General features: G+C 39.1%; 50 protein-coding genes, 1 other RNA gene and 1 other annotated feature (1 of these 52 running past the window's edge). Of the genes, 26 read left to right on the top strand and 25 right to left on the bottom strand.

The annotated features are described in order from the left end of the window. Positions 1–152: 152 nt before the first annotated feature. Positions 153–917: an outer membrane protein assembly factor BamD gene (locus I6F42_RS13795; RefSeq protein WP_002962210.1), complete on the bottom strand. Its 765-nt coding sequence runs from the start codon at positions 915–917 to the stop codon at positions 153–155. A 141-nt stretch (positions 918–1,058) separates the two neighbouring features. On the opposite strand from I6F42_RS13795, the gene rluD reads away from it, so the two are divergent. The 3 genes from rluD to clpB all read left to right on the top strand — a co-directional run bounded on the left by rluD (position 1,059) and on the right by clpB (position 5,439). Continuing rightward, positions 1,059–2,036: a 23S rRNA pseudouridine(1911/1915/1917) synthase RluD gene (rluD, locus tag I6F42_RS13800; protein WP_007581384.1), complete on the top strand. Its 978-nt coding sequence runs from the start codon at positions 1,059–1,061 to the stop codon at positions 2,034–2,036. After that, positions 2,036–2,767 carry a peptidoglycan editing factor PgeF gene (gene pgeF, locus I6F42_RS13805; protein ID WP_197152483.1) on the top strand — a complete coding sequence of 244 codons (732 nt, stop codon included), beginning with the start codon at positions 2,036–2,038 and terminating at the stop codon, positions 2,765–2,767. Before rluD ends, pgeF begins: the two co-directional genes overlap by 1 nt. A 95-nt stretch (positions 2,768–2,862) precedes the next feature. Further along, on the top strand, positions 2,863–5,439 hold the full coding sequence (clpB, locus tag I6F42_RS13810; RefSeq protein WP_197152484.1) for an ATP-dependent chaperone ClpB: 2,577 nt from the start codon (positions 2,863–2,865) through the stop codon (positions 5,437–5,439). Positions 5,440–5,499: 60 nt separating this feature from the next. On the opposite strand, the gene I6F42_RS13815 is transcribed toward clpB, so the two are convergent. After that, positions 5,500–7,047: a PAS domain-containing methyl-accepting chemotaxis protein gene (locus I6F42_RS13815; RefSeq protein ID WP_197152485.1), complete on the bottom strand. Its 1,548-nt coding sequence runs from the start codon at positions 7,045–7,047 to the stop codon at positions 5,500–5,502. Positions 7,048–7,634: 587 nt separating this feature from the next. Between I6F42_RS13815 and gshA the strand changes: the two genes are divergently transcribed. Together gshA and I6F42_RS13825 are read left to right on the top strand one after the other, a co-directional pair. Next, positions 7,635–9,212 (top strand): glutamate--cysteine ligase, encoded by a 1,578-nt coding sequence (gshA, locus tag I6F42_RS13820; RefSeq protein ID WP_010554628.1) that lies wholly within the window; start codon positions 7,635–7,637, stop codon positions 9,210–9,212. A gap of 146 nt (positions 9,213–9,358) precedes the next feature. Beyond that, positions 9,359–9,970: a transglycosylase SLT domain-containing protein gene (locus tag I6F42_RS13825; protein WP_197152486.1), complete on the top strand. Its 612-nt coding sequence runs from the start codon at positions 9,359–9,361 to the stop codon at positions 9,968–9,970. 48 nt (positions 9,971–10,018) lie between these two features. Here I6F42_RS13825 and I6F42_RS13830 read toward each other — a convergent pair whose 3' ends face one another. Both I6F42_RS13830 and I6F42_RS13835 read right to left on the bottom strand, forming a co-directional pair. Continuing rightward, positions 10,019–11,287 (bottom strand): HlyC/CorC family transporter, encoded by a 1,269-nt coding sequence (locus I6F42_RS13830; RefSeq protein ID WP_007581396.1) that lies wholly within the window; start codon positions 11,285–11,287, stop codon positions 10,019–10,021. Between the two features lie 61 nt (positions 11,288–11,348). Further along, positions 11,349–12,155: an inner membrane protein YpjD gene (locus I6F42_RS13835; protein WP_024593585.1), complete on the bottom strand. Its 807-nt coding sequence runs from the start codon at positions 12,153–12,155 to the stop codon at positions 11,349–11,351. Positions 12,156–12,408: 253 nt separating this feature from the next. Between I6F42_RS13835 and ffh the strand changes: the two genes are divergently transcribed. The 6 genes from ffh (at position 12,409) to tyrA (ending at position 17,373) form a co-directional block, all read left to right on the top strand. Beyond that, a complete protein-coding gene (ffh, locus tag I6F42_RS13840) occupies positions 12,409–13,788 on the top strand; it encodes a signal recognition particle protein (RefSeq protein WP_007581399.1) in 1,380 nt (459 codons plus the stop codon). Positions 13,789–14,048: 260 nt separating this feature from the next. Further along, a complete protein-coding gene (rpsP, locus tag I6F42_RS13845; protein ID WP_002962192.1) occupies positions 14,049–14,297 on the top strand; it encodes a 30S ribosomal protein S16 in 249 nt (82 codons plus the stop codon). A 17-nt stretch (positions 14,298–14,314) separates the two neighbouring features. Continuing rightward, the gene (gene rimM, locus I6F42_RS13850) at positions 14,315–14,851 is read left to right on the top strand and encodes a ribosome maturation factor RimM (RefSeq protein WP_010554631.1); all 537 of its coding nucleotides are present in this window, start codon (positions 14,315–14,317) and stop codon (positions 14,849–14,851) included. Then, positions 14,851–15,618 (top strand): tRNA (guanosine(37)-N1)-methyltransferase TrmD, encoded by a 768-nt coding sequence (gene trmD / locus I6F42_RS13855; RefSeq protein ID WP_007581405.1) that lies wholly within the window; start codon positions 14,851–14,853, stop codon positions 15,616–15,618. The genes rimM and trmD overlap by 1 nt, the downstream gene beginning before the upstream one ends. A gap of 33 nt (positions 15,619–15,651) precedes the next feature. Beyond that, positions 15,652–16,011, top strand: a complete 360-nt coding sequence (gene rplS, locus I6F42_RS13860) for a 50S ribosomal protein L19 (RefSeq protein ID WP_007581406.1) — start codon at positions 15,652–15,654, stop codon at positions 16,009–16,011. Between the two features lie 228 nt (positions 16,012–16,239). Next, complete coding sequence (gene tyrA / locus I6F42_RS13865) at positions 16,240–17,373, top strand: bifunctional chorismate mutase/prephenate dehydrogenase (RefSeq protein WP_197152492.1); 1,134 nt, start codon at positions 16,240–16,242, stop codon at positions 17,371–17,373. A 127-nt stretch (positions 17,374–17,500) separates the two neighbouring features. On the opposite strand, the gene I6F42_RS13870 is transcribed toward tyrA, so the two are convergent. Further along, positions 17,501–18,658, bottom strand: a complete 1,158-nt coding sequence (locus tag I6F42_RS13870) for a chorismate mutase (RefSeq protein ID WP_197152493.1) — start codon at positions 18,656–18,658, stop codon at positions 17,501–17,503. Positions 18,659–18,702: 44 nt separating this feature from the next. After that, positions 18,703–18,820 (bottom strand) — a sequence feature (Phe leader region). A gap of 192 nt (positions 18,821–19,012) precedes the next feature. Between I6F42_RS13870 and I6F42_RS13875 the strand changes: the two genes are divergently transcribed. Then, a complete protein-coding gene (locus I6F42_RS13875; protein ID WP_021032079.1) occupies positions 19,013–22,027 on the top strand; it encodes an EAL domain-containing protein in 3,015 nt (1,004 codons plus the stop codon). Between the two features lie 12 nt (positions 22,028–22,039). On the opposite strand, the gene I6F42_RS13880 is transcribed toward I6F42_RS13875, so the two are convergent. After that, entirely contained in the window at positions 22,040–22,369 is a 330-nt protein-coding gene (locus I6F42_RS13880) for a translation initiation factor (protein WP_007581414.1), read from the bottom strand. 135 nt (positions 22,370–22,504) lie between these two features. Here I6F42_RS13880 and I6F42_RS13885 point away from each other — a divergent pair, with 135 nt between their 5' ends. The 4 genes from I6F42_RS13885 (at position 22,505) to I6F42_RS13900 (ending at position 26,446) form a co-directional block, all read left to right on the top strand. Beyond that, complete coding sequence (locus I6F42_RS13885; protein ID WP_002962948.1) at positions 22,505–22,810, top strand: STAS domain-containing protein; 306 nt, start codon at positions 22,505–22,507, stop codon at positions 22,808–22,810. Next, positions 22,810–24,459, top strand: coding sequence for a SpoIIE family protein phosphatase (locus tag I6F42_RS13890; RefSeq protein ID WP_197152494.1), 1,650 nt, complete (start codon positions 22,810–22,812; stop codon positions 24,457–24,459). Before I6F42_RS13885 ends, I6F42_RS13890 begins: the two co-directional genes overlap by 1 nt. Positions 24,460–24,515: 56 nt before the next feature. Beyond that, entirely contained in the window at positions 24,516–25,175 is a 660-nt protein-coding gene (locus tag I6F42_RS13895) for a GAF domain-containing protein (protein ID WP_197111200.1), read from the top strand. Positions 25,176–25,255: 80 nt separating this feature from the next. After that, on the top strand, positions 25,256–26,446 hold the full coding sequence (locus tag I6F42_RS13900; protein ID WP_010554636.1) for an amino acid aminotransferase: 1,191 nt from the start codon (positions 25,256–25,258) through the stop codon (positions 26,444–26,446). An 80-nt stretch (positions 26,447–26,526) separates the two neighbouring features. On the opposite strand, the gene I6F42_RS13905 is transcribed toward I6F42_RS13900, so the two are convergent. Beyond that, complete coding sequence (locus I6F42_RS13905; RefSeq protein ID WP_197152495.1) at positions 26,527–27,729, bottom strand: aromatic amino acid transport family protein; 1,203 nt, start codon at positions 27,727–27,729, stop codon at positions 26,527–26,529. Between the two features lie 215 nt (positions 27,730–27,944). Between I6F42_RS13905 and I6F42_RS13910 the strand changes: the two genes are divergently transcribed. Beyond that, a complete protein-coding gene (locus I6F42_RS13910; protein WP_197152496.1) occupies positions 27,945–28,838 on the top strand; it encodes a DMT family transporter in 894 nt (297 codons plus the stop codon). Positions 28,839–28,906: 68 nt separating this feature from the next. Here I6F42_RS13910 and I6F42_RS13915 read toward each other — a convergent pair whose 3' ends face one another. After that, on the bottom strand, positions 28,907–29,785 hold the full coding sequence (locus tag I6F42_RS13915) for an OmpA family protein (protein WP_197152497.1): 879 nt from the start codon (positions 29,783–29,785) through the stop codon (positions 28,907–28,909). 202 nt (positions 29,786–29,987) lie between these two features. Here I6F42_RS13915 and rnt point away from each other — a divergent pair, with 202 nt between their 5' ends. Next, positions 29,988–30,692 carry a ribonuclease T gene (gene rnt, locus I6F42_RS13920; RefSeq protein WP_197152499.1) on the top strand — a complete coding sequence of 235 codons (705 nt, stop codon included), beginning with the start codon at positions 29,988–29,990 and terminating at the stop codon, positions 30,690–30,692. Here the strand turns inward: rnt and I6F42_RS13925 are convergent. Then, positions 30,676–32,301 (bottom strand): DUF342 domain-containing protein, encoded by a 1,626-nt coding sequence (locus I6F42_RS13925; RefSeq protein WP_010554641.1) that lies wholly within the window; start codon positions 32,299–32,301, stop codon positions 30,676–30,678. The genes rnt and I6F42_RS13925 overlap by 17 nt on opposite strands. A 263-nt stretch (positions 32,302–32,564) precedes the next feature. Between I6F42_RS13925 and ssrA the strand changes: the two genes are divergently transcribed. Continuing rightward, positions 32,565–32,921: a transfer-messenger RNA gene (gene ssrA / locus I6F42_RS13930) on the top strand. 98 nt (positions 32,922–33,019) lie between these two features. Here the strand turns inward: ssrA and I6F42_RS13935 are convergent. The 3 genes from I6F42_RS13935 to I6F42_RS13945 all read right to left on the bottom strand — a co-directional run bounded on the left by I6F42_RS13935 (position 33,020) and on the right by I6F42_RS13945 (position 35,590). Beyond that, positions 33,020–34,096, bottom strand: coding sequence for a hypothetical protein (locus I6F42_RS13935; RefSeq protein WP_197152501.1), 1,077 nt, complete (start codon positions 34,094–34,096; stop codon positions 33,020–33,022). Positions 34,097–34,253: 157 nt separating this feature from the next. Beyond that, on the bottom strand, positions 34,254–34,550 hold the full coding sequence (locus tag I6F42_RS13940) for a hypothetical protein (protein WP_197152503.1): 297 nt from the start codon (positions 34,548–34,550) through the stop codon (positions 34,254–34,256). Positions 34,551–34,585: 35 nt separating this feature from the next. Further along, positions 34,586–35,590: a YHYH protein gene (locus I6F42_RS13945; RefSeq protein WP_197152505.1), complete on the bottom strand. Its 1,005-nt coding sequence runs from the start codon at positions 35,588–35,590 to the stop codon at positions 34,586–34,588. 186 nt (positions 35,591–35,776) lie between these two features. Here I6F42_RS13945 and I6F42_RS13950 point away from each other — a divergent pair, with 186 nt between their 5' ends. Next, a complete protein-coding gene (locus I6F42_RS13950) occupies positions 35,777–36,535 on the top strand; it encodes a sulfite exporter TauE/SafE family protein (RefSeq protein ID WP_197152507.1) in 759 nt (252 codons plus the stop codon). A 179-nt stretch (positions 36,536–36,714) separates the two neighbouring features. Here I6F42_RS13950 and I6F42_RS13955 read toward each other — a convergent pair whose 3' ends face one another. Both I6F42_RS13955 and I6F42_RS13960 read right to left on the bottom strand, forming a co-directional pair. Further along, entirely contained in the window at positions 36,715–37,350 is a 636-nt protein-coding gene (locus tag I6F42_RS13955) for an NAD(P)-binding oxidoreductase (RefSeq protein WP_197152509.1), read from the bottom strand. Positions 37,351–37,533: 183 nt separating this feature from the next. Then, positions 37,534–37,752 (bottom strand): hypothetical protein, encoded by a 219-nt coding sequence (locus I6F42_RS13960; RefSeq protein WP_231616369.1) that lies wholly within the window; start codon positions 37,750–37,752, stop codon positions 37,534–37,536. A 420-nt stretch (positions 37,753–38,172) separates the two neighbouring features. Here I6F42_RS13960 and I6F42_RS13965 point away from each other — a divergent pair, with 420 nt between their 5' ends. Continuing rightward, the gene (locus I6F42_RS13965; RefSeq protein WP_197152511.1) at positions 38,173–39,654 is read left to right on the top strand and encodes an OmpA family protein; all 1,482 of its coding nucleotides are present in this window, start codon (positions 38,173–38,175) and stop codon (positions 39,652–39,654) included. Positions 39,655–39,711: 57 nt separating this feature from the next. Here the strand turns inward: I6F42_RS13965 and mnmC are convergent, their stop codons facing one another. Beyond that, the gene (gene mnmC / locus I6F42_RS13970; RefSeq protein WP_197152514.1) at positions 39,712–41,721 is read right to left on the bottom strand and encodes a bifunctional tRNA (5-methylaminomethyl-2-thiouridine)(34)-methyltransferase MnmD/FAD-dependent 5-carboxymethylaminomethyl-2-thiouridine(34) oxidoreductase MnmC; all 2,010 of its coding nucleotides are present in this window, start codon (positions 41,719–41,721) and stop codon (positions 39,712–39,714) included. 178 nt (positions 41,722–41,899) lie between these two features. On the opposite strand from mnmC, the gene fabB reads away from it, so the two are divergent. Continuing rightward, a complete protein-coding gene (gene fabB, locus I6F42_RS13975) occupies positions 41,900–43,111 on the top strand; it encodes a beta-ketoacyl-ACP synthase I (RefSeq protein WP_007582000.1) in 1,212 nt (403 codons plus the stop codon). A 103-nt stretch (positions 43,112–43,214) separates the two neighbouring features. Here the strand turns inward: fabB and I6F42_RS13980 are convergent, their stop codons facing one another. After that, on the bottom strand, positions 43,215–43,580 hold the full coding sequence (locus I6F42_RS13980) for a hypothetical protein (protein WP_165721357.1): 366 nt from the start codon (positions 43,578–43,580) through the stop codon (positions 43,215–43,217). Between the two features lie 51 nt (positions 43,581–43,631). On the opposite strand from I6F42_RS13980, the gene I6F42_RS13985 reads away from it, so the two are divergent. Together I6F42_RS13985 and ggt are read left to right on the top strand one after the other, a co-directional pair. Beyond that, positions 43,632–44,174, top strand: a complete 543-nt coding sequence (locus tag I6F42_RS13985; RefSeq protein WP_010554650.1) for a GNAT family N-acetyltransferase — start codon at positions 43,632–43,634, stop codon at positions 44,172–44,174. Between the two features lie 92 nt (positions 44,175–44,266). After that, complete coding sequence (gene ggt, locus I6F42_RS13990; protein ID WP_197152516.1) at positions 44,267–45,940, top strand: gamma-glutamyltransferase; 1,674 nt, start codon at positions 44,267–44,269, stop codon at positions 45,938–45,940. A 48-nt stretch (positions 45,941–45,988) separates the two neighbouring features. On the opposite strand, the gene I6F42_RS13995 is transcribed toward ggt, so the two are convergent. The 9 genes from I6F42_RS13995 to I6F42_RS14035 form a co-directional block, all read right to left on the bottom strand. Then, positions 45,989–46,849 carry a Tim44 domain-containing protein gene (locus I6F42_RS13995; RefSeq protein ID WP_197152518.1) on the bottom strand — a complete coding sequence of 287 codons (861 nt, stop codon included), beginning with the start codon at positions 46,847–46,849 and terminating at the stop codon, positions 45,989–45,991. Between the two features lie 164 nt (positions 46,850–47,013). Next, the gene (locus I6F42_RS14000) at positions 47,014–47,766 is read right to left on the bottom strand and encodes a DUF3379 family protein (protein WP_197152519.1); all 753 of its coding nucleotides are present in this window, start codon (positions 47,764–47,766) and stop codon (positions 47,014–47,016) included. Continuing rightward, the gene (locus I6F42_RS14005; RefSeq protein ID WP_032827217.1) at positions 47,766–48,323 is read right to left on the bottom strand and encodes a sigma-70 family RNA polymerase sigma factor; all 558 of its coding nucleotides are present in this window, start codon (positions 48,321–48,323) and stop codon (positions 47,766–47,768) included. The genes I6F42_RS14000 and I6F42_RS14005 overlap by 1 nt, the downstream gene beginning before the upstream one ends. 61 nt (positions 48,324–48,384) lie before the next feature. Further along, complete coding sequence (locus I6F42_RS14010) at positions 48,385–50,043, bottom strand: BatD family protein (protein ID WP_197152520.1); 1,659 nt, start codon at positions 50,041–50,043, stop codon at positions 48,385–48,387. Further along, positions 50,037–51,977, bottom strand: coding sequence for a VWA domain-containing protein (locus tag I6F42_RS14015; protein WP_197152521.1), 1,941 nt, complete (start codon positions 51,975–51,977; stop codon positions 50,037–50,039). The genes I6F42_RS14010 and I6F42_RS14015 overlap by 7 nt, the downstream gene beginning before the upstream one ends. Then, positions 51,977–52,963 (bottom strand): VWA domain-containing protein, encoded by a 987-nt coding sequence (locus I6F42_RS14020; protein WP_033028574.1) that lies wholly within the window; start codon positions 52,961–52,963, stop codon positions 51,977–51,979. The genes I6F42_RS14015 and I6F42_RS14020 overlap by 1 nt, the downstream gene beginning before the upstream one ends. Continuing rightward, positions 52,956–53,390: a DUF4381 domain-containing protein gene (locus I6F42_RS14025; protein WP_004335624.1), complete on the bottom strand. Its 435-nt coding sequence runs from the start codon at positions 53,388–53,390 to the stop codon at positions 52,956–52,958. The genes I6F42_RS14020 and I6F42_RS14025 overlap by 8 nt, the downstream gene beginning before the upstream one ends. Before the next feature lie 2 nt (positions 53,391–53,392). Next, on the bottom strand, positions 53,393–54,337 hold the full coding sequence (locus I6F42_RS14030; protein WP_010554656.1) for a DUF58 domain-containing protein: 945 nt from the start codon (positions 54,335–54,337) through the stop codon (positions 53,393–53,395). A gap of 3 nt (positions 54,338–54,340) precedes the next feature. Further along, positions 54,341–55,297, bottom strand: coding sequence for a MoxR family ATPase (locus I6F42_RS14035; protein WP_004335627.1), 957 nt, complete (start codon positions 55,295–55,297; stop codon positions 54,341–54,343). Positions 55,298–55,603: 306 nt separating this feature from the next. On the opposite strand from I6F42_RS14035, the gene fadI reads away from it, so the two are divergent. After that, positions 55,604–56,914: an acetyl-CoA C-acyltransferase FadI gene (gene fadI, locus I6F42_RS14040; protein WP_004335629.1), complete on the top strand. Its 1,311-nt coding sequence runs from the start codon at positions 55,604–55,606 to the stop codon at positions 56,912–56,914. Continuing rightward, on the top strand, positions 56,914–57,671 hold the 5' end (the start) of the coding sequence (gene fadJ / locus I6F42_RS14045) for a fatty acid oxidation complex subunit alpha FadJ (protein ID WP_197152522.1). The gene runs 1,450 nt beyond the window's last position; only the first 758 of its 2,208 coding nucleotides appear in the window; it begins with the start codon at positions 56,914–56,916; its stop codon lies beyond the right edge, outside the window. The genes fadI and fadJ overlap by 1 nt, the downstream gene beginning before the upstream one ends.

A 57,671-nucleotide genomic window follows, 5' to 3' on the forward strand; every position in this document is an offset into this window, starting at 1 on the left:
TGGAAAGATACCAAGCGCACAGGGCGTGCATCTGTGAAAGTGTTATGGCAAGGATGGCTTAAGTTACAAGCCATCCTGGAAGGCTACGATTTAGCAAAATCTCTTGAGTCAGACTTGTGATCAAGAGACAGCTTAGTAAGCGCCTTTTTTATTTATTTAGTTCTTTTATTTAGTTTTCGTGTTTGCTTTGCGTGCTCACTAAGCTCAGTTAAACCTAATTGGTCGTAACTTTTCTCCATCATTTCAAGCGCGGGATCTAAGTAACTGCTTTGTGAATAATGCTCAACAACAAACTTACCTCTATTAGCAGCAGCTAAGTAAGCTTCACGTTCGTAATAGTAAGTTGCTACTTTTAATTCATAACGTGCCATGCGGTTTAAAAGCCACACTAGACGACGCTTAGCTTCAGGTGCGTAATCACTTTTAGGAAAACGTTTTACTAATGTCGATAAATCAGTAAATGCAACACGAGTACGGTTAGCATCACGGTCGGCTCTATCTACACCAAAGTACTCTTGGAACGCATTTTTATCAGCTTTAATATTTACTAAACCACGCATGTAATACATGTAGTCTAAATCTTTATGGTTTGGATTTAAGCGAATAAAGCGGTCAATGGTTGCAAGTGCTTGTTCAGTATTACCTGATTGATAATGTGCATAGACTAAGTCCATTTGTACTTGCTTAGAGAATGGGCCAAACGGGTAGCGAGAGTCTATTGCACTCAAAAGTTCAATTGCACGAGCATATAAACCTGAATCTAGCGTTTCTTTTGCATCTTCATATAAAGCGTGTGCAGATTTATTCGGTACACGTTGAATGTCTTCTTGGTCTGGAGCAGACGAACAAGCGCCTAAACTAAGTACAGAAACTGAAAAAACAATGGCAAATGCACGTTTCCCTATTTTATTTATCATTTTATTTGTTACCTTCGATGTCTTCGGCTAGGCCAAGTCGGTAAAACCGAGTAAACTATGCGTATTATATTATGCTTTTATTAAAAGCGATTCTAACCCAGTCGAGCAAAGCTTGCACTGGTAAATTGGGTAAAGTTACTAATGTCAGAGCAAATTTCTCTTCAAGCCGACGTTCCAACCGAATTAGGTGGTAAACGTCTAGACCAAGTATTAGCACAATTGTTCCCTGATTATTCACGTTCTCGTATAAAAACGTGGATATTGGATGATAAAATCACCGTAGACGGTGAAATTTTCAACACTCCACGCGAAAAGCTACTAGGTGGTGAAGTTGTAAGTGTTGAAACAACAATTGAAGCACCACGCGAATACGAAGCACAAGATATCAAATTAAACATTGTTTATGAAGACGATGATATTTTGGTAATTAATAAACCAATGGGCCTAGTGGTTCACCCTGGTGCGGGTAATCCTAATGGAACAGTGCTAAACGCATTACTACATTACTACCCTGAAATAATTAACGTACCACGCGCGGGTATTGTGCATCGTTTAGATAAAGACACGACCGGTTTAATGGTTGTAGCTAAAACGATTCCAGCACAAACGCATTTAGTAACAGCGCTACAAAAGCGTGAAAACTTCACGCGTGAATATGAAGCACTGTGTAATGGTACTATGACCGCAGGTGGTATGGTTGAAAAAGCAATTGGCCGCCATCCGACTCAGCGTACGCATATGGCCGTACATGAACTGGGTAAACCGGCAATTACACATTACCGTGTTGCTGAAAAATTCCGTGCTCATACCCGTTTACGTCTGCGCTTAGAAACAGGTCGTACTCACCAGATTCGTGTGCATATGGCACATTTAAATCACCCGCTAATTGGCGATCAATCTTATGGCGGCCGTCCGCGTCCACCTAAAGGTGCAACACCTGAGTTATTTGAGTTACTTCGTAGCTTTAGACGCCAAGCACTACATGCTGTAAAATTGAGTATTGCGCATCCAATCACGGGTGAAATGATGACATGGCAAGCACCTATCCCAGACGATATGGTTGCTATGACACTCGCATTACGTGAAGATACCAAAGCTAATCCTGATATCGATAGATAATGCACTTATTGTCAGCGACATGGCAAAACCTTCATAAAGTAGGAACATTAAGTACTACTTGTGGAGGTGGTGTTTCAAAAATCCCATTTAAAAGTTTTAATTTGGGATTCCATGTTGGTGATAATCAAAATCATGTATCAAAAAACCGCTCATTATTAACAAATCTCCTACCTAAACCTGCCGTGTGGCTAAATCAAATTCATAGCTCTAATGTTGTTATTGTTGATGAATATTTTGATTTTGATGAGTTACACGATGCTGATGCGCTTTATACTCAGTTATTAAATCAGCCTTTGGCTATCATGACCGCCGATTGCTTACCTATTTTATTAGTCAGTGATGATGAAAAGGAAGTTGCAGCTATACATGGCGGCTGGCGAGGGCTTGAGCAGGGAATTATTAAAAATACTTTGGAATGTTTTAGCTCAAAGTGTGAAAATATAAATGCGTGGCTAGGGCCTGCAATTGGGCCAACTCGATTTGAGGTTGGGGCTGAAGTGTTTGAGTTATTTCAAAAAAGGTCCCCTTTATTTATTCACGCATTTACACCACAAGCTAATGGTAAATATCTTGCTGATATCTATGGTATTGCGCGTACTTTACTTACCCAGCAAGGCGTTAAAAATATTACGGGTGGCGACTACTGCACAGTCTCTCAAAGTGACTTATTTTTTTCTTATCGACGAGATGGACAAACTGGACGTATGGCTAGTTTGATCTGGCGCAAGTAATTCACATCTTTAATCATTATATTTCCCCTACACCTTGAACAAACACCTAAACATACCCATTAATTAAGCAATTAGATTATTTAATAGGTAACACCATGCGTTTAGATAGATTTACAAGTAAATTTCAATCTGCGCTTTCTGATGCGCAATCGCTAGCCCTTGGTCGCGATCATCAATTTATTGAACCCGTACATTTAATGTATTCATTGCTAAAGCAAAGTGGCTCTAGTGTACGTGCATTATTTGCACAAACGGGTGTCAGCGCTGACGAACTCAACACCAAGCTTTCTCAAGAAATAGAAAAACTATTTAAAGTAGAGGGCGTAGGTGGCGACGTGCAGCTATCAAACAATATGGCTTCACTTATTAACCTATGCGACAAATACGCGCAAAAACGCAAAGATAAATACATTTCAAGTGAGTTATTTGTACTGGCTGCATGCGATGATAAAGGACCGCTTGGCGATATATTTAGGTCGTTAAATATTACCTCTACTAAAATTGAAGCTGCGATCAAAGCGATTCGTGGTGGTCAAAAGATTGACGATCCAAATGCGGAAGAAACACGCCAAGCACTTGAAAAATATACCATCGATTTAACGGAGCGAGCAGAGCAGGGCAAACTTGATCCTGTTATTGGTCGCGATGACGAAATTCGTCGAACGATTCAGGTACTACAACGCCGTACTAAAAATAACCCTGTATTAATCGGTGAACCAGGTGTTGGTAAAACGGCGATTGCGGAGGGGTTAGCACAGCGTATTATTAATGGTGAAGTACCTGAAGGATTAAAAAACAAACGTGTTTTATCGCTTGATTTGGGAGCACTAGTTGCGGGAGCTAAATACCGTGGCGAATTTGAAGAACGTTTAAAATCAGTATTAAACGAATTGGCTAAAGAAGAAGGCCAGGTCATTTTATTTATTGATGAAATACATACTATTGTAGGTGCAGGTAAAAGTGACGGCGCCATGGATGCAGGCAATATGTTAAAGCCAGCATTAGCACGCGGTGAATTACACTGTGTTGGCGCAACCACGCTTGATGAATACCGTAAATATATAGAAAAAGACGCAGCCCTTGAGCGTCGATTCCAAAAGATACTTATTGAAGAGCCATCTGTTGAAGATACCATTGCAATATTACGTGGCTTAAAAGAGCGATATGAGTTACATCATTCAGTAGAAATTACTGATCCCGCGATTGTTGCTGCGGCGCAGTTATCTCATCGTTACATTAGTGACCGTCAGTTACCCGATAAAGCGATTGATTTAATAGATGAAGCGGGTTCTTCAATTCGATTACAAATTGATTCCAAACCAGAATCGTTAGACAAGCTTGAACGCCGTATCATCCAGCTAAAGTTAGAAGATAATGCGCTAGCGAAAGAAAAAGACGAAGCAAGTCAAAAACGCCGAGCTGAAATGCAAGAGTTGATCACCGACCTTGATGGGCAATATCGTGAGCTAGACGAGATATGGAATGCTGAAAAAGCATCACTTCAAGGCACGCAAGTAATTAAAGCCGAGCTTGAACAAGCAAGATTAGATTTAGATGTAGCGCGAAGAGCAAGTGATTTACAGCGTATGTCAGAGCTGCAATATGGGCGAATTCCAGAACTTGAACGAAAACTTGATTTAGCCTCACAAGCCGAAATGCAAGAAATGACTCTGCTTAAAAACCAAGTAGGTGAGGATGAAATTGCTGAAATACTGTCTCGCTGGACAGGAATTCCTGTTGCAAGAATGCTACAAGGTGAGCGTGAAAAGCTGCTGCAAATGGAAGATAAGTTACACAGTAAAGTAATAGGGCAAGATGAAGCGGTTGTTGCTGTTTCTAACGCAATACGACGCTCACGTGCCGGGCTTGCAGACCCTAATCGCCCTATTGGTTCTTTCTTATTTTTAGGCCCAACAGGTGTGGGTAAAACAGAGCTGACAAAAGCACTGGCTGGTTTTATGTTTGATACCGAAGATGCCATGGTGCGTATCGACATGTCTGAGTTTATGGAAAAACATTCAGTTGCACGTCTAGTAGGGGCTCCTCCAGGTTACGTGGGTTACGAAGAGGGCGGTTATTTAACCGAGGCAGTACGTCGTAAACCTTACTCTGTTATATTGCTTGATGAAGTAGAAAAAGCACATCCGGATGTGTTTAATATTTTACTGCAAGTATTAGATGACGGCCGATTAACTGATGGGCAGGGTAGAACTGTTGATTTTAAAAATACCGTTATTATCATGACCTCAAATTTAGGCTCAGATATTATCCAAGAGCAAGCGGGTAATAATGACTATACGACCCTTAAAGCTAAAGTAATGGAAGTATTAATTAATGAGTTTAGGCCTGAATTTATTAACCGTATCGACGAGACTGTCGTGTTCCACCCATTAGCTAACGAGCATATAAAAGAAATAGCTGATATTCAGTTAATGAAATTACGTGAGCGCTTAACAGAAATGGGGTATTTGCTTGAAATAAGTGATGCTGCTCTTGAGCGAATTGCAGAAAGTGGGTTTGATCCTGTCTACGGTGCGCGTCCGCTTAAGCGTGCTATTCAACAAACGATTGAAAACCCGCTGGCACAAAAATTACTTAATGGAGACTACTTACCAGGTTGCGTGATTGTCATTGATGCAAATGACGACGGACTTGTATTTTCCAAACGCTAATTGTAAATAATTAAACTAAAAAGCCGCTAAAATAGCGGCTTTTTTATGTTTTTTAAACTTTTAAACTTTAAAGGTTAGTAATAAATCGTTCACTCTACGTGAACCTTCAACAAGTTCAGCGGCTCCTTTTGCCACATTAAAGCTCAAGCTTAAGTTGTTATCGCCAAAGTCTTTAATTTGCGAAACATTATTACTAATGTCGTTGCTAACCATTTGTTGCTCTTCTGCAGCCGATGATGTTTGTATTGCCAAATGAGATATTTCACTGATTTGGATAAAAATCCCCTCAAGTTCAACTTGGGTTTTATCAGTTGTCAGAACACAGTTATCGGCTTGTGTTTTAGTGCGTTGCATTACTTTAGACCAGCTAAATAAAGTATCTTGTATTTCTTTGATAGAGCTATGGATTTGTGTTGTGGCATTTTGAGTACGTGACGAGAGAGTTCTTACTTCATCGGCGACTACAGCAAAGCCTCGGCCATGTTCTCCTGCTCTAGCGGCTTCAATCGCCGCATTAAGGGCAAGTAAATTAGTCTGATCGGCAATTCCTTCTATTTCACTCATTACCTTACCAATTTTATCAGCTTCAGAGGCTAAGCTGGTGGCTGTGGTCGCAGCCTCTTCTACTTGAAAAGCTAAATCAGATACCATTTTACTATTATCGGCAATGTGGTCTTTTATTTCAGAGCAACTCTGATGGGTGTTATTTACTTTATCTGCTGTTTGAGCGGTATTTACTGATATTTCACCAATGGTAGAGCTCATTTGGGTCATCGCAGATGCAATTTGTTCTAAACGTTCACCTTGCGAAGCAATACCTTTTTCAGTAAGGGTTGATTGTTTGTCTAGATCAGTCGCGATGCTATTAAAGCTTAGTGTGGAATCTTTCATACGGCCAAGAACTGTACGCAATTTTGCGCTTAGCATTTGCCTTCTATAGTCGCTTACACTGTGAGGAGTGTGGCCGCTGTAAATATAACGAGAAACCGAATCGGCTTTTGCTTTTTGATCGCGTAATATTTTAGGAGTAACAATGAGTTCATCATAATTTAGCGCAATAACTAAGGCGCACATCAATAGGCTAATTGCAGCTATAGTGATTGAGCCCGCAACAGCGGTAAAAATTAGCCAAAGTAATAGGCATACAAAAGTAATACTTTGTCTTATCCCAGTGTGCTCCCGCAGATTAAATAATGACTTATTGGTATTTATTTTGTCGTAAAGGTTTTGTGCGCGTTGTTTAAGCTGTGAGCTCGCTTTGGTTCTTACTGATTGATAACCAACAAGTCGGTTATGCTCAAAAATAGGGGTTACAAAGGCATCTACCCAATAATAACGGCCATCTTTACAGCGGTTTTTAACCATGCCGCGCCACGAGTGCTCTTGTTTTAATGTTGCCCACATTTCTTTAAAGGCCGCTTTTGGCATATCAGGGTGACGAACAATATTATGATGCTGACCGATAAGCTCTTGTACGCTATAACCTGCTACAGAGCAAAACTCTTGATTGACGTATGTTATTACACCCTTGAGGTCGGTAGTAGAAACAAGCTCTTGTGACTCATCAAAGTATACTTCTTCATTTTTTAAGCTTTTATCATTGTGCATTATGTTTATTATCATCCTTTATTGTTGCTGTCATTATATTGGTTACACACTACAAAGCAAAAAATAGCGTCTTTCCTTTTATGCTCATAAGGCAAATAATTGTTTTTATTGATCTAGATCAAATTTAAATATCGAGTAGCTGAATTGAACTCATTTTAAATAAGTTCCGGTCTATTATTTTAGGCTTATATTTTGCGTATTTAATTTATACTTAAATACGCATTTAAAGCATTTGTATAATGCCCAGAGCAATGGCAATATTACGACTTAATATAATGATGTTGGTCATATTGAGCGCATGTATAGAGTGGGTAAATAATTATTAACTTAGAAAAATTATATTGTTCTAGCAATTTATACCAGTTGCATTAAATAAGTGATCAATTATAGCGCTAAGAAAATAGCACAATAACAAGGCGAAAATTATGACATATAGTTGTTCTATATGAATAATTTTTAACGCAGTGAGTGCGCTATTTAATGCGATAGAATGATCATATTTTCAATAAAATTGGTATTAATCTTGAGTCTAAGTAATTAGCCCCCATAACCTTATGATTAAGCCACGTGGCCCGAGGAAAGATTTTTTGACAACACATGATTTAGCTAACGCACTTGAAGCGTTATCAGTAAATGAGCACCAACATGCAGTTAAAGGCATTAAACGTGGCATAGAGCGAGAGTCGCTAAGAATACAAGATAATGGTGCAATATCACCTCAAGGTCACCCAAAAGGTGTGGGCAGTGCGTTAACTAACGGCCATATCACAACTGATTTTTCTGAGTCTTTACTTGAATTTATTACTCCAGTTAGTGAATCGTCAACGCAAACGCTTAAGCAATTAAAAGACCTTCAAAAGTTCACTCTAGAAAAAATGGGCGATGAACTACTTTGGCCCATTAGCATGCCGTGTTTTATTGAGCACCAAGACGATATAGTGCTAGCTCAGTTTGGTAGTTCAAATACTGGTCAAATGAAAACACTATACCGTGAAGGATTAAAAAATCGCTACGGTAGTATGATGCAAGCAATTGCAGGTGTTCACTTTAATATTTCATTCCCAGATACGCTTTGGCAGTCACTTCATTCTTTACAAAAAAGCAATGCAAGCCTTCAAGATTTTATTTCAGAAGGCTACTTATCGCTTATTCGTAACTTTAAACGCGAACTATGGCTAATAAGTTACATGTTTGGTGCATCGCCAGCATTGTGTAACTCATTTTTGCAAGGTCGAAAAACTGACTTACCATTTAAAAAACTAGGTAAAGGCACGCTTTATTTAGAAGTTGGTACAGCACTGCGTTTAGGTAATTTAGGTTATACAAATAGCGCTCAGTCGTCACTACGCGTAATGTATAACTCGTTAGATGAATATGTAGCGGGCCTTAAAAAAGCAATCAACACACCATCAGAAATTTATGGTGATCTTGATGACTACAAGAGTGAAAACCCTAAGCAGTTAAATAAAAATATTCTGCAGATTGAAAACGAATTTTACTCGCCAATTCGTCCTAAGCGCAATGCGAAAAGTGGCGAAACGCCAACGGATGCATTGCTTCGAGCAGGCATTGAATACGTAGAAATTCGCGCATTAGACGTTAACCCGTTTAGCGAAGTTGGTATTGATATTGAGCAAATTCACTTTTTAGATGTGTTTTTAACATATTGTTTATTAAAAGATTCAGCTCCAATGGATTGGAAAGAACAAGCACGTAGTACTGAAAATCTCGACACAGTAGTAAACCAAGGTCGAGAAGAAGGGCTAATGCTTAACTTTAATAACACACAGCGTAGCCTTCAGTCGTGGGGCGATGAAATATTTACCCAGCTTACAGATGTCGCTAAATGGATGGATAATGCTTATGGTGTTAACTATTACTCAGATACTATAAAGCGCATGGCAACGTGGATACATAATCCAGAGCTTACTTACTCTGGACGTTACGTGTCACAATTAAAAGAGTCTGGTTTAGACAACGGCCACTTTGCACTAGCATTGGCTAGTAAATATAAGCAAAGCCACGCAGATACTGACTACAGCGAGTTTTTAAAGCCTTGGCTGGAACAACAAGTTGTAGAGTCTAACGAAGCACAAGCTGCAATTGAGCAAGCAGATACCCAGTCATTTACCGCGTTTTTAGATGCGTATTTTGACGGTAAATAACCTTGGTATTTAGCAACATTTAAGCAAAAAAAAACGCAGCCTAAGTTGGCTGCGTAAATATATTCAGGGATGAATTAATGCTGTACTGCTGCATTCATTGAGTCAGACCCACACTTTATAAAAAAGTTCTGTGAGATCTTAGAAAAATGAAAAAAAATGCAATTATCCTATCTCTCGCCATTACTTTAGCCGGTTGTGCTACAGCACCTCCAAAGCAACCTAACGATTTATGTAAAATCTTTGAAGAAAAGCCAGATTGGTATTTCGACGCAAAAGATGCACAAGAAAAATGGGGTTCTCCCAAGCATGTACTCATGAGTATGATGTACCAAGAAAGCTCATTTAAGCATGATGCCGCTCCGCCTATGGAGTACTTCTTATGGATAATTCCTACCGGTCGCGCAAGTGATGCCTATGGTTACTCGCAAGCTAAAACACCAACATGGTCTGATTATATTCGTGAAACAGGCAACAACGGTGCTGATAGAGACGACTTTGACGATGCAATCGACTTTATGGCGTGGTTTGTTTATAAAACGCATAAAGTAAATAAAATATCTAAATGGGATGCTTACGCACAATACCTTAATTATCATGAAGGTTGGGGTGGGTATAAGCGTGGCACGTACAAAAAGAAAAAGTGGCTAATGGGTGTTGCGAACAAAGTTAAGCACAGAGCGAGCCGTTATGGTACGCAATTAAAACACTGCGAAGAAGAGCTTGATAAAGGTTGGTTTGAACGTCTTATATTTGGCTAGATAGTTATTAATGGATATAAAAAAGGAGCCAATTGGCTCCTTTTTTATTTAGCGAGAACGCTTATTCGGCAGTATCTTCACTTGTTTTATCATATTTTCTTTAACTTCGAGTACTTCAATAGGATATCCCGCGATACGCAAACTAATATTTGCATCAGGAATATTCTCCAAGTATTCAACAATTAAACCACTCAAAGTTTTAGGTCCATCGAGCGGGAAATCCCAACCCATTTCTTTATTTAAATCGCGTACGTTAGCGCCGCCATCCACAATACATGAGCCATCAGTTTGTGTTTCTACTTCTTCGCTCGGCGTACGAGTTTGCGTAGTTGTGAAATCGCCAACAACTTCTTCTAAAATATCTTCTAGGGTCACTAGGCCTTGGATGTCGCCATACTCATCTACCACTAAGCCTATGCGTTCTTTAGATTGCTGAAACTTTAATAGCTGAGTATTTAGTGATGTTCCTTCAGGGATAAAGTAAATTTCACGTACAGCTCGTAGCAAAGATGGTTTATCAAATTGCTCTTTTGTAAGTAGACGAAGCGCATCACGTGAGTGAATAAAACCTACTGCATCATCTATATTATCGCGATACAACAACACACGAGTATGTTGTGCATGGGTAAGTTGGCGACTAATTAGCTTCCAATCGTCATTAATATCAATGGCCACAATTTCGTTTCGTGGGATCATAATATCTTCAACGGTTACTTGTTCTAAATCTAAAATTGAAGTCAGCATACTTTGATGACGAGCAGGAATAAGTGCGCCTGACTCATTGAGTACTGTTTTTAATTCTTCTTTACTCATGCTGTGTTCGTCGATTTGTGCGGCACTAATACCAAATAATCGCAATATTCCGTTGGTCATCCAGTTAATAACAACCACAAAAGGGAACATTATTTTAAGTAGCCCTTTTAAAATAATAGAGCTTGGAAAGGCAACTTTTTCAGGATAAAGAGCAGCAAGGGTTTTAGGGGTTACTTCAGCAAATATAAGCACGACTAAAGTTAACACACCTGTAGCTATTGCAATACCGAGGTCACCGTAAAGGCGAATACCTATAATGGTTGCAACTTGGGCTGCTGCAATATTAACAAGGTTATTACCGATTAAGATTAAACCGATGAGCCTATCTGGACGGCTAAGTAATTTACTGACTCGTTTAGCTGCACGATGATCCTCTTTAGCAAGGTGTCGCAGGCGTATACGATTGATTGACATAATTCCGGTTTCTGAACCAGAAAAATAAGCAGAAAAAAGCACCAAAAAACCTAAAATGATAAATAGGGTACTTGTCGATATGTCGTCCAACGATGGATCCTTTTCTTATAAATCAATGCGTATTAAGCTAGAGTGAGCAAGCAGAGTCAAGTTAAAACTTATTTAGTATCACTTCTTGTATGAAACGGCTGCCAAAATAAGCGAGTGTGAGGACAAATGCAGCGACCATGATTGTAATAACCACCGGTTTACCGCGCCAACCCTTTTTCATATGACCAATAGCAACAACGGCAAAAATAGCCCACGCAACTAACGACAATATTGTTTTATGAATGAACTCTTTAGCGAACATTCCATCAAGAAATACAAACCCTGAAAGTAATGCAAATGTGAGTAATATAGTGCCTAAATTAAGAAGTTGGTAAAGCTGGCGCTCCACAACCATTAAAGGCGGAAGATGGCTATGCACAATTGCTAAATCTTTACGTTTTAAACGTTTATCAATAAAGTAAAACTGTACACCATATAAAGTAGCGATAATTAAAATACAGTAGGCTAACAAAGATAAAGAGATGTGCGTTACTAAACCCACCTCAATATTGATACTTTGCAATAAAATATGATGAGGTATAAATAAACTGGCAATGGTTAGTAAGGCACCAAAACCATAAACAACGGGCAACAATAAAGTTGCAGGGAATTTTAGCGAGACAGCCGTCACCGAGACCACAATCACCCAGCACGTCAAAAGAGCGACGTTTACGATACTTAAATCTTGACCGTCGGCTCTAAAAACAGAGTTAACTAACAGCAGCATGTGCGCCACTATAGCAACTGTGCTTAAAATAACAGTTACTTTTTGGCTTGGGCCTTGTTGATGAAACAGGCGTGAAAGCACGTGAGACGTTGCTAACACATAAAATAAACTGGCAATAATAGTTAAACTAATAATCAGCATTGTGCTTGGGCCACTTAATTTGAGACAAAATAAACCTTGTTGTTATATAGCCATTGTATTTTATAGCAAAGCAAATGCATAGACCTTAAAAAAAGAAACTCATCAAGGTGCACTTGAACACTATATTGTAAGGCGCCATATACGGTATACTACTTTTAATTGAAACTTAATAAGTCAATCTAGGTTAATTGAAAAATCAAATTAATCGTAAAATTTAAATGGATTGATATAAACGTCTTATCGGAACCGTTACATGTTTGAGAACCTCCAAGAACGATTAGGTAAAACCTTAAAAAATATCAGTGGCCGTGGCCGTCTGACGGAAGACAACATAAAAGACACACTTCGCGAAGTGCGTATGGCATTTTTAGAAGCCGATGTGGCATTGCCTGTTGTTCGCGACTTTGTAAAACAAGTTAAAGAACGTGCAGTTGGGGTTGAAGTTACAAAAAGCTTAAGCCCAGGCCAAGTATTTATAAAAATAGTGCGTGAAGAACTAGAAAAAGCAATGGGCGAGGCTAATGAAGAGCTAAGTCTAAATGCGCAACCGCCAGCCGTTGTAATGGTAGCGGGTCTACAAGGTGCGGGTAAAACCACCAGTGTAGCTAAGCTTGCTAAGTTTTTAAAAGAGCGAAAAAAGAAATCAGTACTTGTAGTAAGTGCCGATGTTTATCGCCCTGCGGCGATTAAACAGCTAGAAACGCTTGCAGCAGAAGTTGATGTTGATTTCTTCCCAAGTGATATTTCGCAAAAGCCTGTTGATATTGCAACCGCTGCAATTTCTCATGCTAAAAAGAAATTTATAGATGTAGTACTTGTTGATACTGCAGGTCGTCTACATGTTGATAGCAACATGATGGATGAAATTAAAGATCTTCACAAAGCAATCAATCCAATTGAAACCTTGTTCGTTGTTGATGCAATGACAGGTCAAGATGCGGCGAATACAGCTAAAGCATTCGACGAAGCATTACCACTTACCGGTGTTATATTAACAAAAACCGATGGTGATGCGCGTGGTGGTGCTGCTTTATCTATTCGTCACATCACTGGCAAGCCTATTAAGTTTATGGGTGTGGGTGAGCGCACTGACGCACTTGAACCTTTCCACCCAGACCGTATAGCGTCGCGTATTTTAGGTATGGGTGACGTACTTTCATTAATCGAAGAAGTCGAGATGAAAGTAGATAAAGAGCAAGCTGCTAGAGTTGCTGAAAAAGTATTTAAAGGCGCAGGTTTTACTCTTGATGATTTTGCTGACCAATTAAAGCAAATGAAAAGCATGGGTGGCATGATGTCAATGCTTGATAAGCTCCCTGGTATGTCTAACTTACCAGATGCTGTTAAAGGTCAAATGGGTGATAAAACATTTATCCAAATGGAAGCTATTATTAGCTCTATGACTAAAAAAGAGCGTGCACGCCCAGAAATCATTAAAGGTTCGCGTAAAAAACGCATAGCAGCTGGCTCTGGTACACAAGTACAAGAGATTAATAAGTTGCTTAAGCAGTTTACGCAAATGCAAAAAATGATGAAAAAAATGAAAGGTAAAGGCGGCATGACTAAAATGATGCGCGGTATGAAAGGCATGTTACCACCTGGAATGATGGGCGGCGGCGGTCCTAAATTTTAAAAAGTACCATTAAGTTACTTTTTAAAATAATAGCGAATCATATTTAAAGGAGCAAATAGCTCCTTTTTTGTTGAATAAATTATGCATGTAATACACCTTTAACTCTTATTTGTCGTTGAGATCACGGTTTAACCTACTAAACTGCCTTTTTGGTTCACTTCTTACTTGCGTTATTGCCAAAAACTCGTACAATTCCCCAGCTCCCCATTCTGGGGAGTAAATCTTATTAATGAAAACAGTCAATCTTTATAGAGGACGGTATGGTAACTATTCGTTTGCAACGTGGTGGCGCTAAAAAACGCCCTTTCTATCAAATTGTGGTTGCGGATAGCCGTTTCTCGCGTGACGGTCGCTTCATCGAGAAAGTAGGCTTTTTTAACCCAATTGCTTCAGGTCAAGAAGAAAAAATTCGTTTAGATTTACCACGTGTTGAACACTGGGTAGGTCAGGGCGCATCTCTTTCAGATCGCGTAGCTAAGTTAGTAAAAGACGCTCGTAAAGCGGCTTAATAGGCGTAAGTGTAACCATGAGTCAAGAGAACACCTCATCAATAATTGTCGTAGGAAAGCTCGGTGCCCCATATGGTATAAAGGGCTGGCTTAAGGTACATTCATTTACTGATGATCCCGTAGGGATCTTCGATTTCAGCCCGTGGTTGATAGGGCAGCAAGGTAAATGGCAGTCCTTAGAAGTGGTCGACTGGCGTCGCCACAACAAAGGCTTTATCGCTAAATTTGCGCAGGTAAACGACCGAGACGAAGCAATGGCTTATACCCATGCAGAAATCTCAATGGATGCAGCGCATTTACCAGAACTCCCGCAAGGTGAGTTCTATTGGCGAGATCTCATTGGCATGTCTGTTGTAACCGATAAAGGTTATAGCTTAGGCATTGTTGATGACCTGATGGAGACAGGGTCAAATGACGTACTGGTTGTTAAAGCAAACAGTAAAGACGCATTTGGTCAAGCTGAGCGTTTGATTCCTTTTTTAACTGATTCAGTTATTAAAGAAGTTAAATACGACGCAAGAGAAATTACCGTAGACTGGGATCCTGGTTTTTAATGACGCAAACTAGTTCATTATGGGTAGGGGTGATAAGCCTTTTTCCAGACATGTTTGACGCTATTACAGACCAAGGTGTTACCGGTCGCGCAGTAAAAAATGGCTTAATTGATTTTAACTGCTGGAATCCGCGAGACTACGCTTTAGATAAGCATAGAACCGTAGATGACCGTCCTTACGGGGGCGGACCTGGTATGTTAATGATGGTTGAGCCATTAAAAAAAGCGATTGCCGAAGCTAAAAAAGCAGCTGGTGATGGTGCTAAAGTAATTTATATGTCCCCGCAAGGGCGCAAACTTGATCAGCAAGGTGCTAGCGAACTCGCTAACTCTAAAAAACTGATTTTGATTGCCGGTCGCTATGAAGGTATAGATGAGAGAATAATAGAATCATATGTTGACGAAGAATGGTCAATTGGTGATTTTATTTTGAGTGGTGGTGAACTACCTGCCATGACATTAATTGACGCAGTAGCGCGATTAGTGCCAGGTGTGTTAGGTCATAACCAGTCAGCGGAACAAGATTCATTTTCGGATGGCTTGTTAGATTGTCCACACTATACACGACCAGAAACATTGGACGACAAACAGGTTCCTGCTGTATTACTCAGTGGTAACCACCAAGAGATAGCAAAATGGCGGCTTATGCAGTCATTAGGCAGAACTTGGTTACGACGTCCTGACTTGTTGCATAACCTAGCTCTGACTGAGGAGCAAGCGGTATTACTCGCGAAATTTCAGCAAGAGTACCAAAAAGCTTGTGGCTAGAAGACAGTTACACCTAGGAAAGTGAGAAACATAATGGCAAAAGTAAACCAAAATATTATTAAAGCGCTTGAAGATGAGCAGCTTAAAACAGACGTACCTGCATTTGGCCCTGGTGATACAGTGGTTGTACAGGTAAAAGTAAAAGAAGGTGCTAAAGAGCGTCTACAGGCCTTTGAAGGTGTTGTAATCGCTAAGCGTAATCGTGGTCTTCACTCAGCATTCACAGTTCGTAAAATCTCGAACGGTGAAGGCGTTGAGCGTGTATTCCAAACGCACAGCCCTCTTATTGATAGCGTAACAGTTAAGCGTCGCGGTGCAGTTCGCCGTGCTAAGCTTTACTATCTACGTGAGCGTTCTGGTAAATCTGCACGTATTAGAGAAAAACTTAACTAATACGCGCTGTTTATCAACGCAAAAAAACGGGTTGCATCCTTCGGGTTGCAACCCGTTTTGGTTTTAGAATATTATTTTCTCAATTCTCAATTCTCAATTCCTCATTAGTAAAATTTCCGCTTTAGCCTTTTCTCAGTTAGCTGATCCTGTTAGTATTTATCGTATTGATTAGTTTACTTTTATGTAAATTTATATTTACGTTATTTGGTTTTTTAAGGTGGGACGAACGTGGCTGACATAAGTGATTTAGCACAGCTAAGAGAAGGTATAGATGAATGCGATGCACAACTTGTTGCCTTACTCGCTAAACGTAATGGTATTACGCAAAAAATTGGTGAGATAAAACAACAAACAGGCGCGCCTTTACATGCACCTGTCCGTGAAGCAGAGCTATTAGCGGCAAGACGACAAGAAGCAATAAATCAAAATGTAAGCCCAGATCTCGTTGAAGATATACTAAGACGCATGATGCGAGAAGCCTATCAAAACCAACAAGCAAAACTTGCATGCGCAGCGCCAGAGCTTTCGCCAATTGTGATTGTGGGTGGTCAAGGTGCCATGGGCCAGTTATTTGCACAGCAGTTTATTCGCTCAGGTTACGAAGTTAAAATCTTAGATAAAGATCAGCAAAACGATGCTAAAAGTATTTTAAAAGGTGCCAAGCTGGTAATGATTAGCGTACCTATTAATGCATTGGACGCTGTCGTTGCTAAGTTACCTAAACTAGATGAAGACTGTTTACTAGTTGATATTACATCGGTAAAGCAATCGCCTATTAAAGCACTAAAAGCTGCGCACAGTGGCCCTGTGGTTGGTTTACATCCTATGTTTGGGCCTGATATATCACACTGGGTAAAACAAACAGTTGTTGTATGTGAAGGGCGAGAACACCAAGCGGCAAAAGGTTTGTTACAGCAGTTACAAGTATGGGGTTGTCAGCTTGTTGAGCTTGATGCTAAAAAGCATGATGAAGCAATGCAAATTATTCAGGTAATGCGCCATTTAACGACATTTGTGTACGGACAATTTCTAGCAAAACAAAGTCATACACTAGAAGAATTACGTAGCTGCTCGTCACCTATATATCAATTAGAACTGATGATGGTAGGGCGTTTATTTGCGCAGTCGCCTGAGCTTTACTCAGATATTATGCTAGCACAATTCGATGATGTAGAAACCTTACTTGCACAGTACCAAGATACCTTCGCAAGTACGTTAGCAAAATTAAAAGCGGGAGATAAAGCAGCGCTTATTGATTCTTTTGCGCAGGCGAAAGTTTACTTTTCTGACTCGACAGAACACTTTTTAACGCAAAGCAGAAGCTTATTAAATAAAGCGAATGATTCAAAAGTTTTAGATTAATATTTGTTATACCGATTGCTTAAGTATGGGGATTTAATTCGTTAAATTGCTAAAATATTTATGCAGACTGGTACTAGTTAACGAAAAAGGGCCGATATCGGCCCTTTTTGATTTGTAAAATTGCTTATTAAGTATTAACGCTTACTGCCTGTAGTGACTCGCTTTGGTAGCATCCTAAAATACGTACATATTGGGTGTGCTCTTTAAGTTCTTCTAGCGCTTCTTTTACTTGGCTTTCAGCTAAATTTGCTTCTAGGTCAACATAAAAAACTTCTTCCCACGGATTGCCCGGAGTAGGGCGAGATTCAAGTTTTACTAAATTAATCTTATGCTGCTTAAAAATCATTAACGCATCGGCTAGTGAGCCCGCTTGTTGTTTTGTCGACATGATCAAACTAGTTTTAGTTGGAATTTGGTTAGACACTTGTAGAGGTTTACGTGCAACAACAATAAAGCGGCTATGGTTTTCGCTTTGATTAGCTAGGTTTGATTTAATAACCTCAAGCCCTACGTTTTTCCCCGCTTGTGCAGAGCCAATTGCAGCACTGTATGGTGTGTTCAGAGCTGATTGTAGCGCGCTTGATGTTGAGTCACATGTTTCGTGTTGTAAATCACCTAAGCCCTGTAAAAAGCGGCTGCACTGCGCAAATGGTTGTGGGTGTGCAAATATTTTTATTAGTTGACTAAGTTCAGTATCAGGGTTGGCGAGTAAGCAATGCTCTACACTGTGAGTTACTTCTCCAACAATAGACACTTGCGCGTGCTGTAATAAGTCAAACACCTCGTTAATACTGCCAGAGCTTGTGTTTTCAATGGGTAATAAACCAAAATCAGCTTGTCCGTTTTCTACTTTACCTGTTATTTCGTCAAACGATGTACAGCCAATTTCAACTAATTTACCCGGGCGGCGGCTAAAATATTTATGGCATGCTAGTTGGCTATAAGAACCCTGACCACCTAAGTAAGTTACACGGTGTGTTTCACTAAGGGCATCTGGATTCAGGTTTTTTTGTAGCATTGCTTGTTGGTGTAAAACAGAGTCTTCCAAAATAGTTTGAAAAACATTATTCACGTAGTAAGCATCTAAACCTAGTGATTTACCATAACCAATCAGTTTCTCTAAAAGTGCGAGTTCACGTGCTTCATCGCGAATTGGCTTGTTGTTGGCGATTTTATATTCAACCACACCGTGGCTAATACGACGACGTTTAGCTAATAATACGAGTAAGTCGGAGTCTATTTCATTTATATCGTGTCTTAGTGCATTTAATACATCATTTGTCATTTTGGTATCCTCATTCCAAAAGTAAGCTGTTATTACACAGCAAAAACAAAAAAGCCTCCCGGTTGGGAGGCTTTACTATTCGATTGATTTTATCTCACAAACAGGGAAGCCTCTTCTATATAAAGAAGCTAAAAAACGAAAAAAAAGTGCGAGAGATAAATATGTTCATGCAGTTAATGTATGGAGAGTTGCTACCAATGTCAATAAAGATCTAAATAAGCTTAGAGTACTATTTATTTCCCTATATTAGTTTTTATAGAAAGTTTACAAATAATTTATATATATGAATGCGGATCTGGTATATTTCGTTAACTGGTTCAAATAATAACAATTATTAATAATTAAGGTTGACCCGTGGTTTACAGACGCCCTCCATCGCGTTTTGGATTGAATTCTTTAAGTGTAAAACTATCGCTACTCATATCCGCTATTTGCTTAATAGCTGGGGTATGTGCGGCTGCCTTAATGCTTAAATCTGAAGAGAAGCAACTCGTTTTTGAAGAACACGAAGTTTTAAAAAGCTCGACAGACTTATTAGTGAAGCAATTTAATGAGCGCATTAAAACAAAAGTAAATATTGCTCAACAAGCTAATAACGTAGTAACACAACAACTTTTTCAACCCAATTCACCAATTAATTTAAGCAATAAATCACAGTTACAATTTAATAGTGACGGTACGATTCGCAGTGCCTCGGCTGATGGTTTATCAGCAGCATTTTTACCACAGCAAAATTACTCTCCTTTTTATAAACGCCTATTTAATGATTCTGAGATGCTGTGGCGTATAATTTCTCCTACACTGGTACACGACTTTTTTAACTTTTATCTAATAACAGATGATGATTTTATTCGTGTTTCTCCCCCTAATTGGGCATTAAACGCACCTGCCGACTTTAGAGCAACGAATGGCTCAACTTATAAATCGATTAAAAGCACGCTTGAAACAGTAAGAGAGCCTGCATGGTCAAAAGTCTATTACGATACAGTATGGCGCAAATGGGTTATTAGCTTACTAGTGCCAGTTTATGTCGATAATGAGTTTTTAGGTGTGACAGGGAGCGATATTTCCCTCAACAAACTTATTTCATTTTTACCTGTCGGTGATAAAGAAAAACACCTACTTGTGTTTGATAGTAAAGGGCAATTGTTAGCACACCCAGATTTAAATCCGACCTTACTAGCCGACTATGGTAGTGATAATAAAGCACTCGCTACTAACGAATTTGTAAACCCAGCGCTGCAGTCGATTATTGATGATGTAATTGCGGTGAAATTACCTGAATACGCAAATTCGTTTGAAAAAAATGACGAAGCTCATATTATCAATATTCGTAAGATTGATGACTTAGATTGGTACATAGGGGTATATAAAAAGCGTTCATCGACGTTATCTGCATTACAAGATTTAAAACTGAAGTTTTTTGGTCTCTTTATTTTATACGCAATTTTAGTTGCCTTATTGCTGCATCAAGCGCTTTATCAACTAGTCCTTCGCCGTTTACATACTTTGGTTTATGCAGTTACAAGTTTTGGCAAAGGTCAATTAACTACAGAATTTCCACCAGAAAACAAAGATGAAATTGGTACGCTTAATGGCTCATTTAGAGACATGACGGTAGAAATTCGCAAACTTATCGATGGCTTAAACCAGAGAATTACAGAAAAAGAAATTGCTGAAAAAGCAGCTAACCGTTTATCTAAAGCGGTAGCATTCTCGGGCACTGGCGTTGTGATCACCGATGAGAATTTTGTAATTGAATACGTGAATCCAAAAATGCTCGAAATGACAGGCTACCCAGAAAGTCATTTTAATAGAGCACCATTACTTAATATTATTGCCTCAGAAATGTCTATTTTAGTTGAAGATATAGACATAGATCTACGCAGCCGTAATTACTGGCGCGGTGATACATTAATTCAAGGCTTGAATAAAGAGCCAATTTGGGTGTCTTTAAGTGTTTCGCCAATTCGTGAAGAGGGCGGTGAAATAACCAGCTATGTAGCATCTGCACAAGATATTTCGTTTGTAAAAGAAAGCCAGCGTAAAATGGAGCAGCTTGCTTACTTTGACACCCTTACGGGCCTTGCCAACAGAACGTTTTTTAGAATGCAATTGCGTAAATCAATGGCATTAGCAGAACGAGGGCACTATGCATTTGCATTGTTTTACTTTGATTTAGACGAATTTAAACGTATTAACGATACATTAGGTCACGATGCCGGCGATCAATTATTAATTGAAGTGGCAAACAGACTTAAAAAACGTTTACGAGCCGAGGACACCATAGCGCGCTTAGGTGGTGATGAATTTGCAGTATTACTCAGTGGTATAGAAAGCCAAGCTCACGCGACTGATGTTGCCAATACAATTCAAAAAACACTGAATGTGCCTATAAAACTAGGTAGTAATGAAGTTATTGTGAGCGCGAGTATTGGTATTACAATGGCTCCGTACGATAGCCTAGAAGAAGATCAGTTATTAAAACATGCTGACTTAGCAATGTATGAGGCAAAAGCAAAAGGGCGTAATACATTCCATTTTTATAGCCAAGAATTGAACGCAGCTGCTAATGAGCGTTTATTTATTGAAAATGAGCTACGTATAGGACTAAAAGAAAAACAGTTTGTAGTTTACTACCAACCTCAAGTTGATAGTCGTACTCATCAGGTCATTGGCTATGAAGCGTTATTAAGATGGTTCCACCCAACTGAAGGCGCAATCCCTCCAGATAAATTTATTCCTATTGCAGAAGCGACAGGCCTTATAGTTGAATTAGGCGAATGGGTGCTTCAAGAGTCTTGTGATTTTGCCGTAAGATTAACAAAGCAAGGCTTAGAAAATAATATATCGATAAACTTATCGGCTCGCCAGTTCAAAGACTCAAGCTTAGTCTCAACACTGAGTAAAATGATAATTAGGACGGGTGTTTCGGCTAAGCGCCTTCATTTAGAGCTGACTGAAAGTATGCTAATGGGAAATGTAGAAGCTGCAATTACACAACTCCACGAGCTTAAAGCCTTAGGTATATCTATTTCTATTGATGATTTTGGTACTGGCTATTCGTCACTCAGTTACTTAAAACGATTCCCGGTTGATATATTGAAAATTGACCGTTCATTTGTAAAAGATATCCCTGAGGATACAAATGATATGGAAATCACTGCCGCTATTATTGCCATGGCGCAAAAGTTAAAGCTAGACGTGGTCGCAGAAGGGGTTGAGACAATAGAGCAGATGCAGTTTTTACAAAATAATAATTGTTTCATTGTACAAGGCTATTATTTTAGTAAACCAATTGCTGAGCACGAACTACCAAAATTGTATGAAAGGTTAAATGAACTCTCAAATAGCGAAGTAAGTAGTTAATAAAATTGCGGGTTAACCACCCGCAATTTTAACTTTAAATTTTAACGCTTCTAAAATGGCTTTTAGTTTATCGCGGTCATCACCTTGCACTTCAATAATGCCTTCTTTTACTGCGCCGCCTTGGCCCATTTTGCTTTTTATAGTTTTAGCTAACTTTTTTAAATCATGATCTTTTGGATCAATGCCTACAACTAACATTACGCCTTTGCCTTTACGTCCTTTTGTTTGACGCTCAATGCGAATAAAACCATCTTTAAAAAGCTTAGCTTCTAACTCTTTTTCTGGTTTTGGCTGGTCAATGCGCCCCGTACTTGTTGAATATACTAAGTGACTATCACTCATACCTTACCTTTATGGATAAAAATTAATTAAATATTGGCGTAAATGATAGCAAATTTGAAGTTGTGTGTTTTTCTTTTTGCTAAATACTTTTAACAGGTTATATTTAGTTCAAAGGAAATATTATTGGAGTTTAATATGAGTTTAACTAAGAATGAATCAGTCGATGGCACTACATTAACAATACAAATCAAAGGTAAATTTGACTTTAATTTAGTGCAATCTTTTCGCCAAGCTTATGCCCAAATGAGCGAAAAAACAGTAAAGGTTATTATCGATTTAAGAGAGACTGACTACATGGATAGCTCAGCACTTGGCATGTTACTTAACATGAAAAAAACCATTGATAGCCAAGTGAAAACTATCGAAATAAGCAATTGCCAACCTCAGCTTAGAAAAATTCTACAAATTTCACGTTTTGATAAAAAGTTTGATATTAGCTAATGATACATGTGTTAATTGTGGATGATCAGGCGCTCAACCGCATTTTACTAAGTAAAATGCTTGAGCAAGAGGGTTATAAAATATCAGTGGCTTATAACGGGCTAGATGCACTTAATGTACTTAAAAGAGAGCAAATAGACGTTGTTTTACTTGATGTTTTAATGCCTGTAATGGATGGTTTTGAAGCTGCTGAAAAAATAAAGCAGCAGTATAGTGAAGTTTACTTACCGATTATTTTTATAACCTCCTTAGAAGATCAAGCAAGTTTTGAGCGCTGCCTCGAAGTGGGTGGCGATGACTTTATTCATAAACCATTTGAAAAAGTTATTCTGCATGCAAAAATTAAAGCACATATTCGCACCAGAGAGCTGAGTAAAAAAGCAAACCAACAAAAGAAACTACTTGAATATCATCACAACCAAATTGAACGTGAACACGAAATAATTGAGCATATTTTTAATAACTCATTAGAAAACCAAGGAAAATTTAAAGAGTACTTAGATTTTAATTTATCACCCGCATCTATGTTTAATGGTGACATGTTTTTGGTTGCGCAAAGCCCAATTGGTAATTTGTACTGCATGCTGGGCGATTTTACTGGGCACGGCCTAGCTGCTGCTATTGGTGCGTTGCCGGTTTCTCGTGTGTTTTATAATATGGTACAAAAAGGCATGGCTGTTAACGATATTGCCTGTGAGCTAAATACACTACTGTACAACCTCCTACCAGGTCACATGTTTTGTGCGGCGACTATTATAGAGCTTAGTGCATCAGGTAAAAGTGTTTCTGCATGGATGGGCGGCTTACCCGATGCCTACCTAATAGATAAAGACGGTAATGTAAAACAAACATTAGAATCTCAGCATATGGCGCTGGGGATTTTAGATGAACAAGAATTTGAATATGAAGTTATTCATTTTGAAACAAATAGTAATACACGCCTAGTATTAGCAACCGACGGTATTATAGAAACAGCAAACAAAGAGGATATATTTTTTGGGGAAGAGCGTTTTTTACAAACCTTAAAAAGTAAATCGATGATTAGTAGTGAAGACATAGTTGCTAATGTTACTAAGTTTGCAGATGGTACTAAGCAGCAAGACGATTTAAGCATTGTTTTACTAAACTGCCTGCCTTTAATTCCTGTGGAACAAGAGCGAGAAGCATTTTCTACTTTGGCTTTTAATTTGTCTTTGAGCTTAAACTCAGAGCAAATAAAAAAAACAGACCCCGTTTACGACGTCGTTAATATTTTAAGTAGTGTTGAGGGGTTAAATACTCATCGCTCTAATATATTTTTACTGTTGTCTGAGGCTTACAACAATGCGCTTGATCATGGTGTATTAGGACTTAACTCAGAAATTAAAAAACAAGAGGACGGCTTTTTTCGATATTACGAGTTGAGAGAGGCAGCCCTTGCTAAACTTACAGATGCCATGATTATTATTGATATGCGCTATTGCCCCGACACGCTCAGTTTATATTTTATTATTTGTGATTCAGGCCGAGGGTTTAGTAGTAAGCACGATGAGTTGGCAAAGGCTAATAACGAATTTGGCAGAGGGGTGTCCTTATTAGAAGAAATAGCCGAAAAAGTCACTTATAACGCCAGTGGTAACCAAGTTGAAATGTGCTACAAGTTGAGCTAGCTCTGTAAAAATATCCATGCTATTATTCTCGAAACTTTAGATGTATGGATGGCCAAATGATTTCTTCTTACTTAAAACAAGCACAACTTAGTGCTAATCCAGCTTTGATTTCAACAGAGCTTGAAAAGCTTGATCTACATTTAGCAAACACTGCTTTGCCTGATGTGTGTTGGGAGTATCAAATACCAGAGCTTGGCGAGGGCGGTGCATGTAGTTTATTTGGTTACTTACAAGATGAGCCATTCAAATTAACTGACTATATTAAAAATGATGAGCAAACACAGTTTAAGCTGGCTAATTTACAAAGTATTGTAAGCTACATTGAGCAGCAAACGGGCGTTGATTGGTATGGTATTTATCAATCAACTAATACCCCTGAAGGTAATCAACTATTAAAATTGGCTTATCATGGAGCGCCTAGTCGTCCGTTGTTTCCTTTAACGCAAGCATTTGCAGCTGGCAGTAACAACGTACAGGTTGCGCTATCTCACAAGGGCCGCATTATTAATAACGTTGAGGCGTATTTATCACAAGGTGGTGAATACTACACATGCGATCCTAAAGTTAAATCAGAAACCTGCCTACCTTTATTTAATGCACAAAATGAATGCGTTGGTATTGTAGATGCAGAAGCCTTTAAAAATGATTTTTTTGATGAAAAGACACTTGCCGTTTTAATTGCATGTTGTATTAAAATTCCTCACTTTCTAGTGTAAATAACGCTAGTCAATATGATGTGCTTTTATGTTAAGCTTAGCTTAACAGCTAACCCCTAAATAACGATAAGAGATAGCCAATGTTCTCAGTATTAAAACCATTACCAACAGATCCTATTCTTGGCCTTATGGCGGCCTATAAACAAGATACAAACCCTAATAAAATTGATTTAGGTGTAGGTGTCTACAAAGATGAGCAAGGCAATACACCGGTTCTTAAAGCGGTTAAAAAAGCTGAAGCGTTTCGTCTTGAAAACGAAATGAGCAAATCTTACATTGGTTTAGCGGGTAATTTAGATTACTGCCAAAAAATGGAGCAGTTACTATTAGGTGAGCATCAAGTATTACTAGCTAACCGCGTACGTACCGCACAAGCTCCTGGTGGTACGGGTGCACTTCGTGTTGCAGCTGAATTTATTAAGCGTTGTAATACAGACGCGACTGTTTGGGTAACTAACCCAACATGGGCTAACCATATTAGCTTGTTTGAAGCTGCAGGCTTAACAGTAAAAGAATACCCATATTACGATTACGAAAATAAAGATTTATTGTTTGATGAAATGATCAACACACTTAAACAAGTGCCTAAAGGTGATGTGGTTTTACTGCATGCATGTTGTCATAACCCAAGCGGTATGGATTTAAACGAAACACAGTGGAACACGGTTGCCGAACTGGCAAAAGAAGTTGGCTTTACACCACTTGTTGATATTGCGTACCAAGGCTTTGGTGCTTCACTTGAAGAAGATGCACGTGGCTTACGTATTTTAGCCGATGCAGTAGAAGAGCTAATTATTTGTTCTTCATGTTCTAAAAACTTTGGCCTATACCGCGAGCGTATTGGTGCATGTTCACTAATTGCAAAAGACAGCGCAACAGCAGATATTTCAAACTCTGTAATGCTAAGCGTTGTACGTAGTATTTACTCAATGCCGCCAGCGCATGGTGCTGACATTGTTAATACTATTTTAAGCAGTACAGAGCTTACACAATTGTGGCACTCTGAGCTTGATGAAATGCGTAGTCGTATAAATGGCTTACGTAGCTTAATTAAAGAAAGCTTAGCAACTAAAGATATTGCTCAAGACTTCTCATTTATTGAACGCCAAAACGGTATGTTTTCTTTCTTAGGTATTAATAAAGAGCAAATTGCTCGCCTACAAAAAGAATACGGCATTTACATAGTTGGCTCTAGCCGCGTAAATGTTGCAGGTGTTAGTCATTCAAATATTGAATACTTTTCAAATGCTGTAGCTGACGTTTGTAAATAAACGCAGTTAATATAAAAAACCGCACATCATAATGATGTGCGGTTTTTTATTATCTAAATTTAAACAAAAAGCAGCAACCTTTAACCGATAGCAGGAATAAGCCCCGCCATTTGCATAAACTGCGCAGCAATAATAGTTATGCCACATATAGTTGCTATACCAAGCCCAACATTCCCACTTTTAACTTGGTAGCCTGTTTTATTTGATGTTGTACGCTGTTTATAAACCATTGCTACAGGCAAAAATATTGCCAGTACAACAAGTGCTATTGCAGCGTACCCTAAGGCCATAATAAAGCCTTGAGGATAAAACAATGCAAAGCCAAGTGGCGGAATAAACGTAATTAAGGCCGTTTTAATTCGGTCTGTTTTATTGTCACCCTTTTTAAATGCATCAGCAAAAAAATCAAATAACCCTAAACTCACCCCTAAAAATGATGTCGCAAGTGCTAAATCAGCAAATAACTTAACGGCCGTTGCCACACTTGGGTTATGCGCAATACTTGCCACGCTAGATACAAACCCATTAAGACCTTGGCTGTTGAGTAAATCAGCTTGGCTCATAATACCTTGGCTAAGTAGTTGCCAAAAAATATAAATAACTAAAGGTAGGGCGGCTCCAGCAATCATTACTTTGCGCAGTACTTTTATTTCAACACCAACATATTTAACAATAGAGGGGATAGAGCCATGAAAGCCAAACGAAGTAAATATAACCGGTATAGCTGAAAGGATTAATCCTTGCTCCACAGGCATCTCTAATAAGTGCTTACCTTGCACATAAGGGGTAAGCATGTAAAACAAACTAGCTAATACAATAATTTTTATTGTAAATAACACTCTGTTTAGTTTATCTACCTTGCTAGTGCCTAGCGTTACCACACTTGCAATAATAACAGCGAGAATAACAGAGCCAAACTGTGGGGCTATATTTACGTCAAAGCCTATATTTATACGCGCTTGGAGTTGTGCACCACCACCTGCAATATAAGCAGCGCATAAAGCGTAAAATAAAAAAACCATCGAAAAATTCGCAATATATTGTCCGCGCTTTCCAAGCCATAATTTAGCCAATGTATTTAACGTTGCATCGCGTGGTGCATATTGGTGTAGCTCTAACATGAGTAGTGCGGTGTAGGTCATTAGTAACCAGCTAGCAATTATTAATGCAAGTGCAGTACTAAACCCAAGCCCGGCAGATGCAATTGGCAATGCCAACATACCCGCACCAATAGTGGTGCCTGCAACAATTAACATGCTTCCAGTTGTTTTATTTTTAAGCACTTAATTACCTTAATTATTATTAATATTGATGCACCATATAACTAGTTGCTCAAATCTCAAATAGTTTTGTAATAAAAGAGCAGTATTAAAATGTAACTTACAATTTACAACTGTATTTATTAAGGACTTTAGTGTTTAAAAAGTACTAAAACACGGTAGTGAGCGTATAATTTATTCTTTGTTTTATTCAGTCATATAAAGCGTAGGGATGGCACTTGCCAGTTAAAGTATCGTATTTTTTAATGGTTCTTATATGGTCTACTACACCATTGGGTATAGTGTGGAGTAGTGAAACTGTATCGCCAACACTTGCAGTGTTAATGCGGATGCTGGTGGGACTATTATTAGGTGGCTTAATTGTTGCTATTACAAATATTAGAGTGCCTTGGAGCAAAAATGCATGCTTACTTTATTTTTATTCGAGTATAGGTATTTTTGGCGGTATGTTGTTGAGCTATATGGCAGCTAAAACAGTCCCTTCTGGTATTATTTCGCTTATGTTTGGCCTTGCACCTATTTTGTCGGGGTTGCTTGCTCAGCAATTATTAAATGAACCTAAATTTAGCCCGATTAAATTAGTTGCGTTAGCGTGCGCTTTAATTGGCTTATATTTTGTTAGTTATAACCAAGTACAAAACTCGCAAACTCAAGGGCTCGGGTTGCTTTATGTGTTTATGGCTGTCTGCTTTTTTAGTTTAAGTGGTGTGATGATCAAGCGCGTACAGATTGCGATTCATCCTATGGCGACAACATTTGGTGCCTTAGTTTTTGTAACCCCACTCTTTTTTATTGCTTGGTGGTTATTAGATGGTGAGTTGCATATACAAAACTGGAGTGCAAAATCATTGTGGGCTATTGGTTATCTAGGAATATTTGGATCTTTAGTAGGGGCTTTGGCGTATTTTCATGTGCTGCAAAACCTAAATGCAAGCACGGTATCACTTACTACACTTATAACTCCTAGCTTTGCGTTAGCCTTGGGAGCTTGGCTAAATAATGAGTCATTAAGCCAAGAACTAATAATTGGTGCGGTTATTATTTTAATTAGTCTAGGTTTTTTCCAATTTGGTGATAAGTTTTTAAGGCGAAAGAAAGTAAACACAAATTAGCTTTACTACATTTTTTCAATTTAGTGATAAGTTTTAAAGCGAAAGAAAGTAAGCGCAAATTAGCTTTACTACATTTTTTCTATTTGAATAATTAAACGACGGTTTTTGTCTCGGCTTAAAATGTTATCGTTATTATCAACAAAGCGTTTTTCGCCCAAACCGGTTGTTTGTACTTTGGCTTCATCAACACCCAAGCTCACCATATAATCTTTTATAGTTTTGGCGCGCTTGCGCGATAAATCTAAGTTATTCCAGCGTCCGCCATAACTATCTGTGTATGAGTCAATACTAATGGACTCTATGCTTGCATCATTTTTTAAATACTCAGCAATCTTATCAAGACGTTGTTGCGAGGATTTAGTTAATTTACTGCTGTTAGATTGATAGTTCATTACAGTAAACGAAATATCTTCAAAGCTGTAAGGGAGTAGCTCATCACGGCATTGTAAAAAAGCCCAGTAAGCTTGTTTAAAGTTTACGCTCGATATACCAACGGCAATTTTATCGGCACTGTTTTGCCAGTCTTGATAATAAAAAGTAGGGTAGTAGCCTTTTTCAAGCTCGGTAAGCATTTCCCATGCGGTTTTATTGCCTAGCTCGCCATCAAACTTTTTAAGTAATTTCATATTTGCAATATCGCGAGCGGGCAACCCTGCACGCCATGTAGGTGGCACGGCTTTTAAACCTGCAATTGCGTAGTTATCTGGGCGTACAACCATATCTAAATTAAATGTTAAGTTTTTATTTTTACTTGCTGAAGCTTTAAAAATAGCTTCACCGTAATAAGGAACCTCATGATTTAACTGGCATTGTAAGCGCGTGGTTTTAACGACTTCCCAGTTGGAGTTGTCTTGGGTTGCTGTGTATTGGCGCATAGCAGCTTGCGAGTGAGCACTGCAAAGCACTGCACTTATACTAAGGCTAATAAATAACAACTTATACTTCATGGTGCTCTCCAGCTATCCGGGAATGCCAATAATTTGGCAAATTAACGACTGCAATGATTAGTTTGTTCTCTATATAACTAACTTATAAGCTAAAGCAAGTTATGTGCCTACAATTTTAAAGCAATAAATACTTAAATCCCCTAGCCTAGGGGGCATCAATTTTGACATAATAGTCAGCTTACACGTATAAACAAAGAAGACTATGGCAAATACTGAGCAAACACCTTTCGCAAAACGCTTTCGTGGATTTTTTCCTGTTGTTATTGATGTTGAAACTGCAGGTTTTAACAAAGAAACAGATGCCTTGTTAGAAATAGCAGCCTCTGTTTTAAAAATGGATGACGAAGGACTGCTCAGCATAGATCATACTGTTCATTTTCATGTTCAGCCATTCGAAGGCGCTAATATAGAACAAGCAGCCATCGACTTTAATGGTATAGACCCATTTTCACCACTGCGTGGTGCAGTACCTGAAGATGAAGTCATTAAAGAAATATGTAAAGTAGTACGCAAAGCGCAAAAGGCTGCTGGGTGCCAACGCTCAGTTATTGTGGCGCATAATGCCGCATTTGATCATGGCTTTTTAAATGCAGCAATAGAGCGTAATAACATTAAGCGTACGCCATTTCATCCCTTCGTAAGCTTTGATACAACATCTTTAGCGGGTTTAGCGTTAGGGCAAACTGTATTAGCAAAAGCATGTAGAGCGGCTGGTATCGAGTTTGATAACAGCCAAGCGCACTCAGCGCTTTACGACACAGAACGTACAGCTGAGCTTTATTGTTTAATAGTAAACCGCTGGCAGCAATTAGGTGGTTGGCCATTAGCGCCACTAGATGACGCTGATGCTGATGCTGATGCTGAAGTTGAAACTGAAAATGACGAAGAAACTAAAACGTCTGAGTAATTTTACCCTCAGTTAGCTTAACTAGGTGGGGCGGGTAAATACGCGAAAATTGTTTAGAATCTTTCGCTATTTTAAGCTCCACACCAGGGTGCATTAATTCATTTACTTTTAAACGACTGCTGGCAAGTAATTGCACTATTTTTTGCTTAATAAGTAGTTTTTGACGATGAATATGCGCAGAGCGTATTTTTATATGCTTTTCATTTTCAGTTATTTTATTCATGAATTGCTGACGCTGAGCAGCCCCCGCAATTTTACTCGCTTTTTCACGAGCCTGTTGTAAAGCGGTTACTTTAGTCGCAAGTACTTTTTCAAAATCGGTGATTTGTATTTGCTTTTGGCGAAGCTCAAACCAGAGTTGTGCTAAAAATACGCGTGTTTTAGTACCGGCTGGCGCGCCTAGCTCACCTGTTTCAATGCGCATAGCATCTAAAATATTACCGCCAATAATTTTACCTCGCGGGTCATTTGCTTTGCCTACACGTATTAATCGCCTAGCACTCAAATCACAATGCAGAGCTTGGCGTTCAATAAATAAATCTTGTTCGGATTTAATATTGCAGTACTGGGCATAACCAATCGAAATAGTTCGCTGAGCGGTTATAGAGCATGTAAATGCTTCCTCGCCTTCACGTTTTCGGCCAATTGCGCCAAGCATAATGGTTACCGCACTTTTACTTTCAACAGTTCCTGATTCTACAAAACCAAGTACCGTAATATCACCATTGGCTTTTACACGCATACCGTCTTTAATATCACCAGTAATAATTACGCTACCATCAAAATCAACATGGCCTGTACTTACATCTACGTTATCAAAGCATAAAACGTCATCTACACGCATACCACGGGGTAGGGCAACGGGCACACCTTTGCAGTCGGCAATAAGCATATTAGGATTATTAGGATCTACTTTTGTACCTTCGAAAGGCTGGAGTTGGTGATCTTTACCTGGTTTTGCACTAATTGAATCGCCAAATACCGTATAGCCTTCTTCTCCAGGTGTAGCTGCAATACGCTGCATTAAGGGAGTGCCAGGTTTTACGGTGATAATAGCGCCAAGGTTTTTCATATCAACCTTACCGCCTTCTTTAGCTTGTGGGCTGAGTACTCGGTCTTGAGCTGTTGAGCATAAACGCACAAATTTAGCATCGCTGCCTTCTTTTGGATTGCGCCCATGTGCAATTATGGCACTGTAAGAGCTTCCTGCTGGTTGCTCAAACTGCTGGCCCAAAAAGGTATCAAGCGCACGAGGGCTTATTCCTTTTTTAACACCTGCATCAGCAAGTGCTTTTTGCGCGCCTTCCATAGACAAAAGTGCGCCACCTTTAGCGGTAGTTAATGTTGCTTCTGCGACCATGTTTTTTTCATCAATATTAATGATAAGCGACGCATCTACAGCTTTAGCAACGACAAGCGATACTTCCTGATAATTTTTAGTGGGCGCAAAAAGCTTTCCAATATTGGCAATGACAGCTTCGTACTCACTAAACTCAGATTGCTCTAGCATTTGCGTTAACTGAGTACTTGTAACAGGAAAACCACTATCAATAGGGTGACTTTCTAAAGAGACAAACCCTGTACTTTTATCAAATGAAAAAACCGACATTTATTAATTCCCTACTCTATGCCTGTTATTATTTTTATTTTTTACAACTAAAGGTTTAGAAATAGCAAAAACCTTAACTCCTCATTTGAACACAGGTTAAACACATTGTTAAGTAAATGTTTATATAGGCTTGCATAAACTAAATTTTGGTTACTTAACACGCGATTGGCACATACAATTAAAATAAAGCGTTACTAGGCCTTGAGTATCAGTACTTTACTCAGTTATACTGTTTGCACGCTCTGAATTGAGTTACTAATTCAGGGGCTGATTAGGATTCGACGGAATTCAAGAAGCCCAAGGTGCATGTCGAGGTGCGGTTTGCCTCGTTAAACAGCCGCAACCTAAAGTAATCGCAAACGACGATAACTACTCTCTAGCAGCTTAGGCTGGCTAGCGCTCCTTTCATGTATTCTTGTGGACTGGATTTTGGAGTGTCACCCTAACACCTGATCGCGACGGAAACCCTGGCCGGGGTTGAAGCGCTAAAACTAAGCGGCCTCGCCTTTACTTACCGTGTTTGTCCGGGACTTAAAGGTTAATTAAATGACAATACTAAACATGTAGTACCGACGGTCGAGGCTTTTCGGACGGGGGTTCAAATCCCCCCAGCTCCACCAATAAAGGTTTTTGAACTCGTTATTCGAAAACCATAAGAAACCCGCAAATTTGTTAATCCAAATTTGCGGGTTTTTTTATGGAATTTATAAAATAAAGTTTAAGTATTTTTAATTGCGCGTAGCTTCATTTTTATTGCAATCACAAGCAGGCTAAATAATGACAGCATACTTATTAACAACGTTAGATTAAGTATAGGGTTACTTGGCTCGTAGGTAGTGACAGGAGAGTTATTTATAGTTTGCGAGTTTTGATGTTGCCTAATATAGCTTTGGCTGATCCAATCTACCGCGTTTATCCATTGTACTTTGGCGGGGTCAGTATTGTTTAGCATCCCTATTGCGTGCTTATCGTTATCTAAGCTTTTTGAAAGTCGTATCAGTTGCTGCCAAAATTCATTTTTAGCGCCTAGGTCGTCTATTTCTTGTAGGTGCTGTTGTAATTTATCACCCCCCATCGTTTTTATATCAGCTTGTCCTGTACTTTGCGCGTAGCTATTTATTAGTGATGAAAAGCGATTAAAGTATTCATTACTTTTTTGTAGGGTTGGGTTAGCTGTTTGATCATTTGTTACTTTTTGTACCGATTGATTTAGGCTATTTTGATCAATCAAATATTGCTTATACTCTTGGTAACTTAAGTTGTTTGTAGTTACATTACTTGGGGTGCCAAAGTTGTTTTTAAGTGCATTAAAACTAATTACGGCGCCTAGTAAGGTAATAATAAAAAGGGCGCAATAGCAAAAATACAATGCACTTTTTAAAGTGTTGTGCAGTAGTTTATATTTATTACTTTGTTCTATAGTTGAGTTTTTACTTGAGGCTGCATCTGTATTTAGTAACTCACTTTGTGCTGAGGTGCTTTTTTCATGAGTGCTCTTACTAATGTGTTTATTAGTATCTTCACTGTGCTCAGTGAGTACTAATTGATTGTTTAGGGGTTTAGTAAGTTGGGGTTCTACTTTAGTTATTAGGCCAAATTTTTTAAGTGATGATTCTGTTTTAACAGCATCAATACTCGATAGGTCTTTTTTTAAAGCGTAAGCTTTTCCATCAAATAATTGAATAACAATATTATGAGGAATATTCAGAAGTTGGCTGAGTTGTTCTTGGGCAGACGTTATATCTGCATCTTGATGTAACTGACCATTAAAAATAATTTTAAATGTAGCGTCCACATTAGTTCCTTGTGCGTGTTATTCCATATTTGGAATTTTTTTATTTTATGTACACAAAAACTAATCTAACAGATAAAGGTAGTACTTTCTAATGGTTTTTTATTTAAAAGCCTTAATAAACAGCGTTAAGGCTTTGGTGTGTAGCTATTATTTTACTTTATAGTTTAGCGAGTGATTTTACAGATTGCTTTTGCTCACTTACGGGTTTAGTTGCTTTGTCTATTATTGTTTCAAGTGGTTTATTTCGAACACACATAAGTACTTTGTTCATTGCTTGGCATGTGCCTGTCGCTTTTTTATCATGGCTTGTGTAGCTGCAATCTTCATTAATGGCTTTTTCTTCACATGCTTCCCAAGGCGCGTTTGAGCCGTGGCCTGCATGACTTAGCGCTGAGCATGAGGTAGCAAGTAAAAAGCCAGTGGTTAGTGCTTTTATTACGTTAAATATTTTCATTAGTATCTCAGTTAATTATTTGGTCAGAATGCGAGTTATCTTGCGGTAGCACCTTTAAAACAACCAATAAACATGTTTTCAGATACATCGGCTGCATGGTAGTGGTATCCGCGTGTATCGTCGGTGTGGCCTCTACATTCATCTAAATCAGTGGGTTCTAATCCATCTTCGTTAAGCATGGCAAATATACCAAATCCATCGAGTGCATAACCCATCATGGCGGCATGACCGTCTGATTGAATTTGTGTTTGGCTACAGCCTGCTTCACCGTGGTAGTGATAACCTGCTACTAAGTTAATATGGCCAGCGCAATCATCAAAGGCTGCAATAGTGTATGCGCCTAAAATAGCCTCAACTGGGGCAGGTGCAGCAAGTACAACACCATTGAGAGCAACACCTACATTAGCGTTACCAATACTGCTATTTTGAGTGGTTGCAACAGGCATTATTGGAATTAAAAATGATTCTGATATACCGCCATCAACATAATCAATAGAGCATTCTACGCAGTGGTTTTGGTATTGTTCTTCTACGTTTGGACGCGCAGCGCCATCACACGATTCTTGTGTGTCGGTTACATTTACAAGGCCTGTACCTTCGTCGTATAGCTGCCAATGACTATCGTTATATAATGTAGGTAGATTTAAAATAAAGTCTCCGGTTATATCGTAAACCTCACCGGTGCCATCAAACCAAATACCGGCTTCGTCTGCTGTTGAGGTGATATTTTGAGGGCAAAATACACCAATCTCGTAATTTGAAGGCGCACCGGCAATATCAATTTTGTAGCATGAGGCTTCATCGCCATTACTTAGCGTACATGTTTGAGTGGTAATTGATGAAATGAGCGCATCGCTTTCAAAATTAAAAGGGTCAACTTCTACAACAAAATCGGTTGAAGTATCTGTTGTAGTTCCCTCATCGGTGGTTGTTTCAGTTACGACGGTACTTTCAGCATCGCTACCGTTACAGGCAGCTAAACCCAGTGCAAGTATACACACTGCAAGCGGTGTCAGAATTGGTGTGTTAAATCTTCTCATCAAAAATATCCGGTAATGAAGTTGAATGTATAATATTTGTTAAATGTGCAAACAAAGTGCAAAAACAACGCAACATAGTACATAGCACGAGATAGAAGCTGATAAAGTGGCTATAAATGTGTTTAGTACCTTTTTTACTATTTAAATACTGCGACTTAAAAGTACTTAAATAGGCAGTGGAGTTTTATGGAATTTTTATTTCCCGACAGCATGTCTTTATTTTTGTTTTTATTGTTAATGATCACCGCTGGCTTTACTTCTTTTATATCTGCTGCATTTGGTGCTGGTGGTGGATTAATGCTGCTTGTTGTTATGGCGTCGTTTATGCCAATGGCAGTTGTTGTGCCTGTGCATGGTTTAGTACAGCTTGGCTCTAATGCAAATAGGTTTTTACTCAGCTTTAGGCATATTGATAAAAGAATGTTTGTATATTTTGCGTTAGGCGGCTTAGTAGGGGCGGGGTTATCAAGTTTTGTAATTGATGATATATCACTTGATGCTATGAAGTTAGTCGTCGCTATTTTTGTTATTTATTTACTGTGGGGTAAAACGCCACCTATAAAATTAACCTCTAAGGTGTGGCGTATGGTCGCCGGTGGCGTAACTACTTTTATTTCTATGTTTGTGGGGGCAAGTGGCCCATTAGTTGGTAGCTGTTTATATATAAATAATTACGAAAAGTTAAAATTTACGGCAACGTTTTCGAGCATTATGAGTGTGCAGCATTTATTAAAAGCGATAATTTATGGTGCTGTTGGCTTTAGTTTTTGGCAATGGATACCGCTTGTAATTGCTATGATAATAAGTGGTGCTGTAGGAACTTGGTTCGGAATTAAACTACTTAAAAGCATGTCTGGGGATAAATTCAAGCGTATTTTTAGGATAGTTTTAACGTTATTAACGCTACAACTCGGTTGGCAAGGTATTAAAATATTACTCCACTAATTTACTTAGTGGAGTAAATTTAATTTTATTAAACATAAATTACTAAAGCGGATTAAATAATTCACTGCGTCAAAAAGTTACTAATATAGAGCGACTACACTGTAATTTTTTGCCTTATCGATGAATTACACATTCTTTGTAATAATTGTTCATACGTTTAATTAAATTGGTATTAAAGCTTATTTAACAGCGGCTTTAATTGGCTTGTCGCCATCAAACAACTCAAAAATGCGGTTACTAATAAATGAGTTGGTCGCAATATGTAATAATGCATTAGCTACGTTTTCGCGGCTAACTTTGGCTTTTGAACGATCACTTGGTCGCTGCGTAGTTACTTGCATTGAAGCACTATCGTCAGTCAGTGTACCAGGGCGAACAATGGTGTAATTTAAACCACTATTTATTAGGTGCTCGTCAGCCATGTGCTTAGCAACCAAGTAAGGTTTTAAATCACCTTGAATCGAATCTGGATCGTCAGCACCAATTGAACTGACCATAATAAAGTGGTTAACGCCGTGCTCTTTAGCGAATGTAGCTGCTTTTGTTGCAGCCCATAAATCAATGAGTACAGTTTTATCATCGCCTGTACTTCCACCAGAACCAGCAGCAAAAATCACTTGGTCACAGCCTTTCATTGCATCACCAAAATCACCTTCAAGATCTTGCTCAACAATAGTTAAAAAAGAGCTGTTTAAATCACTTAACTTATTTTTGTCACGCACTAATGCCACAACATTTTGCTCATTTTCTAAAAGTAGCTCAGTTGCCATTTTACCTATTTGTCCGCTTGCGCCAATAATTAGGGTCTTACTCATAATTAACTCCTTCCAATAAATAGTAAAAGTAATGTGCTTACAAACAGACCTTGGGGTAGGGGATTATTTTTAAAGGGTAAAAAAGAGTTTAAATGAGCTAATTTCAAAGAATACTTTAATTAAAGTGCGATGCTTAACTGAGTATTAAAATCAGCTGTTTTTGGTGTGTTTTTTTAGACCTTTTTATTCAACCATTATACTCACTTCGGTCACATGACTACGGCGGTATAGACTAATACGGACTTTACGTTCTTGGTAATTATAAAATAAAGTGCGATATGTATTATTGCCGTTTGTTTTTAAAGGCTCACCTAATTTTTGCTGATAAAAGCGAGTGATATCAGAAATTGAATCTGTTAAATAACCAGTGCGTACCATTGGGTATTCGCTTGCTACATCCATCGTTGTAACAAATTATTCAGGTAGTGGGATTTCAGTGACGCTTTGGCTGAGTGCGTTAAACGATAGAGTGCATAGCAATATTATTAAAAATGCTAAAATTTTCATGAGAGTCCTTTGTGTAATAATTTCCTTTTATTAATGCCTACTTTACTGAAATAAAAATTTATGTCATTTAATTTTTATTTTGTATTTCATCGCGTAAAGGGAGGTATCCAATGAGAATGCTTAGCTTGCGTACTTGTTTAATAGACGTTGTCGTTATTTGATGCTTTCGGCTAAGTGACTAATTAAAAAACTTTTATCCCTCTATTCTCCTGAATACCTAGAAAGTTAATAAAGTTATACAAATAAGGAACATTGAATTAAGTTTACTCATTAGGCATAGTGCTAATGTAATCTAATACTTTAAAAGGAATTTCTATGAAAAATAATATTATCAAAGTACTTTTAATTTGTACTACCTACCTGTGCTGCGCGTTTAACCTGCAAGCAAAGCCATTATTAACGACTTACCCCGATGCGAAATTAGGAAAGAAAGTCACTTTAGCGGGCGAAGAAACACAGTTTGTATCAGCCTTTAATCCTGCGCTAAAAAAATCTCAGCAATTTGAATATAAGACATTTGTTGGAGATGTAAGTCATTTTTCTTATCAAATAAAGAATGTTGCTTCTTTAAAGGTAATGGAAAACTACAAAAACGCTTTAAGTGACGCTGGATTTAAAGTTTTGTATACATGTTCTTTAAACGATTGTTATGAAAAGCGAGAGGATAAATTGCTGGCTGAAGAGTCGAGCTATTTCAACGTTTCTAGTTATTACGGGCAACCACATTATATTTATGCAACAAAAGGAGATCTTCCTGAAGCTGCCATTTCGTTATTTGTTGGACAATATAAAAATATGACACAAGCACTTTTGACGACAGTTAATATTAAAGAAATTGAAACTGGGCTGATAAAAGCTGATTTTGAAGCATTCAAGAAAAAAGTTAGTAATAAAATAAAAAAACCTACACATGAAGATCTTAAAGGTTCTGCAGATCATCCTTTATTAAGTCGTTACCCTGGTAGCTATATCGAGGATTATCAAAATGTTGATTATGAGGAGTTTAGTATCCCAATTGGCAAGTCTGATAAAAAAACGAGTACTTCACCTATGCTTAATGTTACAGGAGATTTAACGCGAATTACTTATATTGCGAATAAAGTATCGACGTTAAAAATTTATCATAACTATGTGAGTGCTTTGACTAAAGAAGGTTTTGAAACCGTATTTTCTTGTCAAAAAAATGAATGCGGTACAAAAAGAAAAGAGATTCAAGCATTAGGTGATAAGTTGGCGATTAAATCTGTTTATAACTACTTTCGCGAACCTAGATATCAAGTTATGAAAAATACTGTAAACGAGCAAACTACCTACGTTGCCTTTTTTATAGGTAATTATAATGGCGATTCTCGTATTCAGCTTGTTGTTGCTCGTACAGAGCCCTTAGTGACAGGCCTAATAAAAACGAATAGTGATAAAGTTCTTGAGCAGTTAGAGCAAAAAGGAAAGGCGTCTATTTACGGTGTTTTATTTGATTATGATAAAGCCACTATTAAAGCTGAATCTAAAGAGGCGTTAGATGTTATTGCTCAAGTTATGGAAAAAAATAAAAAATTGAGTTTATATGTTGTTGGTCATACCGATGATAAAGGCTCGCCTGATTATAATTTAAAGCTTTCAAAGCGCCGTGCTGATGCGGTTGTTAACGCATTAATTGCTGATTATGGGGTAGCTAAAGTAAGGTTATTAGCTCAAGGAGCGGGTCCTTATTCACCCGTTGCAACTAATAAAAATGATTTAGGTCGTGAACTAAATCGCCGTGTTGAATTAGTTGAAAGGTTGTCTAGTTCAAAATAATTTATGTTTTTAATTTATATGCACATTAGATCTATTGTTTTAATGTGCATAACTCATTTAAATTTTATTACGAATTAAATCTCTGACGATAAATCGTGCAGGATGAATCGCTTGGCTTACACGTTCGCTTAATGGGCGGGGTTCGTTATTTAAACAACTTACGAGGTGGTCTGCACTTAGCGGTGCGCTGCATAAAGCGCGTGCACCAAAACCGGTAAAAATATGCAGACCTTGTTGTGGTTTATTAAGTTGCTCATATTGGTAGCGTTTACCTAAACGTAGATTAGCAAAAGCCATTGTATAATCACTTTGCTCGCACCATTGCCCAGCCATTGGTAGGTGATCTATAAATGTGCAGCGAACAGCCGCTTTTGCCGAGTTTATATTGCCAAGGGTGGAGGCAAATTCACTTTGCTGATAAAAGCTAAGTAGTTGCTCTTGGTTTAATTGGTTGTCGATCGCTGTAACTTGGCGGCTTTTAGTGTTTTTTTCAAATGTGGCACCCATACAGTGATGATCTAAATAAGCCGGGGTAAAATACCCTTTATGGCATAGCACTGTTTTAAGTTTGCGTGATTGCTCACTTGCCTCAATATGTGAAACCTGACCGCGTACGCCTACTATAGGTAGCGCTTTTGTTTGCTCAAATGCATCGCTGTGCTCACCTGCACAAATAATTACATCGCTAAAAGGGCCTAGCTGCTCATCATTCGTTAATAAAAACCAACCGCTATCAGTTTTTTTAAGCTGCTTTATATTGCAGTTAAATAGGCTTTTAAATGGGCTTATGCTGTTTGCAGCGCTTAGCATAGCGTTTACTAATTGTGGCGGGTTAACCCAGCCGCCTTGTTCAAAAAACACGCCTGAATAACCTGTCGTTACGCCGGCTATTTCATCGCCTTGCTCTGCGGTAACGTTACGCATTAGCTGGGTTGGCCACAGTTGCTTTTGTGCTAAGTTTACGTGCTTATCAGCGAGAGGTTTTTTCACTGCGTGTTGTAATACGCCGCACCAATCGTAATCAAAGCTAAAGCCGTTTTTGAGTAACTGGTTATACAAACGTTTTGCGTATAAAAAGCTATGTGCAAACAATTCACTGTGTGGCGAGTTTTTAGCTTGTAGGTGAGGGTAAATAGCGCCTTGCACATTGTGCGATGCCCCCATTGCAGGCTTTTCATCTTGGCAGAATAATTGGCTGGTTATGCCTCGTTTAGCCAAGCTGTATAAAATACAGCTACTGGCAATACCACCGCCAATGACCGCTACATTTTTTAAAGTACTGCTATCTTGATTAAAATAAGCGGGGGTTGATTGAGCGCTATTAACATGTTTAAGTTGGCCAATAAGCATCTTTTCTTTTTGATTAAAATCTTTGGCTTTTTTAATGCTAAAGCCAGCCTCTATTAATCCTCGTTGAACAAAGTCAGCGGCAGTAAAAGTCGATAAGGTTGCATTAGCTCTTGTTATATCAGCCATGGAGTTAAATAAACTTTGCTGCCACATATCAGGATTTTCACTTGGCTCAAGCCCATTTAAATACCAAGCATCAACAATTCCTGTTTGCGGGTAGCTCATTGCTTGTATTGATTCAAGCGCATCACCAAAGTATAAATCGAGAACAACATTGCCATTATTAAATTCGAGCCGGTGGCATCCTTCTAAATTAATTGGGTAGTTTACTGTTAATTGCTCACTAAAATAACTTAAGGTAGGCCAAGCGGTTAATGCTTGTTTTAAGTCTGTTAATGTTAAGGGATACTTTTCAAACGAAATATAGTGTAGGCGTTTTACGCTTTTTTCACATTCATTTTGAACTTGCATCCGCTCAAGGTGGTCTTTAAAGCGTTGCCACGTATTTAAAAAGTTTAAACCGGTGCCAAAACCGGTTTCGGCAATAACAAAATGTGATTGGTCATGATTTTGTAATCGTACATCTATATTATTTTGCTCATAGTACACATAATGCGATTGAGCTAAGCCATCGTCATTAGAAAAATAAATATCACCGGAGTCATTAGTCAAAGGTGTACCTAAATTATTAATGTGACTATGTGCGTTCTTAATCATAATTTTTTAAATTTATAGATATATTTTTAATTATTTTACGGGTTTTCTTTGTAATAGTCTGGCGTTATTTATAAGCTAGCAGTTCAGAGTACAAGTGTACGCTAGAAAGCTGACCACTTAGGTGATTAAATTCGCGTAAAATAGAATGCAATTAAGTATTAAGCTAAGGGAATTACCCATGAGAAGAGCTGTAATTACAGGTATCGGTGTTGTATCAAGCATTGGTAACAACAAAGAAGAAGTATTAGAATCGTTAAAAACGGGCAAAAGCGGTATCGCTTTTAACCAAGAATTTGCCGATTATAAGTTACGTAGTAACGTATCGGGTAAAATTGATATTGACGTTAAAGCACATGTTGACCGCAAAGCAATGCGCTTTATGGGTGATGCTGCTGCATATTCTTATATTTCGATGACTCAAGCAATTGAAGACTCAGGTTTGTCTGACGACCAAGTATCAAATGAGCGCACGGGTATTATTGTTGGCTCTGGCGGTGGTTCGTCTAAATGGCAGGTAGAAGCTGCTGATATTTTACGTGAAAAAGGCGTAAAACGTGTAGGGCCTTATATGGTTCCACGTACTATGGCGAGCACTACATCTGCTTGTTTAGCAACACCCTTTAAAATTAAAGGTGTTAACTATTCAATTAGCTCTGCATGTGCAACATCTGCGCATTGTATTGGTAATGCAGTAGAACAAATTCAATTAGGTAAGCAAGATGTTGTTTTTGCTGGTGGCGGTGAAGAACTACACTGGACATTGGCAATGGAATTTGACGCTATGGGCGCACTTTCTACTAAGTACAACGAAACACCAGAAAAAGCGTCTCGTACATACGATGCGAACCGCGATGGTTTTGTTATATCTGGCGGCGGCGGTATTGTTGTAGTTGAAGAACTTGAACATGCACTTGCACGTGGCGCGCACATTTACGCTGAAATAGTTGGTTACGGTGCAACATCAGATGGCTACGACATGGTTGCTCCATCTGGCGAAGGTGCAGCACGTTGTATGCGCCAAGCTATGCAAGATGTAGACAGTATTGATTACTTAAACACGCATGGTACATCTACACCTGTAGGCGACGTTAAAGAGCTTGGTGCGATTCAAGAAGTGTTTGGTGGTAAGTCACCAATGATCAGCGCAACTAAAGCAATGACGGGTCATGCCCTCGGTGCTGCAGGTGTTCACGAAGCTATCTTCTCATTATTGATGCTAGAGCACAGCTTTGTAGCGCCTTCAATTAATATTGATGAGCTAGATGAGCAAGCGGCAGGTTTAGATATTATTACTGAACGTCGTGACGTTGAGTTAAATACTGTAATGTCTAATAGCTTTGGCTTTGGTGGCACAAACGCTACTTTAGTTATGAGTAAGTACAAAGGTTAATTTGAGCTTATAAGCCCTAAATATGTAAACACATGTCAGGGCTAAACTGCTTAAAACAAAAAAGGAAAGCCGAGGCTTTCCTTTTTTATTATCGAAAGTTAAATTAACCTTCGTTATGTTCTTTACGCGCTTGCTCAATTTCGTCAGCAATTTCTTGCGCTTTCTGCTTAGTTTTTTCAGTTAACTCGCCAGCAGCTTCTTTGCTTTTAATCCATGCATCAACCGCAATCTCTTTGCCGTCGTCGTACATGTCTAAGCCCATTGTTTTACTTTGCTCTAATAGCTCGTTTAAAGACTCATCATTTTTAAGATCGTTAGTTGTCTCTTTAACGTCGTTCCATGCATCACCAAGCTTTTCTTGCATTTGTGCGCTTTTATCTTTTGCATCTTCTTTTACTTCGGTGGCATCTTCACAACCAGTTAATGTAATTAAAGTGCCTAATAAAGCTAAACCTGCTAATTTATTCATGTGCTATCTCCTTTAGAGACTGATAATTAATTCGAGGCAGACTATACAACAATGAAAATGAACGCCCCCGTAACAAAACGATTAAATTTTAAATTAATGAGTGAGCATGATTGGCCTCAATTATTTGAACTCGACCAAGACCCCGCCGTAATGCAGTATTTAACGCGAGGTGTACCTACCTCTTTAGAGCAAATAAAAAATGAGGGAGTGCCTCGTATGCTCGCATATAGAAATGAGCTAAAAGGCTGGGGGCTGTGGAGTATCACTATAAAGCAAACCAATATATTTATTGGCTGGGTATTAATAAGACCTATGGATTTCTTTAGTGATGCACCAAATTACAGCGATATTGAAATAGGTTGGCGCTTTAAACAAGCGAGTTGGGGGCATGGTTATGCAACCGAGGCGGCTTTAGCATTATGTGATGAACTCATTAAGCAAGATGACGTTAAGGCGATAAGCGCAACTGCACTAAAAGATAATACGGCCTCTATAACAATAATGAAAAAGTTAGGCCTGCAATTTATAAAAAATTATACACATACAGATGAGCAAGGCGACTTACCCGCGGTACTTTATTCAAAAAACGTTTGAAGATGATTAAATATCAACAGTATAAAGATTGACCTGTCCTTAAATGACGTGCATTAATATGGGCAACAAAAATAATAAATTAAGGATGTTGTATGGGATTGTTTTTTTCACCACGTAAATTAATCGTCAAAAGTGTACTGGTTTTACAGTTCACTACTTTTAGTGTTTTGGCGCAGCCTTTAGCGCAAAGCGCGGTCGCAATGCCTGACTCGTTCAGTGCCGATGCTGCTAAAAGTATATTAGAGCAAGGCGGTAATGCTGTTGATGCGGCTATTACGGCACAATTTGTACTTGCAGTGACGCTTCCTGAAGCCGGAAATATTGGCGGCGGGGGATTTATGCTTATTCAAAAAGATGGCAAAGGCGATTTTATAGATTATCGCGAAACAGCGCCAACAGCGGCTCATCGTGATATGTATTTAGATAAGCAAGGTAATGTTATTGCAAACAAATCAATATATGGCATTCACGCAAGCGGTGTACCTGGCAGTGTAGCGGGTATGTGGCTTGCCCATCAAAAGCATGGCACTTTAAAGTGGGAAACACTAGTACAGCCTGCTGTAACGTTGGCTGAGCAAGGGTTTGTTGTTCCGCCTAAGTTAGCAAAAGGTGTGAGCAATTATATAGCCCACCTAAAAGAGCAAAAAATAAATGTAAACTTTGAAAAATATTTTGCTGATGTAAAAGCCAATAAAGTCTTTAAGCAACCCGAGCTAGCGGCAACGCTAAAGCGTATTCGTGATAACGGCCAAGATGGATTTTATAAAGGCGAGACTGCAAATATTATTGCTAAATTTATGCATCTGCATGGTGGTATTATTAATCAAGATGATTTAAAAAATTATACCGCTAAATCACGTACACCCATTAAAGCAAGTTGGAATGGTTATGAAGTACTTACTTCGCCACCGCCGAGTTCAGGTGGTATTGCTATTTTACAGTGGCTCAAAATGTATGAGTTACAAAAACCAGATGCAGGCTTAGCGCATAACTCGACTCAGTATGTGCACTTACTTTCTGAAATAGGTAAACGTGTATTTGCAGATAGGGCGGAGTATTTAGGCGATCCTGATTTTTTTGATGTACCAGTAAACGCGTTAACTAATATTAACTACCTTAAAGAGCGCAGTAATGGCATTTCGTTAACCGCTATCTCGACTACCGAAAATATTAAACCGGGCCTTAAAGAAAGTGAGCAAACTACGCACTTTTCAATCGTTGATAAAATGGGTAACGCTGTCGCAAATACCACCACAATAAACTTAGGGTTTGGTAGCGGTGTCGTTGTTGAAGGTGCAGGGTTTATTTTAAATGATGAAATGGACGACTTTAGTGCCAAACCAGGCGTTATGAATGTGTTTGGTGCAATAGGCGGTAAAGCTAACGAAATACAGCCGCACAAGCGTATGTTGAGTTCTATGACGCCTACAATACTCCTTAAAGACAACACCGTTAAAATGGTGACAGGCTCGCCTGGTGGCACAACCATTATTAGCTCTGTGTACGAATCTATTTTAAATGCGGTAGAGTTTGATATGAGTGCAGAGCAGGTTGTAAATAGCCCTCGTTTTCATCATCAATTGTGGCCTAAAAATATAATTAGAACACACATAGGTTTAACCGATAGCGTAAAAGCAGAGCTTACAAAAATGGGTTACACCATCGATGAGAATCACTTTGGTGACTTACACGTTATTATTAATAAAGAGGGCCAATTAGATGCCGCTTCTGAAGCATCAGGGCGCGGTAAATCAATTGTTTTTTAAATAAAAAAACACCGCGCTAAAAAGCGCGGTGTTTAAAATAATAAAAGCTTATTGAGTATCAATTAAATCTTCAACACCCACTATTAGCCATGGAGCATCGTCTGAAATTAGACGCTCTAAGTGCCAAATTTCTAAAATAGGCTGTTCTTTTTTATCGCCTAAATCACGGTGCTTACCTTTAAAGCGAACACTAACCTGCCACGATTGCGCATTTGTATCTGCACGCACAAGTTCGGCATCAATAAACATTACTTCAGTGTCTACACTCTGTATAGCTTCACGTTCAGCTTTAAACTCGGCAACAAGCGCAGGGCTTAAGTATTCAGCCATTGTGGTGTAATCGGCATTATTCCATGCAGTTTGTAGCGTATGGTAATGACTACGGGCACCTTGCAAAAAGCCATTAACGTCAAAGTTAGGTGGTAAATTAAAAGGGACACTTTCATCTTGTGGGGCGCTGCTAGCAAAGCCTGTGCTTGTTGGTTGCTCGATAGGTGCTTGTTTAAAAGCATTTTTCTGAGCACTTGTACCTGCACTGGCATTTGCAAGTTGTGGGGCACGATTAGCACGTAAAAAGCCTGTTACTAGCTTAAATAAAATAAATAGTCCGCCAGCTAATAAAATCATTTCTAATAGCTGAAAACCTTCAAAATCGTCGCCTAACATTGCTGCAATTAAGCCACCCGCTAAAAGACCACCCAAAACGCCAGCCATAATGCCTTTTTTATTTGATGTGGCTTTAGGTGCTGCTGTTGGGGTTGTTGTATCTGCTTTTTGTTTTTGTGCTGTTTGTTGTGTTGCAGGAGTTTGTCCACGTTTGCTACTGCCAAACTTTTTACGTGCGTGTGCATCAAAACTGGCAGTACATAATAATGCCAATAATGAAAAAATAACGATGATGTTCTTCATGAAATTCCCTAATTAAAATCGAGCCGCGATTATAATTTACTTTCTTAAGGAGTTTAATTAATTACTTTAAAAATCAGAGGTTTTGAGTATAAAAGAAAAGGTTTATTGGTGGGTATATAATCAAAAAACCGCTTAGTAGGGACTAAGCGGTAAATTTGTTTATTTTAAAGCCAACGAATAGCGCCAGTAACGCGTTCGTTATAAGTATTTAGAGGTGCTCCAACACTTGCCACTAAAATAGTATCTGCTTGTGAGCCTCGGTTAATATGACCTTCAAAGCGCTCGTCTTTGAAATTATCATCGCCAAAACCAAATGATTTATTTTCAGAAGGCACTATAAATACCGTCATAGGACCAAAGTCAGACTCAAATATCAAATGTAGCCCTTTTTCGCCTTTAAAATCACAAAACATAGCGTAAGTTACATCACCAGGAAGCTCATCAAGATGACCACCTAATACTGCAAGCTTGTCGTTAACGCTTTGTAGGCTAACGGGCTCTTTTTTATCAAGCGCACTAATTTCGTAGTACACATGGGCAAGCGCATGCTCACCCGCTTCGTGTGCAATATTTTGCTCTGTACTAAAAAAGAAGGCACTAATAGCCACTACAAAAGATGCAGCTAATGCAAGATGCACGCGGTCAAGCTTAAAACGCGAGCGGGCATCAACTACATTTTTTCCTGTTGCTTGCTCTTCTTGTCGTGCTTTTTCTTTTAACGATGTGTTTAAAAGAATGCGGTCTGCAAGGTTTTCAGGCACAGGTATATCTAAAGAGTCTTGAATAAATTTATCAAAATCTTTCATATCATTAATAAAACTTTGTCGCTCTGGGTTATTGTTAGCAAACTCCATGAGCTCCTTGTCAATGTCGTTTGGCTGCGCAATAGTGCGGCGACGAAACTCAAGTTCATCCATTATTTTGATGCCCCTTTAAGTTGTTCATCATCACGGCTTAAAGCCTCTTTAAGTTGATTTCGGGCACGGTATAAACGAGTCATTACCGTGTTTTTATTTAAATTAAGTATGCCTGCGATCTCTTCGCCAGAGCAGCCCATTACAACTTGTAGTAATAATGGCTCTCGGTATTCATCAGATAGCAGGGCAATCTGGCGTTGGATAACCGTTTGCTCCATTTCATCATCTAATGAGTGGCTGGTTTCATCAACAAGCGTATCGTTTTCTACGTCGCTGTAATCAAACTGTTTACGTTCAAATCGGCGCGCATTTTCTCTTCGTAATATAGTAAGCAGCCAAGGTTTAGCTGCCTTTTGATCAAGTAAAGAGTCGAGAGAACGCCACGCGCGTAAAAACGTTTCTTGTACTAAATCATCTGCTATGTGCGGATCACGGCATAACCAATAAGCAAAGCGATAAAGCTCTTTATTGTAAACGTGGACCAAGGCTTCATAACGCTTTTGTTTCTCTGCCATATCGATTAAGACCTGATTGTTTGATTTTTTCTTTCCAAGCATAAGCACTTTTTTAATTGAAAATTATTATTTATTGCAAAAAAAGACCTGAGTATCGTAGTTATTAATCATAAAGGTCTTTTAATACAGCTTGTTGCGACTTTGATGCTTGAGTTTGATAGTTCTCAAGAATTTTAATAATAGCATTAAGATCCGTGTTTGCGCCTTTATTACTATAAAGTTGTGCCTGCAATTGGCTAATGAGGTCATTAAGCTCGCTGCTGTTTACGCGGATGCAAAGCTCATCAATAGCGCCAACATTTTTGTGAGTCACCTTTACAGAAAAACTATTTAATGCGGTGTAAAAAGCTTTCACATCGTTCGTTTTAGCGAGCGTTTTAAGCTCATTTAAGCTCGGCTGAGAAATATCACGGTTGTTTGGTTGTAATTTCTCAGTCGTATTTTTAGTAGAACGGGTCATTAAGTAAAAAATTACAGTACCAATCCATAAAATATACCCTAAAGCGGCAACAACTATTAACCAAAGAGGAGTATCACTTTTAGTTTCAATACGTTGTGTGCCTGTCGCTTCATTCGAAATATTTTCAATAGCAGGTAAATTGTTTGGGTTTGATTGTGGGTTTGCCACGGCGGTATTAGGTGCGGTACTACTTGGCGTTACCGTTATAGTGCGCTTTGGTAATGTAGCTACGCTAATACGGTTCATTTTAGTATTAAACCAAGGCAGCTGTATTTCAGGTAAAGTGTAAGTACCTGGTTTTTGCGGCAATAATGCATACGATGCAGTTTGCTGCGATACAACGCGTCCGTCACGTACTGCATTGTTATTTTCTTTTTTATCAGGGTAGCTGCGTATGCCATCAATGGTAGGCATAGAGATTTCAGGTAATTGCTCTTTTGTAACTCCAAGCGCAGTAAGTGTAATAGTACGTGTTATAGGCGTACCTACTTCTACGGTGTTGTCGTTAGGTTGCCATTCTTCATCAAGACTAACCAGCTCGCTTGGTAACCATGCACCTTTATAATCACTCGGAATTGGTTTAATTTCTATTTGCTGATCGTCGCCAAGAGCTGATACTTCTAATTGACGATAATTTTGTTGTACTCGCCCTTGAAAAGCGGGGCCTGCAATAGTGTACGCACCACTCTTTTGTGGCTGAATCAAATACTCGCGAGTAATAACAAGGTAGCGTTTACCATCAACAAGCTCATAGCTTTCAGTTTGCTTACCCAATTGGGTTAGCTGAGCATCTTCCATACTTGGTGTGCTTAAGCTGCCATCAAGCAGTTCTTTGGCAAGGTAAAGCTTAATAGTGTAAACACCGGCTTCTTGGACAAACAATGAATTACTCGAGAGCGACGTTTTTAAAAATATTTCGTTATTTTTATCTGCATCAACTGAGCGTTTTGCCACTTTTAATTTAATAGGCTGTGAGGTTAACCCTGCAACGCTAAATGCCGGAATAGTGTAATCGCCCTCTGCACGGGTCATTAATTTAACTGACCACGTGGTTTGTTTATTAATGCTGCCATTAATAATGTTGGTACGAGAGCTTAAGCTTGTTGGGCCTACCACAAAGTCTTTTAACAGCGATGAGGTGTCTGGTTGCTCGCCTTTAACTGTATCGTCTACGGATATATTAAGCATAAAAAATTCACCCGCTAAAACAGGGTTTTTATCTACGCTGGCTTCTAATTTGGTGGCAGCCCACGAAGGCATCGCACTTAATAGCAATAAACAGCAAAATAATCGCATTACCATGATTTTTCGACTCCTGTAGGGCGACGTTTATATTGTCTTTTTTGGGCTTCTAATTGCATTTTATTCCGTAATAAAATAGCCGGATCGTCCGGGACTTTTCTAAGTAGTTGATTAAGCTGTTGTGCTTTTTCTTTTTCTTCATTAGTGAGCTCACTTGCTTGGGCTTGCATAGCTTGTTGCTGAGCATTTTGTTTTTGCTCATCAGTAGCAGGTTGCTCATTCATTGCTTGTGGCTTACTTTGTTGCTGCTCGTCTTGAGGTTGGTCAGCGTCTTTATTTTGACCTTGCTCACTTTGTGGCTGAGCTTGCATATCAGGTTCATTTTGCTTGTCTGATTGCTCGCCAGGCTCACCTTGTTGATCTTTTGATTGTTCAGACTCTTTATCTGATTCTTTATCAGATTTTTCATCGCTTGAGCTTTGACTTTCGTTTTCGCCTTTTTCAGAATCGCTTTTATCACCATTTTGTTGCTGATCCTGTTTTGACTCATCAGAATTTTGCCCTTGGTTTTGCTCATCTTTTTTCTGGCTATCATCTTGGTCTTGAGAGTCGTCGCCGTCGCTTTGCTGATCTTGCTGGTTTTGTTGCTCTTGTTGATTGAGTAATTGTTCAACTAAAGCTTGGTTGTCAGTTGCTTGTGTAAAGTCGTTTTGTAAGGTTTGGGCTTGTTTGTAGGCTTCAATGGCGTCCTCAAGCTTGCCAGCTTTGGCAAGGGCATTACCGTAGTTGTATAAACCGGTAGCCGACTTATCATTACTAAACTCATTAAGTGCAGCATCAAAATTACCTTGCTGGTAAAGCGCCGCGCCTTTTAACTCACTCGATTGCGCCTGTGTTGCTGCATCGTATTCTTTATTTTTGTAAGCCTCTAATGCACGTTGATCTGCATTTTGCAAAAGAGTAGGAAGCTCTACGGCATACGCATTTTGCTGCGGTAAAAAGCTAAAGGCTAAAAAAGCCCCCAGCAAGGCAGCGCGTCTAAATAAATACAAACCAAATGGCAGTAATAACAAGAGTCCGTATATACCTGCATCTATTCGCCAAAGTGCGTGGCTTTGTTTTTCGTCTTTCAATAATTCACTCTGTGCATTTGGGGCAAACGTATTTATGTCGTTATTACTAGGCTGGTAACTAGCAAATTTACCACCACTGCTCGATGCTAAATTTTTAAGCTGACTGGCATTGAGAGTAGGTACTACAATTTGGCCGTATCTGTCTTTCAAAAAACCACCTTCAGGTAACTTAATTGGAGCGCCTTGAGCGGTACCCACGCCATATATATTTAATCTATATTGGGTGTTACTGGTAAAGCTACTCACGTCGCTTTGTTCTTGTTGATCAATACCGTCGGTCACTAAAATAATGTCGCCATCAATATAACCCGCTTGCGTTAATAGCTCTTTGGCCATATCAAGACCGGCTAAAACGTTTGAGCCTTTGTCTGGCATTATTTCAGGGCTTAAGCTTGGAATTAAATTACTAAGTGTTGTGGCGTCGTTTGTTAGTGGCGATATTATATAGGCCGTGCCTGCGTAAGCTACAAGCGCGGTATCACCTTCTTTAAATAGCTCAATCATATCAAGCGCTTTAAAGCGTGATTGCATTAAACGATTTGGTAAAATATCGGTGCTGTACATTGAGTACGACATATCCATAACAATTACACGGGCACTTTTACTTTGAAATACAGGAACTTGTTTTTTCTCAAAACTAGGCCCAGCACTAAATAAAATGCCAAGGCTGCAAAACAAAGCAACTAACCAAAGTGGCTGGCTGGCTTTAGTGTTTGCTTCGCTCATTATAAATTGTGCTAAATGCGGTGCAATTAGCTGCTCACTGGTGGTTTTTTTATGCTTAATTAAGGCAACAAAAAATAATGCCACAGCAGGTATGAGTAACCATAAAAGAGCGGGGCGAATAAATTCAAAATCCATTAGTTTGGCTCCTTTAATGCACGCAATGTACTCAGCATTACTTTTAAGCTAATAAGTAAAATAGCGATAAGTAACGGGTAGTAAAATAATGAGCTTTGTGGGCGAAATGTTTGTTCATCAGCGCTAATAGGTTCAAGTTTATCAAGCTCTGCGTAAATTTGTTGAAGGCCTGCTACATCTTTGGCTCTAAAGTATAATCCGCCAGTTTGCTCGGCAATCTTTTTAAGTAAGCTTTCATCTAAATTACTGCCACTAGAGCCACCCATATTAAAGAGGCTAAAGCCGCGCGGATTATCTGAGCCAACGCCAATGGTGTACACTTTAATACCTTCCTCGCGAGCTAGCAGCAGAGCATCTTCTGGGTTTAAATTACCAGCGGTATTTTGTCCGTCGGTTAATAGCACCACAATACGGTTACTCTCATCTTTATTGGCAAAGCGTTTTACCGAAAGACCCAATGCATCACCAATGGCTGTTGCGCGTCCCACTAAACCAATTTGCGCTTCACTGAGCATTTTACTTACTGTTTTAACGTCGCGCGTGAGGGGGGTTTGTAAAAATGCGGTGTCGCCAAATAATATCAGCCCAAGCCTGTCGCCTTGACGCTGCTCTATAAAATCACTGAGTACGGCTTTTACCATGGTAAGGCGGTCAACATATTGGCCATTGTAAGCCATGTCTTGTTCGGTCATCGAGCCTGATAAGTCAACTGCTAACATTATATCGCGCCCTTCATTTGGTAATGAGATTGGCTCATCTAACCATGTTGGATTGGCAGCGGCAGTAACAAGTAATAACCAAATTATCCATTCGAAAGGATTTAAACGTCGTGCGTGTGGCTCAATGCTTTGGCTGGTTAAATTGTGCTTTGCAAAACTGGGTATACGTAAACGCGTACTGGCATTACTTGCCGCGGGTTTTAATAGTAAAAGTAATAAAGGCAAGGGCAGTAATAAAAATAACCATGGCCAGCTAAATTCAAACATTTACTGACTCCTTTATTTTAAATTGCTTAATACCTTGGCGAAATTTTTCGCACAGTGTTGTATCTTTTTGGCTGGGGTTATACAAGCTTAGTATTTCTTGTTCTGTAAAGCTCAAACCGGTAAGCGTATTAAGTGTTGTGCACCATTTAGAGGTAGATTGCGCAGCAAGGCGCTTGTCGTAATATTCAATCACTAAACGTTTTAAAATAATATGCAGTTGCTGAGGATTTTGCTCACTTTGGCTCAATTGTATTGCGTAGCGTTTAGGCTTTTTAAATTTATGTTTTTTGTAAAATATATAAATAGCTGCGCACAGTGCTAAAAACAGCAGTGCAATAATAACCCACCAAGCAGGGGCGAGTGGCCACCAATTAACTTGGCTTGGCGCTATTATATCGTGCAGGCCATCGAGTGGATTGGTTTGCATGGTTATTTTCTCACTAATTGCAGCTCAAGCGGTGTTGCTGCATTGAATGATATTAAATTAAGACCCGATTTAGTTAAGCGATTAAAGCGCGTACTAAATGCTTGCTCAGCATTTTTAGCAAAGCGTTCTCTAAAGCTGTTATCCATTAATGGTAGGGCAAAGTCTTGACCATTTGCATTAACAGTAACGGCTTGCTTAAACGCAGGTAACTGATGCTCAAATGGATCGCTTATATGGCAACCAATCAGCTCGCAGTGGCGGCTTAATATTTCGAGTTGCTTAAAGCTCGCATCATCCAGAGCATTAAAATCAGACACCAAATACACTAAGCTGCCTGGTTTTGCTAAATGATTAAGGCGCTTTAGGTTATCGCTAAAGTTGTTAGGGGCTGTTTTATCAATATTGTTGAGCGCTTGCTGGTGGTTGTCGCATAAATTATGACAAAGCTTAAGGACTGCTTTTTCACGGGCGCTGGGCTTTAGCTCCAAATGCGAGTGCTGATTAAACACAATACCGCCAATTCTATCGCCGCGCTGACACGCCGACCATGCAACAAGAGCGCTTATATGCGCAGCTTGCACCGACTTTAATAGTAACTTTGAACCAAACAGCATTGAGTTAGAAAAATCAGTAAATACAAACACAGGGCGCTCTTTTTCTTCTTGAAAGAGCTTTGTGTGAGTCTCGCCGGTACGCGCAGTAACTCGCCAATCAATAGAGCGAATATCGTCACCTTGCTGATAATGTCGCACTTCGGCAAATTCCATTCCTCGGCCTTTGTGCGGTGCAAGGTATTGCCCTGTTAAGGTATTTTTTATTTTTACCTTAGGGGCAAGTTCAAGCAATTGCGCTTTGGCTTTGTAATACATCAGCTCTTTGAGTGCTAAATTAACACCGTGGCTATGGCTCTGTTTGAGCCATGCTTGGGATTCTAATTGTTTTTGCATAACTTATGGTACGGCTACAAGTTCAACTATACGGCTTATTACTTGATCTTTAGTAATGCCATCGGCTTGGGCTTCGTAACTTAAAATAATGCGATGACGCAGTACGTTATGCACAACAGCTTGAATGTCATCAGGTGCTACAAAGTCACGGCCTTGAAGCCATGCATGAGCACGAGCACATTTATCAAGTGCTATTGTTGCACGCGGACTTGCACCAAATTCAATCCAGCTACCTAGTTGCGCATCTAATTTAGCGCCTTCACGGGTGGCAATAATAAGTTGTACTAAATATTGCTCAAGCGGCTCTGCTAAATAAAGGCCTAATATTTCTTTACGAGCTGCAAATAAATCGCTTTGACTAATTTTTTGCATTACTGGTTGTTGCTCGTTAAGCGCTTCGCCACGTGTTAAACGTAGTATATCAAGCTCATGCTCTGCGCCAGGGTAGCCAATACTTAGGTGCAGTAAAAAGCGATCCAGCTGGGCTTCTGGTAACGGGTAAGTCCCTTCTTGCTCTAGCGGGTTTTGTGTTGCCATAACTAAAAATAGTTCGCTAAGCGGATAAGTGTTTTTACCAACGGTCACTTGGCGCTCTGCCATGGCTTCTAATAGTGCTGATTGCACTTTGGCTGGTGCACGGTTAATTTCGTCAGCTAAAATTAGGTTGTGAAAAAGAGGGCCTTTTTCAAATACAAACTCGCTAGTTTGTTGGCGGTAAATATCGGTACCTGTTACATCAGCCGGTAATAAGTCTGGCGTAAACTGTACGCGCTGAAACGATCCTTCAATACCTTTAGCAAGTGCATTAACTGCACGTGTTTTTGCAAGCCCAGGAGGGCCTTCTACTAATAAGTGACCATCAGCTAAAATAGCAATAAGTAGCGCTTGTGTAAGCTCTGGCTGGCCAATGATTTGTGTATCTAAGTACGTTTTTAATTGTGAAAATGCGTTAGCTGCCATAATAAGTGGACTGTCCTCGTCAGCTGGGTTTGTACCTAATAGTGTTAGGTGATAAATACTGACCTATTTATAAGGTTTATAATTGGGTAACTCAAGAGTTAGACTGTATTTTTTAAAATAGTTCGTTATTTTTTAACGATTTTTAGCGTACCACAAAACTTTGTAAATGCGTCTAAAAAAGCCTATTGTGATAGTCGTAATTAAACACTATTTATATAAATTTGTGTTTATCTATTGGCTTTAGTACACGGGTTGTTTAGAATCGAGGAAAACAAACAGGTCAGACCTGTCAGCGGGAGAGCATAAATGTCTGAGCAAAACATACTAAAAACACCAAAGGGCGACCGTATTGCCATAGTTAGCGGCTTACGTACACCTTTTGCAAAGCAAGCAACAGCGTTTCACCATGTACCTGCACTTGATATGGGTAAATTGGTGGTTAACGAAATGCTTGAACGATTAAATTTCAACAAGTCAGAAATTGATCAACTTGTATTTGGTCAAGTAGTACAAATGCCAGAAGCGCCAAATATTGCACGTGAAATTGTATTGGGCACAGGTATGCCGGTATCGGTTGATGCATATTCTGTATCGCGCGCATGTGCTACCAGCTTTCAGGCTATTGCTAATGTAGCTGAGTCTATTATGGCGGGATCTGTAAGTGTAGGTATTGCAGGCGGCGCAGATTCGTCATCAGTATTGCCAATTGGTGTAAGTAAAAAGCTAGCAGGCAGCTTAGTTGATTTAAATAAAGCGCGTACGCTTGGTCAACGCTTAAAAATATTTTCAAAACTGCGCTTAAAAGATTTATTACCAGTGCCTCCTGCTGTTGCAGAGTACTCAACAGGCCTTTCAATGGGGCAAACTGCTGAGCAAATGGCTAAAACACATAATATTAGCCGTGAAGATCAAGATGCGTTAGCGCATCGTTCTCACTCACTTGCAACGCAAGCATGGGCTGATGGAAAGTTAAAAGATGAAGTAATGACGGCACATTTACCGCCATATAAAAGCTTTATTTCAGAAGATAATAACATTCGTAAAAACTCAACTGTTGAAGGCTACGCCAAGCTTAAACCTGTTTTTGACCGTCAGCACGGTACTGTTACCGCCGCAAATGCAACACCATTAACTGATGGTGCAGCGGCCGTACTTATGATGAGCGAAAGCAAAGCAAAAGCACTAGGTTATGAAATACTAGGTTACGTACGTAGCTTTGCATTTTCGGCAATTGGCGTAGAAAAAGACATGTTAATGGGCCCAGCTCATTCAACGCCTATTGCACTAGATAGAGCGGGTATTACGCTTGCTGATTTAGATTTAATTGAAATGCACGAAGCGTTTGCATCGCAAACACTTGCCAATATGAAAATGTTTGCTTCAGACAAATTTGCACAAGAGCATTTAGGTCGCAGCAAAGCAATTGGCGAAATTAACATGGATAAGTTTAACGTTAACGGCGGCTCTTTAGCATATGGTCACCCATTTGCAGCAACAGGCGCACGCTTAATTACGCAAAGCTTACACGAGCTTAAACGTCGTGGTGGCGGTTTAGCATTAACAACAGCGTGTGCTGCTGGTGGTTTAGGTGCAGCCTTTGTATTGGAGAGCGCGTAATGACAGATTCAGTATTTAATTTAGCGGTAGATGAAAATAAAATCGCCGTGGTAACGATTGATGTGCCGGGTGAGAAAATGAATACCCTGCGCAGCAGTTTTGCCGATGATTTAAAAGTATTACTAGAAGACGCTAAGTCGCAAAATGTAAAAGGCATGGTATTTATAAGCGGAAAAAGCGATAACTTTATTGCTGGCGCCGATGTAAAAATGCTCGATAGCGTTCAAAAGCGTGAAGATGCTTTAGCTATTAGCGAGCTATGTCATCAAGCGTTTTTTGATATGACAAAATTGCCATACACAACAGTAAGTGCGATTCATGGCGCTGCATTAGGTGGTGGTTTAGAGTTTGCTTTAGCATGTGATTACCGTGTTGGTACCGACAGTGATTTAACAAAAATTGGCTTACCAGAAGTGCAACTTGGTTTACTTCCTGGTGGCGGCGGCACCCAACGCTTAACTAAAATTGTAGGTATTCAAAAAGCACTAGAGTGGATGCTAACAGGTAAACAGATTCGCCCTACGCAAGCTAAAAAAGCAGGTGTGCTTGATGACTGTGTACCGCACAGTGTGCTGCTAAAAGTTGCAAAAGAATTTGCGACTAAGAAAAAGCCACAAGCAAAAGAGCCAAAGCTCGACAATATTAGTAAATTACTAGAGTCAAACCCGTTTGGTCGTAACTTTATCTTTAAAAAAGCAAAAGAAAACGTACTTAAAAAAACGGGCGGGCACTACCCAGCACCACTAGCTATTATTAA

This window comes from Pseudoalteromonas sp. SWYJZ12 (assembly GCF_015864395.1).
Lineage (GTDB): Bacteria > Pseudomonadota > Gammaproteobacteria > Enterobacterales > Alteromonadaceae > Pseudoalteromonas > Pseudoalteromonas arctica.

Coding starts and splice junctions, on each gene's coding strand:
- I6F42_RS13795 (WP_002962210.1), bottom strand. CDS start 917: ATGATAAATAAAATAGGGAAACGTGCATTTGCCATTGTTTTTTCAGTT.
- rluD (WP_007581384.1), top strand. CDS start 1,059: ATGTCAGAGCAAATTTCTCTTCAAGCCGACGTTCCAACCGAATTAGGT.
- pgeF (WP_197152483.1), top strand. CDS start 2,036: ATGCACTTATTGTCAGCGACATGGCAAAACCTTCATAAAGTAGGAACA.
- clpB (WP_197152484.1), top strand. CDS start 2,863: ATGCGTTTAGATAGATTTACAAGTAAATTTCAATCTGCGCTTTCTGAT.
- I6F42_RS13815 (WP_197152485.1), bottom strand. CDS start 7,047: ATGCACAATGATAAAAGCTTAAAAAATGAAGAAGTATACTTTGATGAG.
- I6F42_RS13825 (WP_197152486.1), top strand. CDS start 9,359: ATGAAAAAAAATGCAATTATCCTATCTCTCGCCATTACTTTAGCCGGT.
- I6F42_RS13835 (WP_024593585.1), bottom strand. CDS start 12,155: ATGCTGATTATTAGTTTAACTATTATTGCCAGTTTATTTTATGTGTTA.
- ffh (WP_007581399.1), top strand. CDS start 12,409: ATGTTTGAGAACCTCCAAGAACGATTAGGTAAAACCTTAAAAAATATC.
- rpsP (WP_002962192.1), top strand. CDS start 14,049: ATGGTAACTATTCGTTTGCAACGTGGTGGCGCTAAAAAACGCCCTTTC.
- rimM (WP_010554631.1), top strand. CDS start 14,315: ATGAGTCAAGAGAACACCTCATCAATAATTGTCGTAGGAAAGCTCGGT.
- trmD (WP_007581405.1), top strand. CDS start 14,851: ATGACGCAAACTAGTTCATTATGGGTAGGGGTGATAAGCCTTTTTCCA.
- rplS (WP_007581406.1), top strand. CDS start 15,652: ATGGCAAAAGTAAACCAAAATATTATTAAAGCGCTTGAAGATGAGCAG.
- I6F42_RS13870 (WP_197152493.1), bottom strand. CDS start 18,658: ATGACAAATGATGTATTAAATGCACTAAGACACGATATAAATGAAATA.
- I6F42_RS13880 (WP_007581414.1), bottom strand. CDS start 22,369: ATGAGTGATAGTCACTTAGTATATTCAACAAGTACGGGGCGCATTGAC.
- I6F42_RS13885 (WP_002962948.1), top strand. CDS start 22,505: ATGAGTTTAACTAAGAATGAATCAGTCGATGGCACTACATTAACAATA.
- I6F42_RS13890 (WP_197152494.1), top strand. CDS start 22,810: ATGATACATGTGTTAATTGTGGATGATCAGGCGCTCAACCGCATTTTA.
- I6F42_RS13895 (WP_197111200.1), top strand. CDS start 24,516: ATGATTTCTTCTTACTTAAAACAAGCACAACTTAGTGCTAATCCAGCT.
- I6F42_RS13900 (WP_010554636.1), top strand. CDS start 25,256: ATGTTCTCAGTATTAAAACCATTACCAACAGATCCTATTCTTGGCCTT.
- I6F42_RS13915 (WP_197152497.1), bottom strand. CDS start 29,785: ATGAAGTATAAGTTGTTATTTATTAGCCTTAGTATAAGTGCAGTGCTT.
- rnt (WP_197152499.1), top strand. CDS start 29,988: ATGGCAAATACTGAGCAAACACCTTTCGCAAAACGCTTTCGTGGATTT.
- I6F42_RS13925 (WP_010554641.1), bottom strand. CDS start 32,301: ATGTCGGTTTTTTCATTTGATAAAAGTACAGGGTTTGTCTCTTTAGAA.
- I6F42_RS13940 (WP_197152503.1), bottom strand. CDS start 34,550: ATGAAAATATTTAACGTAATAAAAGCACTAACCACTGGCTTTTTACTT.
- I6F42_RS13945 (WP_197152505.1), bottom strand. CDS start 35,590: ATGAGAAGATTTAACACACCAATTCTGACACCGCTTGCAGTGTGTATA.
- I6F42_RS13950 (WP_197152507.1), top strand. CDS start 35,777: ATGGAATTTTTATTTCCCGACAGCATGTCTTTATTTTTGTTTTTATTG.
- I6F42_RS13955 (WP_197152509.1), bottom strand. CDS start 37,350: ATGAGTAAGACCCTAATTATTGGCGCAAGCGGACAAATAGGTAAAATG.
- I6F42_RS13960 (WP_231616369.1), bottom strand. CDS start 37,752: ATGGATGTAGCAAGCGAATACCCAATGGTACGCACTGGTTATTTAACA.
- I6F42_RS13965 (WP_197152511.1), top strand. CDS start 38,173: ATGAAAAATAATATTATCAAAGTACTTTTAATTTGTACTACCTACCTG.
- mnmC (WP_197152514.1), bottom strand. CDS start 41,721: ATGATTAAGAACGCACATAGTCACATTAATAATTTAGGTACACCTTTG.
- fabB (WP_007582000.1), top strand. CDS start 41,900: ATGAGAAGAGCTGTAATTACAGGTATCGGTGTTGTATCAAGCATTGGT.
- I6F42_RS13980 (WP_165721357.1), bottom strand. CDS start 43,580: ATGAATAAATTAGCAGGTTTAGCTTTATTAGGCACTTTAATTACATTA.
- I6F42_RS13985 (WP_010554650.1), top strand. CDS start 43,632: ATGAAAATGAACGCCCCCGTAACAAAACGATTAAATTTTAAATTAATG.
- ggt (WP_197152516.1), top strand. CDS start 44,267: ATGGGATTGTTTTTTTCACCACGTAAATTAATCGTCAAAAGTGTACTG.
- I6F42_RS13995 (WP_197152518.1), bottom strand. CDS start 46,849: ATGAAGAACATCATCGTTATTTTTTCATTATTGGCATTATTATGTACT.
- I6F42_RS14000 (WP_197152519.1), bottom strand. CDS start 47,766: ATGGATGAACTTGAGTTTCGTCGCCGCACTATTGCGCAGCCAAACGAC.
- I6F42_RS14005 (WP_032827217.1), bottom strand. CDS start 48,323: ATGCTTGGAAAGAAAAAATCAAACAATCAGGTCTTAATCGATATGGCA.
- I6F42_RS14010 (WP_197152520.1), bottom strand. CDS start 50,043: ATGGTAATGCGATTATTTTGCTGTTTATTGCTATTAAGTGCGATGCCT.
- I6F42_RS14015 (WP_197152521.1), bottom strand. CDS start 51,977: ATGGATTTTGAATTTATTCGCCCCGCTCTTTTATGGTTACTCATACCT.
- I6F42_RS14020 (WP_033028574.1), bottom strand. CDS start 52,963: ATGTTTGAATTTAGCTGGCCATGGTTATTTTTATTACTGCCCTTGCCT.
- I6F42_RS14025 (WP_004335624.1), bottom strand. CDS start 53,390: ATGCAAACCAATCCACTCGATGGCCTGCACGATATAATAGCGCCAAGC.
- I6F42_RS14030 (WP_010554656.1), bottom strand. CDS start 54,337: ATGCAAAAACAATTAGAATCCCAAGCATGGCTCAAACAGAGCCATAGC.
- I6F42_RS14035 (WP_004335627.1), bottom strand. CDS start 55,297: ATGGCAGCTAACGCATTTTCACAATTAAAAACGTACTTAGATACACAA.
- fadI (WP_004335629.1), top strand. CDS start 55,604: ATGTCTGAGCAAAACATACTAAAAACACCAAAGGGCGACCGTATTGCC.